Origin of the sequence: Aporhodopirellula rubra, assembly GCF_014192335.1 — a bacterium.
Classification (GTDB): Bacteria; Planctomycetota; Planctomycetia; order Pirellulales; family Pirellulaceae; genus Rhodopirellula; species Rhodopirellula rubra.
In genome coordinates this window covers 57,672-115,342 of the sequence record NZ_JACHXU010000018.1, presented here as the reverse complement: position 1 = coordinate 115,342, position 57,671 = coordinate 57,672, and the positions used below count along the sequence as shown (strand labels likewise).

The 57,671-nt window shown below is 56.5% G+C and carries 41 protein-coding genes (2 of these 41 cut by a window edge); 18 read left to right on the top strand and 23 right to left on the bottom strand.

The window, feature by feature from the left end:
• From FHS27_RS21830 to FHS27_RS21815, 4 genes are all read left to right on the top strand, one after another.
• Positions 1–328, top strand: partial view of a hemerythrin domain-containing protein gene (locus tag FHS27_RS21830; protein WP_184306993.1) — the 3' portion only. 182 nt of this gene lie to the left of the window's left edge; 328 of the gene's 510 nt are visible here — the last part of the coding sequence; its start codon lies off the left edge, out of view; its stop codon occupies positions 326–328.
• 150 nt (positions 329–478) lie between these two features.
• Positions 479–2,317 carry a peptidylprolyl isomerase gene (locus tag FHS27_RS21825; RefSeq protein WP_246420516.1) on the top strand — a complete coding sequence of 613 codons (1,839 nt, stop codon included), beginning with the start codon at positions 479–481 and terminating at the stop codon, positions 2,315–2,317.
• 818 nt (positions 2,318–3,135) lie between these two features.
• A complete protein-coding gene (locus FHS27_RS21820; protein WP_246420514.1) occupies positions 3,136–4,659 on the top strand; it encodes an MFS transporter in 1,524 nt (507 codons plus the stop codon).
• A 40-nt stretch (positions 4,660–4,699) separates the two neighbouring features.
• On the top strand, positions 4,700–5,875 hold the full coding sequence (locus tag FHS27_RS21815) for an ABC transporter permease (RefSeq protein ID WP_184306991.1): 1,176 nt from the start codon (positions 4,700–4,702) through the stop codon (positions 5,873–5,875).
• A 79-nt stretch (positions 5,876–5,954) separates the two neighbouring features.
• Here the strand turns inward: FHS27_RS21815 and FHS27_RS21810 are convergent, their stop codons facing one another.
• Positions 5,955–7,451 (bottom strand): sigma-54-dependent transcriptional regulator, encoded by a 1,497-nt coding sequence (locus FHS27_RS21810; RefSeq protein ID WP_184306989.1) that lies wholly within the window; start codon positions 7,449–7,451, stop codon positions 5,955–5,957.
• 656 nt (positions 7,452–8,107) lie between these two features.
• Between FHS27_RS21810 and FHS27_RS21805 the strand changes: the two genes are divergently transcribed.
• From FHS27_RS21805 to FHS27_RS21795, 3 genes are read left to right on the top strand one after another with little or no spacing between them, the layout of a single operon-like run.
• A complete protein-coding gene (locus FHS27_RS21805) occupies positions 8,108–9,559 on the top strand; it encodes an ATP-binding protein (protein ID WP_184306987.1) in 1,452 nt (483 codons plus the stop codon).
• Positions 9,556–10,785 carry a two-component system sensor histidine kinase NtrB gene (locus tag FHS27_RS21800; RefSeq protein ID WP_184306985.1) on the top strand — a complete coding sequence of 410 codons (1,230 nt, stop codon included), beginning with the start codon at positions 9,556–9,558 and terminating at the stop codon, positions 10,783–10,785. The genes FHS27_RS21805 and FHS27_RS21800 overlap by 4 nt, the downstream gene beginning before the upstream one ends.
• A 12-nt stretch (positions 10,786–10,797) precedes the next feature.
• Complete coding sequence (locus tag FHS27_RS21795; protein ID WP_184306983.1) at positions 10,798–11,535, top strand: response regulator; 738 nt, start codon at positions 10,798–10,800, stop codon at positions 11,533–11,535.
• Positions 11,536–11,610: 75 nt separating this feature from the next.
• Here FHS27_RS21795 and FHS27_RS21790 read toward each other — a convergent pair whose 3' ends face one another.
• Complete coding sequence (locus FHS27_RS21790; RefSeq protein ID WP_184306981.1) at positions 11,611–13,512, bottom strand: TolC family protein; 1,902 nt, start codon at positions 13,510–13,512, stop codon at positions 11,611–11,613.
• A gap of 268 nt (positions 13,513–13,780) precedes the next feature.
• Here FHS27_RS21790 and FHS27_RS21785 point away from each other — a divergent pair, with 268 nt between their 5' ends.
• The 5 genes from FHS27_RS21785 (at position 13,781) to FHS27_RS21765 (ending at position 20,207) form a co-directional block, all read left to right on the top strand.
• Complete coding sequence (locus tag FHS27_RS21785; RefSeq protein ID WP_184306979.1) at positions 13,781–17,311, top strand: FtsX-like permease family protein; 3,531 nt, start codon at positions 13,781–13,783, stop codon at positions 17,309–17,311.
• Entirely contained in the window at positions 17,292–18,098 is an 807-nt protein-coding gene (locus FHS27_RS21780) for a lipoate--protein ligase family protein (protein ID WP_184306977.1), read from the top strand. The genes FHS27_RS21785 and FHS27_RS21780 overlap by 20 nt, the downstream gene beginning before the upstream one ends.
• A gap of 142 nt (positions 18,099–18,240) precedes the next feature.
• Complete coding sequence (locus FHS27_RS21775) at positions 18,241–18,522, top strand: DNA-directed RNA polymerase subunit alpha C-terminal domain-containing protein (protein ID WP_008674900.1); 282 nt, start codon at positions 18,241–18,243, stop codon at positions 18,520–18,522.
• Positions 18,523–18,540: 18 nt separating this feature from the next.
• Positions 18,541–19,710, top strand: a complete 1,170-nt coding sequence (locus tag FHS27_RS21770) for a hypothetical protein (RefSeq protein ID WP_184306975.1) — start codon at positions 18,541–18,543, stop codon at positions 19,708–19,710.
• The gene (locus FHS27_RS21765; RefSeq protein WP_184306973.1) at positions 19,707–20,207 is read left to right on the top strand and encodes a hypothetical protein; all 501 of its coding nucleotides are present in this window, start codon (positions 19,707–19,709) and stop codon (positions 20,205–20,207) included. Before FHS27_RS21770 ends, FHS27_RS21765 begins: the two co-directional genes overlap by 4 nt.
• A 15-nt stretch (positions 20,208–20,222) precedes the next feature.
• Here FHS27_RS21765 and FHS27_RS21760 read toward each other — a convergent pair whose 3' ends face one another.
• Positions 20,223–20,930 (bottom strand): ABC transporter permease, encoded by a 708-nt coding sequence (locus FHS27_RS21760; protein ID WP_184306971.1) that lies wholly within the window; start codon positions 20,928–20,930, stop codon positions 20,223–20,225.
• 5 nt (positions 20,931–20,935) lie between these two features.
• Positions 20,936–21,148: a hypothetical protein gene (locus tag FHS27_RS21755; RefSeq protein ID WP_184306969.1), complete on the bottom strand. Its 213-nt coding sequence runs from the start codon at positions 21,146–21,148 to the stop codon at positions 20,936–20,938.
• 222 nt (positions 21,149–21,370) lie between these two features.
• On the opposite strand from FHS27_RS21755, the gene FHS27_RS21750 reads away from it, so the two are divergent.
• Positions 21,371–24,514, top strand: a complete 3,144-nt coding sequence (locus FHS27_RS21750) for an anaerobic glycerol-3-phosphate dehydrogenase subunit C (RefSeq protein WP_184306967.1) — start codon at positions 21,371–21,373, stop codon at positions 24,512–24,514.
• Positions 24,515–24,588: 74 nt separating this feature from the next.
• Here the strand turns inward: FHS27_RS21750 and csrA are convergent, their stop codons facing one another.
• The 7 genes from csrA to FHS27_RS21715 all read right to left on the bottom strand — a co-directional run bounded on the left by csrA (position 24,589) and on the right by FHS27_RS21715 (position 39,263).
• A complete protein-coding gene (gene csrA, locus FHS27_RS21745; protein ID WP_009099827.1) occupies positions 24,589–24,813 on the bottom strand; it encodes a carbon storage regulator CsrA in 225 nt (74 codons plus the stop codon).
• 685 nt (positions 24,814–25,498) lie between these two features.
• The gene (gene fliW / locus FHS27_RS21740) at positions 25,499–25,963 is read right to left on the bottom strand and encodes a flagellar assembly protein FliW (RefSeq protein WP_009099832.1); all 465 of its coding nucleotides are present in this window, start codon (positions 25,961–25,963) and stop codon (positions 25,499–25,501) included.
• Positions 25,964–26,252: 289 nt separating this feature from the next.
• Complete coding sequence (locus FHS27_RS21735; RefSeq protein ID WP_184306965.1) at positions 26,253–28,208, bottom strand: flagellin N-terminal helical domain-containing protein; 1,956 nt, start codon at positions 28,206–28,208, stop codon at positions 26,253–26,255.
• A 211-nt stretch (positions 28,209–28,419) separates the two neighbouring features.
• Positions 28,420–30,957, bottom strand: coding sequence for an ATP-dependent helicase HrpB (hrpB, locus tag FHS27_RS21730; RefSeq protein WP_184306963.1), 2,538 nt, complete (start codon positions 30,955–30,957; stop codon positions 28,420–28,422).
• A gap of 114 nt (positions 30,958–31,071) precedes the next feature.
• Complete coding sequence (locus FHS27_RS21725) at positions 31,072–32,964, bottom strand: hypothetical protein (protein ID WP_246420511.1); 1,893 nt, start codon at positions 32,962–32,964, stop codon at positions 31,072–31,074.
• A gap of 170 nt (positions 32,965–33,134) precedes the next feature.
• Positions 33,135–35,078, bottom strand: a complete 1,944-nt coding sequence (locus tag FHS27_RS21720) for a hypothetical protein (RefSeq protein WP_184306961.1) — start codon at positions 35,076–35,078, stop codon at positions 33,135–33,137.
• Between the two features lie 78 nt (positions 35,079–35,156).
• Positions 35,157–39,263, bottom strand: a complete 4,107-nt coding sequence (locus tag FHS27_RS21715) for a serine/threonine-protein kinase (protein WP_184306959.1) — start codon at positions 39,261–39,263, stop codon at positions 35,157–35,159.
• Positions 39,264–39,552: 289 nt separating this feature from the next.
• Between FHS27_RS21715 and FHS27_RS21710 the strand changes: the two genes are divergently transcribed.
• On the top strand, positions 39,553–40,635 hold the full coding sequence (locus FHS27_RS21710; RefSeq protein ID WP_184306957.1) for a hypothetical protein: 1,083 nt from the start codon (positions 39,553–39,555) through the stop codon (positions 40,633–40,635).
• Here the strand turns inward: FHS27_RS21710 and FHS27_RS21705 are convergent.
• The 5 genes from FHS27_RS21705 to FHS27_RS21685 all read right to left on the bottom strand — a co-directional run bounded on the left by FHS27_RS21705 (position 40,622) and on the right by FHS27_RS21685 (position 46,457).
• A complete protein-coding gene (locus tag FHS27_RS21705; protein ID WP_184306955.1) occupies positions 40,622–41,836 on the bottom strand; it encodes a chorismate synthase in 1,215 nt (404 codons plus the stop codon). The genes FHS27_RS21710 and FHS27_RS21705 overlap by 14 nt on opposite strands.
• Positions 41,824–43,095: an LL-diaminopimelate aminotransferase gene (locus FHS27_RS21700; RefSeq protein ID WP_009099852.1), complete on the bottom strand. Its 1,272-nt coding sequence runs from the start codon at positions 43,093–43,095 to the stop codon at positions 41,824–41,826. The genes FHS27_RS21705 and FHS27_RS21700 overlap by 13 nt, the downstream gene beginning before the upstream one ends.
• A 224-nt stretch (positions 43,096–43,319) precedes the next feature.
• A complete protein-coding gene (locus FHS27_RS21695; protein WP_184306953.1) occupies positions 43,320–44,792 on the bottom strand; it encodes an ATP-binding protein in 1,473 nt (490 codons plus the stop codon).
• A complete protein-coding gene (locus FHS27_RS21690; RefSeq protein WP_184306951.1) occupies positions 44,782–45,435 on the bottom strand; it encodes a response regulator transcription factor in 654 nt (217 codons plus the stop codon). The genes FHS27_RS21695 and FHS27_RS21690 overlap by 11 nt, the downstream gene beginning before the upstream one ends.
• A gap of 14 nt (positions 45,436–45,449) precedes the next feature.
• Positions 45,450–46,457, bottom strand: coding sequence for a hypothetical protein (locus tag FHS27_RS21685; protein WP_184306949.1), 1,008 nt, complete (start codon positions 46,455–46,457; stop codon positions 45,450–45,452).
• 330 nt (positions 46,458–46,787) lie between these two features.
• Here FHS27_RS21685 and FHS27_RS31185 point away from each other — a divergent pair, with 330 nt between their 5' ends.
• The 3 genes from FHS27_RS31185 (at position 46,788) to FHS27_RS21675 (ending at position 48,762) form a co-directional block, all read left to right on the top strand.
• Positions 46,788–47,738 (top strand): Gfo/Idh/MocA family protein, encoded by a 951-nt coding sequence (locus FHS27_RS31185; protein WP_246420509.1) that lies wholly within the window; start codon positions 46,788–46,790, stop codon positions 47,736–47,738.
• On the top strand, positions 47,629–48,090 hold the full coding sequence (locus tag FHS27_RS31180) for a hypothetical protein (protein WP_246420573.1): 462 nt from the start codon (positions 47,629–47,631) through the stop codon (positions 48,088–48,090). Before FHS27_RS31185 ends, FHS27_RS31180 begins: the two co-directional genes overlap by 110 nt.
• A 162-nt stretch (positions 48,091–48,252) precedes the next feature.
• Entirely contained in the window at positions 48,253–48,762 is a 510-nt protein-coding gene (locus tag FHS27_RS21675) for a hypothetical protein (RefSeq protein WP_184306947.1), read from the top strand.
• Positions 48,763–49,035: 273 nt separating this feature from the next.
• On the opposite strand, the gene FHS27_RS21670 is transcribed toward FHS27_RS21675, so the two are convergent.
• On the bottom strand, positions 49,036–50,874 hold the full coding sequence (locus tag FHS27_RS21670; RefSeq protein ID WP_184306946.1) for an alpha-L-fucosidase: 1,839 nt from the start codon (positions 50,872–50,874) through the stop codon (positions 49,036–49,038).
• Positions 50,875–51,094: 220 nt separating this feature from the next.
• Here FHS27_RS21670 and FHS27_RS21665 point away from each other — a divergent pair, with 220 nt between their 5' ends.
• Positions 51,095–51,505: a hypothetical protein gene (locus FHS27_RS21665; RefSeq protein WP_221225289.1), complete on the top strand. Its 411-nt coding sequence runs from the start codon at positions 51,095–51,097 to the stop codon at positions 51,503–51,505.
• Positions 51,506–51,586: 81 nt separating this feature from the next.
• On the opposite strand, the gene FHS27_RS21660 is transcribed toward FHS27_RS21665, so the two are convergent.
• The 6 genes from FHS27_RS21660 to FHS27_RS21635 all read right to left on the bottom strand — a co-directional run.
• Entirely contained in the window at positions 51,587–53,254 is a 1,668-nt protein-coding gene (locus tag FHS27_RS21660; protein ID WP_246420507.1) for an MlaD family protein, read from the bottom strand.
• Entirely contained in the window at positions 53,148–54,077 is a 930-nt protein-coding gene (locus FHS27_RS21655) for an ABC transporter ATP-binding protein (protein ID WP_184306942.1), read from the bottom strand. Before FHS27_RS21655 ends, FHS27_RS21660 begins: the two co-directional genes overlap by 107 nt.
• On the bottom strand, positions 54,074–54,871 hold the full coding sequence (locus FHS27_RS21650) for an MlaE family ABC transporter permease (protein ID WP_144058941.1): 798 nt from the start codon (positions 54,869–54,871) through the stop codon (positions 54,074–54,076). The genes FHS27_RS21655 and FHS27_RS21650 overlap by 4 nt, the downstream gene beginning before the upstream one ends.
• A gap of 250 nt (positions 54,872–55,121) precedes the next feature.
• Positions 55,122–55,574: an FHA domain-containing protein gene (locus FHS27_RS21645; RefSeq protein WP_184306940.1), complete on the bottom strand. Its 453-nt coding sequence runs from the start codon at positions 55,572–55,574 to the stop codon at positions 55,122–55,124.
• 97 nt (positions 55,575–55,671) lie between these two features.
• A complete protein-coding gene (locus tag FHS27_RS21640; RefSeq protein ID WP_184306938.1) occupies positions 55,672–57,072 on the bottom strand; it encodes a HEAT repeat domain-containing protein in 1,401 nt (466 codons plus the stop codon).
• A gap of 18 nt (positions 57,073–57,090) precedes the next feature.
• Positions 57,091–57,671: the 3' portion of a glycosyltransferase family 4 protein gene (locus FHS27_RS21635; protein WP_184306936.1), read on the bottom strand. Its footprint extends 631 nt past the window's final position; 581 of the gene's 1,212 nt are visible here — the last part of the coding sequence; its start codon lies off the right edge, out of view; its stop codon occupies positions 57,091–57,093.

The window sequence follows — 57,671 nt, the reverse complement described above, 5'->3', positions numbered from 1 at the left end:
CCAGTTGGCGTTACACTTTGGGCTCGAAGAAGCCTACGGGTACTTTGATGAAGCCATCGGGACCGATGCCGAGTTGTCGGTAACGGCGGATTGCCTGCGTTCGCAACATGCGGTGTTGTTTGAGGAGGCCAGGCACATGGCTGAAGCGGCTGCCGCGGCTTGCACCGGGGATACTCCCATTGAGGGGACGACGCCAGAGGTGACGACCGCCCAAGAGAAAATTTTGCGACGATTTGAAGGCTTTGTTGAGCAGTTCAATGAACACGAGGAAGCCGAATTGAAGCTGATTTTGGATGCCCTCGAAGAAGATCTCGGCGTTGGGGATTGAGAGCCAAATTCGACTTGAGACAAAATCCGAATTTTTCTAAGGTTCGCCGGTAGTCGCCGCTCTTGCGTCACGGTGGGTCAACGAGGACCCCCGCGATTGATCGCAAACGGCTCGATCTTTCGAACCGCTCGGATAAAGGAGTGTCCGCACATGTCGAACTCAGCACCACTCGGCTCAATAACGCAATCTGAAACTCAATCGCCAACATTCACGCACCAGCCACTGCGTTATCGGATTCGACGCTCACTCGTCTTGCTCGCCGCAATCACCGCGATTTCGGTCGGGTTTTTGCAAATGCGGGTCGAAGCTGCCGAATCATCCGTGGTCGCCGTGGTCAATGCCGACCCGATCACCCGGGACGCTCTGGGCAACGCCTCATTGCAGCGATACGGCACCGATGTCCTCGACAACCTGATCAACCGTCATTTGATCTTGCAAGAGTGCAAACGTCGCGGAATCACCGTGACGGCCGAAGAGGTTCGTGCGGAAATTATTCGCGTTGCGAAGAAGTTTGGGCTCGGGGTAGACGCCTATTTGCAACTGCTCCAAGAGGAACGCGACATCACGCCGGACCAGTACAGCAATGAAATCATTTGGCCGATGCTCGCTCTGCGGAGTCTCGTCGCCGACCGCGTCGAAGTCACGCAGGAAGAATTCAATCGCGCGTTCTTGTCGCAATTCGGTGAAGCGGTCAAATGTCGCATGATCATGATCGGCGACCAATCCAAAGCCAACCAAGTTCACGCCCAAGCCAAGGCGGACCCGGACAGCTTTGTTCGTTTGGCGAAGCAACACAGTGAGGACGAAACGAGTGCGAGTGTTGGTGGTCTGATCCCACCGATCCGTCGTTACATGGGCGATTCGCGACTCGAGGAAACCGCATTTTCATTAGCCGATGGAGACGTCTCTCCGCTCATTCAAATTGGTGACCAGTGGATCTTCATGCAGGCCGTTCGTCGGATGCCTGCGACTCACCCGAGTCCACAAGCGTTGCCCGCGATTAACGAACAAATCAAAGATCGAATTCGCGACGAGAAGATGAAAGGTGCGGCATCGGAATTGTTCGCTCAATTGCAGAAACAAGCCAACGTCGTCACGATCCTCGGCGATGAGGCCGCACAAACGCAGCATCCTGGTGTCGCGGCGATCATCAACGGCCAGCAAATTTCGATCGCGACCGTCGCCGCGGAATGCATCAAACGCCACGGCGAAGACGTGCTCGAAGGCGAGATCAATCGCAAGCTTCTTGGTCAGGCTCTCAAACAAGCAAACAAAACGGTCACGCAAGAAGACATCAGCGCCGAAATCGCACGTGCCGCAATCAGCTACGGATACGTCCGAAGCAACGGACAGGCGGACACCGAGGCATGGTTGGAAGCGGTTTTATCGCAGGGCGATGTGACCCGTGAATTGTATATCGAGGATTCGGTTTGGCCGAGTGTGGCGTTGAAGCTGCTCGTTGAGGAAGGGATCACCATTTCTCAGAAAGATCTCGAGCAGGGATTTGCGTCCGCGTTCGGTCCACGTGCCGAAGTTCTCGCAGTCGTGTTGTCAGATCAACGAACGGCACAAAAGGTATGGGAGCTCGCTCGTGACAATCCGACCGATGCATTCTTCGGTCAACTTGCTGAGCAGTACAGCATCGAGCCGACGTCGTCGAGCAACTTCGGAAAAGTGCCACCGATTCGCCAGTTCGGTGGGCAGGCGTCGATCGAAAAAGAAGTCTTCGCGATGAAGCCGGGCGAACTCAGTGGCATCATCGCCACGGGTGACAAGTACATCATTCTCCGTTGCCAAGGTTTTACGGAGCCTGTTGTTGATGATATCTCGGTGGTCCAAGAGGAGTTGGAACGAGATCTTCGGGAGAAGAAGCTCAACATCGCGATGGGGATGAAGTTTGACCAGCTCAAACAGTCCGCTGAGATTGACAATTTCTTCTCGGTGGCCAATTCGCAGGCACGTGTGGCTACGCGTCCCGCAGGCCGCTAGCGACTGAGCAATAAACAATGTCGTAGCGCAGGTTGCGAGGCTGCAAAACCATCCTCGGCCTGTGCTACGAATCGGACAATGATCGCGGGTAACGTGTTACGATTTTAATACGTTGCCCGCGATTTTTCATTTTGGCCAGGGCGACCCAGGCTGCTCAAATGGATTGGACGTCGTCACCGACGGGGGCCCAATCCGCCTACGGCGATGGCGTGATGCGCAGCAGCATCAGGCTGCGAGTTCTTCGTGCGTGTCGTTGGAGTGACAGCATCGTTTCGCGTACTTGGTGGCGTTTTCGCGTTCTGAGAACACGCGGTGGAGCGAACGCGTTAGGCAGAGTTCGAAATTGGCTGCGAGGTCGATAGATTGAGCGTTCGGTTCGCTGGGCGGGCCTTCAATACGCGCGTCGATGCTGGTTCGCTTGTTCCGCGAGTGGTTTCGGACGATTCCGTGTGCGGATCTCTGGCGGTGATTCTCGTATGGACGGTTGAACATGGCGTCGTGACGAAGGCGATGAGGGGCCACGTGCCTGCTATTTTGCCGACACTGCAGCGACTATACTGCCGCTGTTGCCTAGATAGGAACGTGCACGGCACCGCTAGGATTTTGGAGATTGAGTCACGGGATGGCGGTTTTTGACCGACCCGATCGCTCGCGTGACGGGCAGGTATTCTAGTCCGGTATCACTTGCCCAAATTCTCAGCGACCAGGCACATCGTTCCTAATGTCAGGCATGCTTGCCGATGAGAGAGTCGCCACAGTCCAGTTCGCTGGCAACTGCTATCTCATCACCCCACCCACCCTCCCACACCCTTGATCCGATGGACGTTATGGAAAATCGAAAGAAGCTGCTTGTTGCCGGAATACTCACTCTCATTGCGGCCGGGATCGGATTCGCGGTGCGGGGCGGGTTGTTAGAAATATGGTCCGCGCAATATGGATTCACGATGACCGAACTCGGTCAAATCACCGGTGGTGGTTTGGTGGGTTTTGGTGCGGTGATTTTGTTTGCCGGATTCTTGATCGATACGATCGGTTACAAACGGCTAATGTTGATCGCGTTGGTTTGCCACGTGATTTCGGCGGCGATGTTGTTCGCGGCGACGCCCGTGTTTAACGCCAGCGGTAAAGAAGCGGTGTATGCGCTGTTGTATTGGTCGATGTTTATCTTCGCCATTGGTAATGGGATTTGTGAGGGTGTGATCAACCCGTTGACTGCGGATCTGTTTCCCGAAGCGAAGACGCACTACCTCAATATTCTGCACTCGGGTTGGCCGGCTGGTTTGGTCATCGGCGGTTTGATCGTGTTCGCCAAGGGGCTCGTCGCCTGGGAGATCTTGATGGCGACGTTCCTGGTGCCGGTGGCAATTTACGGATTCATCATTGCGTTTGAGACGTTCCCGAAGACGGCTGCGGAGCAAGGAGCGACGTCGTACGGTGGCATGATCCAGCGTCTGATCGGGCCTTTCTTCTTGATCCTGTTGGTTGCACATGCTTGTGTTGGTTACGTCGAGTTGGGTACCGACTCGTGGATCAACAAAATTACCGCTAGCATTTTGAGCAGTGCGACGCTCGGCACCGCGTTGTTTATCTACACGTCGTTGTTGATGACTGTCTTGCGTTTCTTTGCCGGGCCGATCGTGCACCGCATTTCGTCATTGGGGCTGTTGTTGGTAAGTGCCCTGATTGGTGCACTCGGTTTGTATCTGATCAGCACCGGTACCAACGTTTACTTCATGTTCTTTGCTGCAACCGTCTACGCCGTTGGTAAAACGTTCCTGTGGCCAACGATGCTCGGTGTTCTCGGTGAGCGTTATCCGCAAAGTGCGACGATCGGGATGGCCGTCATGGGGTGCGTTGGAATGCTCTCGGCGGGAGCTCTCGGTGGTCCCGGGATTGGTTACAAGCAGGATTATTTTGCATCCAATCAACTGCAAGAAGTCGCACCGGAGACTTTCGCACGCGTCAAAGCACCCAACGAAAACCAGTTTCTGTTCTTCCCGCCAATCACGGGGATTGATGGAGCGGCCGCCGGGATGCTCGGTGACAACGGTGAGGCGATCGAAAGCGAACGAGAAATCGCAGGCGAAGCGTGGGCAACCGAGAAATTCGATGAGCCTCGTAAGCAATATGATTGGTGGCAGGCCAACAAGGAATTTGCCGAGGTGGACGCCGAACCGGTTGCCGGAGCAACCTTGTACGGTAGTCGGATGGCGTTACGGGTGACGGCGTTAGTGCCGTTGACGATGGCGTTGTTGTATCTCATTCTGCTCGTGGCGTTCAAAAAGCCTAAGCATATTGATGAAGAGATTGTGGAAGAGAGCGAAGCCATCGGCGCCGTTTAGCTCTTCCTGCACCACGTTCCCACGAACCTAGCGAGCGGTTTTGACTTTCCTTGGATTCGTTTTGAAGAGTTTACTGAGGCGTCCCTTCCGGACCTTTCTGACGCTCGCAGCACTCGCCACCGCGATCGGTTCCGTCATGGCACTGGTCGGGGTGGCAGACGGTTTCGCGGATTCGTTTCGTGGGGTGTATGAATCCCACCAAGTCGACCTCGTTGTTTCGCGGCAGGGCTCCGCCGACCGGCTCAGTAGCTCGTTGGCGGATGATTTCCCGCAGAGGATTTCGACCGTCGACGGGGTGGCCCGTGCCGCGGGGGTCTTGCTCGAAACGTTGTCGATCGAAGACCAGCAGATTTACGGCATTCCCGCGATGGGGTTGCGTACGGACAGTTGGCTGTTCGCAGACTACGGGCTCGAACCACACGTGGATTCGGCTTCGAAGGTTGTGGAGATGGAGTTGAATCCTGCGTCGCCTGAAGGTGACGAAGAGGCCGAAACGATCTATCTGGGGCAGAATCTTGCCGATCGAATGGAGTCGAAGGTCGGCGACGAGGTGATGTTATTTGACGAGCCGTTTCGCGTCGGCGGAACGTTCCAGAGTGGCAGCATCTGGGAAAACGGCGCGATGATTTTGCCCTTGTCCGCACTGCAGCGTTTGACGGGGCGGGAAGGGCAATTGACGTATATCAACGTCGTGCTTGATGAGACCGTCGAACGCGAAGAGGTCGACTTAGTGGTTAAGCGTTTGGAGGCGATCGATCCCAAACTGCTCGCCCTGCCCACGGATGAATTTGTCGATACCGACCGTCGCATGCAAATGGCAGGTTCGATGGCGTGGATGACGTCGGCAATCGCGCTACTCGTCGGAGCTATTGGGACGCTGAACACGATGATGACGAGTGTGCTCGAACGTACCGGAGAGATTGGCGTGTTGAGAGCGATCGGATGGCCTACTCGCCGAGTCGCCATGATCGTGATGTTGGAATCGGTGATCCTATCGCTGTTAGCGACGCTGATCGGCGGGATCGGTGCGGCGGTTTTGCTGTCGATTTTATCTTCAACAGAGTCGGCCGCAGGCGTACTTCAACCATCGATCGCGATGTCGGTGTGGGTGCGCGGTGCGATGATCGGTCTCGGAATCGGTGTCGTCGGAGCACTCTTGCCGGCGTACCGGGCAACCCGGCTGCATCCCACCGAAGCGCTCCGCCACCAAGGCTAGAGTCTCTCGTTTTGCCGCAACGGTAGCTATCGTCGTTAGATGCTCGAGCACGTTTTGGGGGGCGTCATTGCGTCGGCGGTCAATGTTGTCCGAAGTGAGTGTTGCCTTCCACTTCGGAGTGATTTGTTTCGGCTTCGGCATTGGCTTCCGTGTTAGCGTTGGCTTCGAAGCGTTCGAGTAAACGGTAGAGTTTGCGTCGATGGATGCCCAGTCGCCGGGCGGTGCGAGCCTTGTTGCCGTTTTCTTGGGCGAGCACGTCCATCACGTGGGCGCGAGCGATGTCATCGAGCTTGACGTTGGCTGGTTCCGCGCTGACGGGGTGGGCTGCCGCGGGTGCGTGACCGTTGGATGATGGTGCGGCGTACGTGGGGCCAACGGGGGCGTGCTGTCGCATGGGGCTGGGCAGTGATCCGTCAAAGCCGGTTACAATTTCTTCGGGAAGGTCGTCGAGCGTGATGTCGTTGCTGTCAGCGAGAATCATCGCACGTTGCAAGACGTTGATTAGTTGTCGAACGTTGCCCGGCCATTGGTATTGGACGAGGGCGTGATGAGCGGCGTCGTCGATGTGCCATGGTGGCGTCAAGTAGTGTCGTATCAACTCATCAACGTCACCGACGCGATCTCGCAGCGGTGGCAGATGCAATGACAGGACATTGATTCGGTAGAAAAGGTCTTCGCGAAAGTGGCCTTCACGGACTTCGATTGACAGGTCACGGTTGGTCGCGGCGATAATTCGAACATTGACGTGAAGCTCTTTGTGCGAGCCGATCCGTCGCATCGAGCCGTCTTCGAGGACTCGCAGAAGTTTGGGTTGCAGCGTCAACGGGAGTTCGCCGACTTCGTCGATGAAGAGTGTTCCGCCATCGGCAATTTCGAACAGTCCGGGTTTGTCAGCGGTGGCTCCGGTGAAAGAACCTTTCGTGTGCCCGAACAGTTCGCTCTCAACGAGTTGTTCGGGTAGCGCGGCGCAGTTGATCGTCACGAAAGGTTGGTCGCGAAGACGGCTGGATTGTTGGATCGATCGTGCGATGACTTCTTTGCCCGTGCCGCTTTCGCCTTGCAGCAAGACCGGCTTATCGGTGGGGCCAATCTTCTCGATCATGCGAGTCACTTCGCTCATCGCGGGCGATTTGCCGATCAGTGGAACGCGAGGTCGATCGCGGGAGATGACCGCTTTGAGTTGTCGGTTTTCTTTGCGAAGTCGCCCGAGGTCACGGGCGAGTTGGCAGTGGTGTTCGAGGTCGCCGAGGGCACAGGGTTTGGTCAGGTAGTCGCACGCGCCGAGTTTCATTGCCGAAACCGCGGACTCGATCGTGCCCTGGCCGGTGAGGATGATCACCTCCATCTCGATCTTGGCTTGGTGAACCCGCTGCAATAATTCCATGCCTGACATGCCGGGCATGTTCATATCGAAAACGGCGACTTCAAAAACTTCTTGTTCGCACAATCCGAGGGCTTCGGCACCGCTCGAGACCGCGGTCACGTTGTGTCCCTTACGCTGCATCCATCGCGCGCAGGTTTCTCGGAAATCGTGTTCGTCTTCAACGAGCAACAATTTGATGGGTTTTTCGGACATCTGTGAGAGCAGGCTTCAGAAAGGGCGATGAGGCGGGTGATCGGACGTCAGAGCGGTGTGCGACATCCATTGCCGCCGCTCGCTGTGCAGTGTCATCGCTCGCTGCGCAGGCGTCGCTGGTCGTTGCATAGAGCGAAGTCTGTTCCGCTAAATTGACTGGGGGACGGTGCGAGGGAGCATTTTGTAGGTCATTTCGATGTCGGTCGCCGCATTTCGTCCTTGTTTTCACGTCTGTGGGGCGTTTCACCGAGAGCCCATTGCCGTTGAACATTTTGGTTGAGACAATCGGTCTTGAACGTACCCAGGAGAACGTGCGTGCATTATCGCACGGTTTTGCCTCCCCGCACACCGATGGTAGGTGTGCGGTTTTTCTCACACTGAGAAATTTGAGCCTCTTGTGGTCTCGATTGAATTGGGGCGAACCATGCTTTTTTGCCGAAACGACACGGTATATCGGGGGCTTCGGAGACATCGGGATCGGCCCAACGACGTGGTTGACAATGAGGTCCATCGGGAAGGCACAACGCGTGCATCGCGACGAGGCATCCGAATCCGATCGTGATGTGGGACAAGGAACATTCAGTCCGTGAGAGGTCCAATGGCAGCGGGCCACCGGGCGTGACGCGGAACCCCCCGGGAAGAACTTAGCAGGCACGATGGAGTACGAACTAACGATCCTGTTGGTCGAGGATGACCCCGACACTCGTGGCAACCTGCGAGACATTTTGGAAATTGACGGGCATCGAGTGTTGGTCGCACCCTCCATGGCGATGGCCCGGGAAGTCGTTGTGGATGATCAGGTCGGATTGATTTTGCTCGATCGTCATCTGCCCGATGGATCGGCGGACGATTTCTTGCCCGAATTGCACGGGCTGGCCCCGGACGCCGAAGTCATTGTCATCACAGGTTACGCGGACATGGAAAGTACGATTGCAGCGTTCCGAGAAGGCGCGGTGGACTACATTCTCAAACCGATCAACCCTGAGGTTCTTCGTAAGAGTGTGGCGAGAATCGCGAAACGCCGGCAGATCGAAGGCGAGTTGGTGAGGGAACAGCAGTTTGCCGATGAGATTCTTGAAACGGCCGAAGCCGTCGTCTTGGTGCTCAACTTGGACGGCAAAATCATGCGTTTTAATCCGTATTTCGAACGTATCTCGGGATGGAAACTGTCCGACTGTTTAGGGAAGGATTGGTTTGACGTCTGTCTGCCATCACGAGATCGAGCGACGATCCGAGAGGTGTTTCTCGATACGAAACAGGATATCGACACCAGCGGTAGCATTCACCCGATTCTGACACGCGACGGGCACGAGCGACAGATACGATGGTCCAATACAACGTTGAAGGATGATCAGGCCGACACGTACGCGGTGCTTGCGGTGGGGGTCGATGTAACCGATTTGTTGGCCGCGCAGGAACGGGCGCTGCGGTCGGAACGGTTGGCCACAATTGGCCACACGATCACCGGTTTGGCTCACGAGAGCCGCAACGCGCTGCAGCGGATTCAGGCGGGGTTAGAGATGCTCGAACTCGAACTGGATGATCGTCCCGAGGCTCGTCGAGACGTGGATTCGATCCAGCGAGCGACTCACGATTTGAACAACCTTCTCGAAGAAGTTCGCTCTTTCGCGGCGCCGATTCATTTGCAACTGGAGGAAACGAGTCTTCCGGAGATATGGCGGCGGGTATGGAGGCATCTCGCGGTTTCGCGGGATGGACGCGATGCCGAACTGACCGAGGTCCTCGACGGCGAAGGGTGTCGGATGCGTCTTGATGTGCTGCGTCTCGAGCAGGTGTTTCGAAACCTAATGGAGAACTCTTTGGCGGCGACCGAAGACCCCGTACGCATTCAGATAGAGTGCCAGCGGATCGGAACAGACTTCGTCCGCATTCTGTTGTCCGACAATGGTCCCGGTTTGAATATCGAACAACGTGAGAAGATCTTTGAGCCTTTCTACACGACAAAGAGTACGGGCACCGGATTGGGCATGTCGATCGTCGCTCGAATTATTGAGGCCCATCATGGTACGATTCGGGTTGTGAAACAGAAACAGCTAGGCGGTGCTGTGTTTGAATTGCGCTTGCCACTCACTTTGCGAACCTCATGAAAAACCAGCAAGAAGCCGTTCTGGCCGCACTGTTAAACACCGCCGTTGACGCAATCATTGTCATGGACTCCGTCGGCATCATTCGAATCGTGAATGCGGCGATGGAGCGAATGTTTGGATTCAGCGAGGCGGAGGTGATCGGTAAAAATGTTTCGATGTTAATGCCGTCGCCGGATCACGAACGCCATGACGGCTATCTATCGAAGTATCGAAGCGGTGGTCAGCGAAACATTATCGGTATCGGCCGGGAGGTGAACGGTAGACGGAAAAACGGCACCGTCTTCCCACTGCACCTGGCCGTCAGCGAGTTGAAATACGACGGGGAGGTGTTGTTTACGGGGATCCTGCGAGACATCACCGATTTGAAGAAAGCTCAAAATGATTTAGCCGCCATTAACGCAGTATTGGAACAACGCGTTGAGGAGCGAACAGAGCAACTGCGAGAGGCACAATCGGAATTAGTTAAGAAAGAAAAGCTCGCAACGCTCGGCCAAGTCGCCGGAGGGATCGCTCATGAAATTCGAAACCCCCTCAACGCCGTCAAAACGTCCGCTTATTTTCTTCAGCACGCTCGATCGCTCAGTCCTGAGAAACTCACCGAGCATTTGCAACGCATCGATCGGCAGGTGTCGGTGATTGACAACGTGATCTCGGCGTTGACGGACGTGGTTCGGATGCCCGCTCCGCAGTGCATGCCCTGCCCGTTGAAAGAGATGATAGATGCAGCGATCGAAGCGTCGTCGCTAGGAGACTCGATTCAAATTGATAATCGCGTCGCCGATTCACTTCCGCCCGTTTTCGCGGACCAGAATCAAGTGCCGATTGCGTTTCAAAATCTGATTCGCAACGCCCGTGACGCGATGCCCAGTGGAGGTCGATTGACACTCGACGCTGAAATCATCGACGCGGATGGGAATACCCAAACCGAACCCAACGCGGTGGCAGAAAATTCAAAGAAAACACGTGCCATTGGGAATTCAAAGAAGATGTCCGTCACGATCGCGGACACTGGCAGTGGAATCGATTCGGAACGACTAAGCCGAATCATGGAACCGTTCTTCTCGACGAAAGCCCGCGGGATGGGGCTGGGACTCGCCATTACCAAAACGATTGTTGAAAAAAACAACGGCACGATTGCTGTCGAAAGCACTCTCGGGAAAGGAACGCGGTTCTGCATCGTGTTGCCGATCGCCGAAGAAGACAATACTGATAACACACAACATTGATGGTGACCGATAATGCCCTCGAAGTCAGATTCCACTCGCATTCTCGTCGTTGATGACGACGCGGACATAAGATCGAATATTTGCGATATCCTTGAAAACCTCGGATACGATGTCGATACGGCAGCGGACGGTAAGGAGGCGTTGGAGTTGGTTCATCGTCAACGTTACGACATCGCATTGCTCGATTACATGATGCCTGGGATGAACGGTGTCGAATTGTATCGAGAGATACGGCAGGTTCGTCCCGATCTGATCGCGATCATGATAACGGCTCACGCGGGTAGCGACGGAACCGATCAAGCACGGGATGCGGGAACGTGGCGTGTGCTTCCCAAGCCGCTCGATCTGCAGGCTTTACTGCCGTTGATTGACGAGGTTAGCCGGTGGCCAATTATCTTGGTCGTCGACGACGACGAGGCCTTTTGTGATAACGTTTGGCAAACGTTGCAGGGGCATGATTATCGTGTCAATGTAGCCCACACCGAAGCGGAAGGTGTTGAGAAGGCCGGGCAATCGCCTTATCAAGCCGCGATCGTGGATTTGCGACTCAACGATGGGGATGGACGACATGTTATCGAAATCGTCAAGCGTGTCCGTCCCGATGCGAAGCTGCTGGTCGTCACGGGAAGCCGTGATCGCGCCGAAGATATCACCGAACAGATTGAGGGCCTTTGCTACAAGCCTGTCGATATGGATCAACTCTTGCAACTACTGGATCGATGCCGGACAGGAGTTAACGGGAACGGTTAATTGCGGTCGTCGCTGGTCTTTGTTAACAGGTCTACTTTCAAACGAGACTTTTGCCGAACGGAGTGTCGGTTGCGTTTAGGGGCAGCACGGCGACGAATGCACGCCGAGGTCCGATAGCAGGGTTCCGGTCGTACGGCTGATTCTGACCAACGCGAGGCTGTATCGGCTGCGATCCACGGCGAGTTGTGTTTTCGATTGGACGACTTCCTCGGTTGCGTCGATCAGGAATTCCAACTGGATTTTGCCGGACCTGTATAACGCTTCGGAGGACGCGAGCCGTTGTTGGGCTGCGTCGACTCTCGCGATCGAACTTTGCATGGTCAGGAATGCGGATTGGATTTCGGCGATCGCCTCTTCGACTTCGAACGCAACGGCTCGTTCCTGTTCGCGTAGCATAGAACGTTCGCGTTGGAGTTGCAGTGATGCATTGCGTATCGCGGCTTTGGCTTGTCGGCGTTGTGGCGATACGCCCATCTCGACTCCGAATTGCCACTCCTGGTGATCGAGCGACAGCAAGTCGTCGGTGGCTGAGGCGAACCGAGGGCCGTCACCGTCGAGGTCATTTCCGAACCCGCGAACCCTTGTGCGGCCGATCAAGTCGAGCCGCGGAAGCATGAAGTTTTTCGCCGCCAACAGTCGAAGGTTGCGGTTTTGTAGTTCGAGTCTTTGACGACACAGTTCGCTGCGGCGGAACAACGCTTTGGACACGGACGTTTGCAAGTCGTATTGAAACCGAACTTCGGCGGGCGGATCGATCGGACGCAGCAGTTCCAGGCTGGTCGGCGAAAGACCGATCAATCGGCGGAGTGTTCGTTCGGCGCTGTACAGCCCTGCCGAACCATCGCCGCCTCCGAGTGCGGTTTGGACTTCTCGCGTGTAGCGATAATACGTCGCGCGGCTTTGTGCTTCCTTGTATGCCTCGCCACCCATCAATCCGGAACGTTTCTTTGAGAGGACGGTCTGCCAAATATCGTAGGCGACGTCTCTCGCTTCGACTGCGGCATCGTACGCCGCGTACTGACGATGTAATTCCCAGTAGGCGGTGTAGAGATCGAGAAAGTAATCTCGTAGTGCGATGTCGAAATCGGTTTGACTGATTTGCGTATTGATACGGGCGATCCAAATCCCGTTTGAGAAATTGAAGCCGGGACGAGCATTAGGGCCCGCGATCAAATTGAATTGCTTGCCCGCACCACGCAGCAGCGGTTGACGAACGCCGAACTCGATTTGGCTTTCCCAGTAGCTCGGAAAGCGATTGCCTGAACGGTTATTCGAATCGTAGGTGTAGACCGAGCGGGCGTCGAATTGCGTCCCCCAGACATTTCGTTTTTGCCAAGTCGAATTCAGCTCGACGTAGTCTTGAACGAGTTCCTGGACGTCGCCTCCAAGCGTCGAATTGTTGAACACTCGGTCGTTGTTTTGGGCCGTCAGGCTCGATGCGACTTGGCTGTCGAACTCGGCCAGTGCCGCGGCCGGTCCAAAGAACGGATCGCTGGCCCGGATGGCCGGATCATACGTGGTGGTCACCGATGCGGGAGAGTTGAGGACGCGAACCCCGAGCGCGCGGATCACTTCGCTGTGCTGCATCGCGAGGGCGATCAGTTCCGCTTGCGTGAGGTCGCGAAAACGGCTCGGCGCGACTCCGCAGTGGCGTACCTCATCCGCGAGATCACCACCGCCGTCGCTGATTAGGGTGTCCGATGGCGTGCGATTGATCGGGAGCGACACCATTTGCAGCAGCCGATTCGTGTCGTGAAGCGATTGGGCCGTTTGAGGATGTGGGGAGGAGGGAGTGGAGGATTGCGGGGGCGGGGATTGGATCGGCGGGAGCAGCGAAGCTTGAGTCACGACGGGAGCTTGAAGGATGACTTGTTTTTCTCTGTTGACGGCCTCGTTGTCTCGCGAACTCGATCGGCAACCGATCAGTGTGACGCAGGCAGAAAGCAACACAATCGCCGCGATCGGCATCTGCCACATGGGGTGACTTCTACCAGAAATTGTTCGGTCTTTTGGGTGCGGACATACGGTCACCGACTCGCCGCCGCGTGCGGGCGAGCGGTGAGTTTTCGAAATTCCGTAGGTGGACGTGGACTGATTTGTCACGCGTGGACAGTGAAGTGAAAAACCGACAAACTAGAAACGCAAGCGTACTCATCGTTGATCGACGTTTTGTACAGTTGCCGTCCATTGCCCCTCCGTGGAGGCTCGCAACCGTTATGACCCGACACGCAAACCAGGAACTTTGATGGGCAACTCGTCCAAGTCATTTTCATTGTTTTCGATGATCATGGCGACGTTGCGCCATCGCCGAGCGGTGAGCTTTGCGGTCGCATTGGGAGTGGCCACGGCGACGGCGGTGATCACCGGTGCGCTGTTGGTCGGCGATTCCATGCGAGGCAGTTTGCGGGAGTTGACGGTCGAACGGCTCGGGCGGATCGAAACGGTTTTAGCCCCCGGAGCCTTTTTCCCGATCGCGAGTGTTGAGTTGCCCGCGGGAGACGATGACGCGACGACGGCCAATGTGATCCTGTTTCCTGGTGGGAGCATCGAGACCAAGATCCCGGTGGATTCAGACGAGACCGAGAACACGCAGCGGACACGCCGCGTTGGTGGAATTCAGATCGTTGGGGTGGATGACTCGTTCTGGGATTTCGATACGTCGGGCGTGCGTCCCGAGGCGATGCCCGGTGAAAACAGCGTGGTGCTCAACCAGTCCGCGGCAGACGAGCTTCGTGTCGATATCGGCGATGAGGTCACGTTGCGGTTGCCTGTCGAGGGCGCGGTTCCGGCAGACAGCCCGTTGGGAAAACGCGAGATTCAGAGTGAAGGGTTGCCTCGGATGGAGGTGGCCGCGATTGTGCCTGATCGGGGGCTCGGTCGGTTTTCGTTGATGGCCAGCCAATCGACGCCGAAGACAGTTTTTGTGTCACGCGGATTGGTGGCTGAAGTGCTCGAGCGAGAAGGTCAAGCCAACGCGATGTTGTTGGATCGCCCGCTCACGGAATCTGACCTGACATTGAATTTGATGGCACTCGGGTGGAATCTGCAACGGATCCAAATCGGCGACGCGAACCGTTATGTGTCACTGACGAGTGATAGCCTGTTGTTACCTGAAAAAGCGGTCGATCGTATCGTCGCGGCGTTCCCCGACGGCGACGTTACTCCGGTCATGACCTATCTCGCCAACGCGATCGAGTCGATCGACGCGGATGAACCGGTCGACTCGAGTCAGAAGGTGAGTGTCCCTTATAGCACGATTGCCGCTATCGATTCCGGTGGCACGTTGAACCTTGATTACACGTTGCCCAGTGGGTCAGCGGATGCAGACGCTGTCGCAGGCAACGCGATTCCGGTGGTTTTGAACGATTGGGCCGCGGATCGATTGAAAGTGAAGGTGGGTTCGCCGGTGCGTGTTTACTTCTACGAACCCGAAGTGGAACGTGGTAAAGAGATCGAAAAATCATTCGACGCGGTGGTGACTCAGGTGGTGCCAATCACTCGTCCCGCGAAACCGTACCGCCGCAACCGCGACGCGGTCTACGATCAGCCCGAAACACCGTACAACGATCCGAACTTGACGCCCGATGTCCCCGGCGTGACCGACCAAGAATCGATCAGTGATTGGGATTTGCCGTTTCAGTTGGAACGACGCATCGACCGTGCTGACGATGACTATTGGAACGAACACCGCTTAACTCCTAAAGCGTTTATTCCGTTGGCCGATGGTCGTGCCAAATTCGGCAGCCGGTTTGGACAAACCACGGGGCTGCGGATCGATCCGAAGTACGATGTTGAGGAGGTTGAGAAAAGAATTTTGGCTGCAATCGAACCGATTCGCAGTGATCTTGGCTGGACACCGCGTTCGATCCGGAGCGAACAACTCGCCGCTTCAAAGGGGACAACGCCGTTTGATGGATTGTTCTTGGCGTTGTCGATGTTTGTGATTTTGGCGGCGATGATGTTGATCGCTATTTTATTGCGGTTGGGAGTTCGGCAGCGGATCGATGAATTTGGCACGCTGCTCGCGGTCGGGTTTTCGCCGCGACGGGTGATGGCGTTGGTGTTGGGCGAAACGGTAATCACGGCGTCGGTGGGCGTGATCCTCGGAGTGATCGGTGGCATCGCGTACGCGGCGTTCGTCTTGTGGGCCCTGAGGTCATGGTGGGTCGGGGCGGTGACGGTTCCGTTTTTGCGTTTTCACGCGTCGCCGATGTCGATCGTGATCGGTGGACTGTCGGGTTGGTTGGCCAGCATGGCGACCGCGATGTGGACGCTGCGGTTTCTTTTGAAACTGAACCCAGCGGCGTTGCTCGGTGGGCGGCGGATGTCGTTGGCTGACGAGAAACGGAACGACCCCGCGGGCAAGAAAGGCAAGGCTCGTTGGCGTCCACTGACGATCGGTGTTCTGTTGATTGCGGCGATCGCGGCGGCGGGTTTGGGGTCACGGGGCGGTGCTCAGGAAGCGGCAGGCGGATTTGTCGGTGGCGGGATGTTGTTGTTAATCGCTTCGTTGTTGTGGATTCATTCACGATTAGGAAAGCGTGCGACGATGAAGCCCTCGCTGCGAACGTTGGCTACGGCGAACGCAAGACGCAGTCCGCTGCGAAGTACGTTGACGATCGGTTTGGTTGCGACGGCCGCGTTCTTGATTCTTTCAATCACTGCGTTTCGTATGTCGCCCACCGAGGAAGGCACCGGTGGGTTCGATTTGATTGCCGAAGCCGGCAGTCCGATCGCCAGAGACCTGAACGACAAGATCGTTCGAGATGAACTGCTCGGCCGGGAGGCGGACGTTCTTGACGGGGCGACGATGGTTGCCTTTCGAATGTTGTCGGGCGATGACGCGAGTTGTAACAACCTGTATCAGTCGGCTCGGCCGACCGTTCTCGGTGTGTCCGCGGACGTGGCGTTGCCGTCGGGCGGTATCGATGCGAGCCCGCTGAACCGATTCGGGTGGGCGTCATCTGCGGCACCCGATCGATCTGAAACGTGGAGCCTGCTCGAGCGAAACGGAAAGGGGACACCCGATAATCCTATTCCCGTGGTCATTGACCAAAATACGGCGATGTGGAGTTTGCAGATGACCGGAGGAATTGGTCAAACGAAAACGTTCGATTATGGTTCAGGGAAAGAGTTAACGTTTGAAGTTGTGGGATTGCTAGCGGGGTCGATTTTGCAGGGCAAACTGTTGATCGGCGAACGTAACTTCGAAACCGTTTTTCCCGATGAGAGTGGCTATCGATATTTTCTGATCCGGCGAGGCGATGATGTTGAGGCGGAGGCGATCTCTGACGCGATGGAGTCACGTTTGGTGGATGTCGGGATGGATGTGAAGTCGGCGACTCAGGTTCTCGAAAACTTGCTAGCGGTTCAGAACACCTACCTGCGTACTTTCCAGAGTCTCGGTGCACTGGGTTTGTTGCTGGGGACGATCGGTTTGGCGGTCTCGCAATTGCGAAGCGTGCTGGAACGACGCAACGAATTAGCCGTTATGCAGGCGGTCGGTTTCACCCATTCGCGGTTAGCAAAATTGGTTCTCGGTGAAAATTTTTACTTGCTGTTGATGGGAATGGGATGTGGCGTGGTTACGGCCATTGTGGCGGTGTTGCCGTACGCGTGGATGACGGGGAATTCGGTGCCGATTGCCGAACCGTTGTGGATCTTGGTGGGCATTTTGGTTTTCGGAATGCTCGCCGGAATGATCGCGGTATGGCGAGTAATGACCTTGCCGCTGCTCGAATCCTTAAGGGCCGAACATGCTGCGATTGAACTTTGAATCGGCTCCCTCGCGTCGTGAACTGGCGCGGGACGAAGCCATGTTGCAATGGGCCGATTCGGTTGCGGAGTCCGAACACGCGGGGGCAAAAGCCGAGGCCGCAGATCCTTGTGCGCCGTTGGCGACGGAGTTGTTCCGGGTTTGGAGATTTGGTGAGCCGACGGTGATCTTGGGTCGCAGTTCGCGGATCAATGAAGAGGTCGATCGCCAGTGGTGTGCCGAACGTCAAATCGATGTGTTAAGGCGTTGCACCGGAGGGGCTTCGGTGGTCGGTGGGCCGGGGTGTCTGATGTACAGCGTTGTGGTGCGAGTGCCTGCCGATGGCGGGCTGCGAAAGATTGACGTAGCCCATGACTACGTGATGCAACGGGTGCTCGCGGCGGTACAAGCTCAACTACCCGATGCGGATCGCGCCGGTACCTGTGATCTGATTTGGAAAACGCGAAAGTTCTCTGGGAACAGTTTGCGGGTTGCCCGACATCATCTGCTTTACCACGGCACGTTGTTGCTCGATGCGGATTTAGATTTGATCGCAGAATGTCTTGCGTTCGCGCCTCGCCAACCTGAGTATCGCCGTGGACGTGATCATCGTGATTTCATTTGCAACGTTGGTTTGGACGAACCAAGGTTGATTGATTCGCTGGCGAGGCAGTTTGGGGTAAATGGGTTGTCTCTGGTCGGCGGTTCAGGAGAGGAAGACACGACCGTGGCAGCGAAAATTGAGGCGATTGCGGACGAATTAATGCGAACGCGATATAGCGATCCGGGTTGGCATGAGCGAAGATGATAGCCCGCCGCTTTTTGCCCATTGCTGGAATCCCGAGAAACAGTATTCTTTGTGGATTCACGCACAACGAACGGAATGTTCATAACGAGCGTTTTGTTTACGAATTGCAGCTTCACCATCAAATCAAAATGGAAGGATTCATATGAAGACGCGAATTCCGCTGAGTCAGGCCGAAGAAGAAGCCCGTTTGCGTCGCGAGCGGCTCGATCTCAGCATCGCCGAGATGGGATTGTCGGTCAGGACGACCAACTGTCTCGAAGAAACCGGTATTTTGACCGTTCGAGATTTGCTCAACGCAACGCCCCGCCGTTTGCTGAAAATCAGTAACTTTGGCGAGAAGACGTTGGACGAGGTGTACGACGCGTTAGAGCAACTCGGGTTTTTCCGTCCTGGTCGTCAAGTCGTGACTTCCAAAGCCCATTAAGAGTTTGGCTTTTCCTACGTGCGACGGTCTCGATCAGTCTGGCAGTGGCGTCCTTGGAGCAAGAAGCTCGGACGGCGGCTGCGTACGGGACCGTTTCGTGGTGTTCTCGGTGAGCTAGCGTTTTACCTGGGACTCATTTTCGCCGGCGTCTTTATCTTCACGCTGGTTTTGGTCGCTCAGTGGATGGTCCCCGGGATCGGCATTGAATTGCCCGAGGAGGCCCGCGTGGTGCTGGATTCCGATCTGGCTCGTGGCGGCGGCCACCACTGGGGTCGATGGATCGTGGCGATCATTTCGGTAGCCGCGATCGGTTCGGGTGCGTTCGGGCTCGGGTACCGGCTGATGCACCTCGGATTCAGTCAGGAGCGAATTTCTGCACAAAAGGGGCGGCTTTCACGCTGGAATGCGGCCGCTCCTCCCGCAACGGGGCCAGACGACGAGTCGGCCGCGGATAATGTCGAGGGCGATCCGAAAGCCTCCGATGAGTATCCGAGTTTGCCCGCGGTCCCGCGTGGTCCGGCGCTCGACGAGAGTTTGGGCGAGCGTCTCCGGTATCGACTCGCTTCGGTATCGACGGGGCGATGGGCGGTTTTCGGGGCGGCGTCTTTGGCGTTGATTTGGAATTCGGTTTGCGTGGTGCTGTTGGCCGTTGCGGTCTCGGGTTGGTGGTACGGTCGTCCGCGCCCCGTTCTGGCTATGTTGTTGGTGCCCTTTTCGGGCGTCGCGGTTTGGGCACTGAAATCCTTTCTTCGGCAGGTTCGTCAGATTGCGGGCGTGGGGCCAACGGTCGTCGAGATTAGCGATCATCCGCTCGAGCCCGGCGGCGCGTATCAACTTTTCATACTTCAGATGGGCCGGATGCGATTGCGGACTTTGCGGGTTGTGCTGGTTTGCGAAGAGGAGTCGTTTTTCCGGCAGGGAACGGACGTCCGATCTGATCAACACGTCGCACTTTCCAAAGAATTGCTTGCCGAAGGGCCTGTTCGTGTTGACCCGCAGACCCCCTGGGAGCAACAATTAGAGTTCGAGCTGCCCGCTAATGTGATGCATTCGTTTAGTGCGACGAATAATTCGGTGAGGTGGCGATTGATTGTCTCAGGAGAAGCCCGCCCTTGGCCATCGTTCTGCCGAAGTTTCCCGCTCGTCGTCCATCCGCCGCTAATGGTTCCGCCAAACAGCCCGCGGTGAATGTGACGTTGTGTCGTGACGATGCGACCTATTCGGCAGGTGGATTCTTGCGTGCGAACTGGCGTGTTAGTCGGGTGAGCATCGAGGAATTGAGCAGCGTTGAGGTTTCAGTCCTCTGGTATACCGAGGGCAAGGGCGACGAAGACCTCAGTGTGCATTACTTCCGCCGTTACGACGGCGCCCAATTGCGACGTTTGGGGATGGTCGATAGCCAGCCCATCCACTGCCGGTTGCCTCCGTCGCCACTGAGCTATCGCGGTCACCTGTTGAGTATTCAGTGGGGAATTCGCGTTCGGGTCTTTGTCGAAGAGGGACGAGAAGCCGTTGCCGAGCATCCGTTCTACATGGTCGCCCGCAAACCTGATCCCGAGGCCTTGGCGAATTCGAGCCGAATCGATTTGCCCTGCATCGAACCTTCGGTCAAAACACCGCTGCACCGGAGATTGCCGTCGGTGATTCGTCGTTGGCGCGATCGTCAGGGTAATTCAGCGAACTAGAAACTTCGTTTGGTTTCACGCCGTCGTTTGTTCTGCTGGCTTGGTGGTGTGCCGCTGCAGTCGCATGAAGATCAATAGCGACAGCCCGGCTGAAGAGAAGGTCAGGCACATGATCATGATTTGGTATCGTGCCGCGATCAAAGGCGATACGCCCGCCAAGACTTGGCCGGTCATCATTCCGGGGATTGAAACGACTCCGACGGCGTAGAGGCTGTTCGTGATCGGGATCAGTGCCACCCGCACCGCGTGCTCCGGATCGCCGTTGGTTTCTTTGGAGCCATCGAGACGCTCGATCGCGAGCGAAAGTGCGTTCATGCAATTCGAGAATGTCATTCCCGCCAACGGAATCAGGACCCGTGGGTTGTACCACGGATCCACGTTGAGAACGCCGACGGTGATCACCGCGAGTGTGAAACCACCGCCGAGGATGATTGATGTGAGTACTTGCAAATAGCGTCGCCAGGGGCGAGTGTCGGAAGTGCGGATCGCGATCGCGGACGCCGCTAACATCATCACACTGAGCGTCGTGAGACTGACCCACGCCCGGTCGGACTCAAACAGAAACACGAGCACGTAACCGACCAACGACAATTGGATCAGCATCCGCGCGAGGCCCTGCAGCGACGTCACGATGGGATGCCCCTCGTAGAACAGCCAGAACAACAAACCCACAACGGGCACCAGTGCTATGGCGAGACGCGGGAGTGAAATAGGGTCAGCCATTGAAACTATTCGTGTGAGGTGACTGAGTCGGGAGGCGTGCCGAGGTGATGCATATGTTGATGTAGCGAGTCGTCCACATTCGACGGGACCCACGCCACACGCGAGATCGTTTGACGCGAAAAATCGGTGACGCCCATCGACCTGATTCGGCGGCAGAGGCGTAGGTTATCGGGAGCGATGATGAATTCGTTTGGAATCGTCTTCGGCGGCGATTTCATGATGGCTCAGGAGGAACAACGATAACCCTGGTCTGATAGGGTGTCTATGTCCGAGGAGGATCCCGGTAATCTCGTCATCGTTGATGAAAGCTGGGGGGCGGAAGCGGTTACAATGACGCGGCAGAACGGGGCGACGTGTGTCCCTCTGGTTCCACCTGTCGCTCTGACGGTGAGAGTCAGACTCCTTGACGAAGTAGGCCCGTTTGAGCCGTAATAAACGCAATGCGCACTGATCTCGATCGACAACGATTGCACGATGACCTCCGCGGCTTAGTCGACGGGGAGGTGTTGTGCGATGACGTGTCGCTGCAGCTCTACGCGTCCGATGCGAGCGTTTATCAGATTCGTCCTCTCGCGGTGGTGCGGCCGCGATCGGCTGCGGATATTTCCGCGACGGTGCTTTATGCTGGCGATCATGGGCTCACGATTCACCCGCGTGGCAGCGGCAGTGGTGTTGCCGGCGAATCGCTCGGTCCGGGAATCGTGCTCGATATGTCTTGTCATTTGCGACGCGTTTCGTTGCACGAGGACGGCGCGACGGTCACGGTGCAAAGTGGTGCGACTCTCGCGAGCGTGAATCGGTTGTTGGCGCATTCGGGGCGGTGGTATGGCCCGGATCCAGCGACAAGAGCGATCACCACGATGGGCGGTGTGATCGCGACCAATGCCTCTGGGAGCCATTTTCTGCGCAGCGGCTCGGCTCGCGATACCGTGGAATCGGTCCGTGTGATTAACGCGAGCGGCGAGTTGGTCGAGTTTTCTCAACACTCGCCCGAAGAATACATGCAGTCGCCTATGGAGGCGGGTGGCGAAGGTGGGATCGCGTATCGCAATCGTGTGGCGCGAGGGCTGCGTGAGATTCGGAACCAATTTGCGGATGTTTTAAAATCGCATTCGTTTCGATCGCCGGCGAGTAACGGATACCGACTTGATGACTTCATTGACTCATCGGACGTTGTCGACTTAGCTCGTTTTTATGCCGGGACGCAGGGGACGCTGGGGGTGATGGTTGACGCCACCGTTCGTACTGAACTCATCCCGGCTCATCGCGGCGTGGTGTTGTTATTCTTTCGGCGGTTGGATTCTGCAATGCGTGCGGCCGTTGCGGCGCTGGATCATGGCCCGATCGCGTGTGATGTGATGGACCGCAGGTTGTTGCAGATTGCGAGGGAAGGTGAAAAGCGATTCGCGGACTTGGTTCCGCGAGAAGCCGAGGCGGGCATGTTGGTCGAGATTCAGGGCGAATCGCTCGGCGACCTTTACCATCGTCTCGGAATCTTGCGACAAACGTTGGCGACGGGGCCGGATGCCGCGTTCGCGTCCCAAGACACCGTACAGAATCAACTGCGAGATCTGTTCTGGATTTTGTTTCGCCGAGTGATTCAAAGACAATATCGCGTTCCCGGGCGGGCGATGCCCTTACCCTTCGTCGAAGACATCTACTCGCCACCGGAAACGTTGCCGCAAATGTTGGTTGCGGTTCAAGACGTGTTGAAGCGGTTTCAAACGACCGCGACGGTGTTCGCCCACGCCGGTCACGGTCAATTGCATGTGCGACCGATGTTGGATTTAGCGAAAGAGGAAGACCGTCGTCGAGTCCGTCCGCTGAGTGAATCGATCGCGGAAGTCGTATGGCGTGAGGGTGGACAGATCGGTGTCGAACACGCCGCGGGGTTGAGCCGATCGTTTCTCATGCCGACGCAGTTTGGCGACTTGTGGCCGGCGATGGGGCAGGTCAAAAGACTGTTTGATCCACAGCATCGCTTCAACGCGGGCAAACTCTTTGGCGCGGTCTTGCAGAAGCCTGATGAAAACCTGCGGCCGCTCAACCACACCATTGAGATTGTCGAAGCGGGACGGAGCGTGTTGCCGCTTCGCCGCGGCGATGATCCGACAGCGATTAGTGGCTCCAACGCGGCGCTAGATCCATCCCCGCTCACGTCGACGGCGACTGACAGCGTCGAGGAGGAACCGGAAAAGCGGTTGGCCGAGTCCGCGGCGTCGAAATTGGTCGCGTCGTTGTTGCCGCACGAACCGCCGCCGCAACTCGAAGTGTTGCAACAGTGGCCGGGCAGTTCGCCGATCACGAATACCACGCGTCAATGCAACGGTTGTGGACGTTGTCGCTCTCACAGCGATGATGAACGACAATGTCCGATGTTTCGAATTTCGGCAGTGGAAGAGGCGTCACCACGTGCCAAAGCCAATCTTTTGCGTGGAGTGCTCAGTGGCGAGTTAAACGTCAACGAGCTAACGAGTGAGCGAGCCAAGGCTGTCGCCGATTTGTGCTTCAATTGCCATTCGTGTCGTGTTGAATGTCCAGCGTCCGTTGATATTCCCAAAGTGGTCGGTGAGATCAAGGCTCAGTACGTTGCCACCAATGGCATGTCGTTGTCGGATTGGTTGGTGGGGCGGCTCGATATGGTCGCCGCAATGGGATCTCGTGTGGCGTGGCTGTCCAATTTTCTGCTGCGTCGGCGATCGATGCGATGGTTGAGTGAGAGCCTGTTCGGTTTATCGGCAGCTCGTGACATCCCTAAGTTGACCAACGAGACGTTTGTGCGATACGCGACACGTCGCCGTTGGCACAAATCATCACCGCATGGTGGGCTGAAAGTGGTGTACTTCGTGGATCACTTCGCGAACTATCACGATCCCGAGATCGGGCGTGCGTTGGCTGAGATTCTGCAGCACAACCGAATCGGTTTTTATGTGCCGCCGGGACAGGGGCTCAGTGGCATGGGACGCATCACGGGCGGCGATTTGAAGGGAGCCCGACGGGTCGCGAGACGCAACGTTCGGATTCTCGCCGACGCGGTTCGACAGGGTTACACCGTGTTGGCTACCGAGCCCGCTGCGGCGTTATGTCTGAAACACGAGTACCCGAATTTGCTCGACAGCGAAGACGCACACCTCGTCGCGCGGCATTCACACGAAGCGTGCGAGTACCTGTGGTCGCTGCATGAGGAAGATCGTCTCGAACTTGAGTTCCAGCGGATCGATCACTCAATGATCTACCATCAACCTTGTCACAGTCGGGTGCTCGACCGTGAGTCGTCTGCGGCGAAATTGATGCGATTGATTCCTGGGCTCGAAGTCGAGACCGTCGGCAAGGGATGCAGCGGAATGGCGGGGACCTGGGGGCTCCAGCGAAAAAATTATCGCAACAGTCTCCGGATCGGATGGCCGATGATTTCAGCCGTCCGCCGTGCGAGCAACGCGGCCCCGGCTACCGAGTGCAGCGCTTGCAAATTACAGATGGAACACGGTGGGAATTACTCCGCCGTTCACCCGTTGAAATTGCTCGCACACGCATACGGTCGAATGCCTCGCCCCGTTCTTCGCGGTGAGTCGCCTGCCTCATAGCGGACCTCTTTGTCACCCATGACGTGATTTCATTGGAAACACGGGGTCGGTGAGGAACGCGAAGGCAGCGGCCGCTATGATTGTGGTGGGCGGACGTCTTTGGTCGCGCCAGCACCGGTTTGCGATGCACGACGATTTTCACGTTGAATCGCGTCGTACACCTCCTGGCGGTGCACCGGAATCGCTTGCGGTGCCTCGATGCCAAGGCGAACTTTATCGCCGCGAATGTCGACAATCGTCACAACCACGTCATCACCAATCATGATGCTTTCGTCGCGGTGTCGGGAAAGGACGAGCATAATGTCCTCGGTTTGATATTTCTGGAGGGAGAATCAGTGGGACCAAATTGGTTGGAATCTTGATGCGTTCGGTTCGGCAATCCGTGCCGTGATCTGCATTCCATCGCAACAATCGAACGAGGTCTCTAAAGTGGAGTCAACACGATGTCGACTCCGCCTCGCTAAAAGAGTGATCGTCGCGACGACATCGTTTTGTCCAAGATCCGCCTAGAAGGTCCACACTTACCGGTCGTGCGGGTTCGCACTATTAGCGAGCAGATTGCCAAAAAATCGCGAAGATTGTGTGGACGGCCGATTGCCGCCGATGTCAGCGCAAAGAGCCGACGATGCAGGGCCCCCGTGAGGCAGCCGGATCACGCATGCGACCAGATCACGCACACAAGAAACGCACTGTGCGTCGGCGTGCGTTGCTGACTCAGGCCGTGCCTTTCGTTGCGATTGGTGACACAATCGGCAGCACGTCGTGGCTGACGTGATGGAATGAACAACCGCGAATGCGATCCGTCAACTAACGAAACAACGACGAGCACGTTGTGCGTTGGATCCGCGATTATCCACGCGGAGATCGGCAAGATCGGCCGATTAAGAAACGCGTGACGATGAGCGAAACCTTTCGGCTCGCGGTCAACCTTCACGCTGCGACAACACCGGGGCAAAAGAATTCCCGGTGGCGATGGACAGAGCCTTAAGCGGCACGCACCTGTGAGACCGGCAATGGTTCGGCGGTGGAGCGAACCAGTGTTGGCAACGGTTGGCGGAGTGGACGGTCGTCATTGGTGATGACTTGGCAACCCAACCGACGATCGAGGTTGATCAACAAGGGTGCACGAAGGTTGGTCGTCAATTTGCCGACGTGCCCTGCCACGGTTGTCATGATGTAGACTTCCGAACCGCTCGACAGGTGCAGTCCCGCCAAGTCGCGGCGTCCGATGTGCACCCGGTAGTCAGGGAAGAAAGCTCGCGGGCTGACCACGGCCATCGCGCGATCACCGCGTGCTGCGGATTGCAACCATGCGACCGAATCGTTGTCCGGATCAGGAATCAATGCCCATTGGTGCAAGGATTCCATTCCGACAAGACCCTGCGGGAATAGGAACAGCTGATCGGCGTTGAGTTCGAGGGTGCCGAAGCGATGGGTATCAATCCGCATGGCTGAGTTCCGGTTAGGCAGGGTTCATGCACGTGTTGAAAGTAGCGTCACGTCTCTCATCGGCAACGCGGGCGTCGGGGGATAACCGATTCCAGCAAATAAATCGAAAAAATCGGCATAACCGGCTCGCGAGTCGCTGGTTTGGAAGCTCGCACGTCAAAGCCACGGGCTCATAACGCTGCCTTGCCAAAGGACTTATAGATATTCACCCGGTGAGGTGTCGTCTCGTGGCACTCCGCACCGTCAGGCGGATTCGGCCGAACAAGCCAAACAGCACGCCATTTTCTGCTCAGAGGTAGTTCAGAACAGTCAAGTTGGAAGCCTGTCCGATGAATCGCATTGATGCTTCCAAGGCGGCTTGGCGGGCTCCGAGTTCGCTGATCACGGTTGCTAAGTCAGCGTCGAGTTCGTCTGACAATTGGGACTTCAGCAACACCGTTTCGTCTTCGATTGCTGAACGCGTTTCGATCAAACTTTGAGTCCACACGCCGACTCGTCCACGCGTCCGGCTACTCGTATCGAGGTCATCGTCGAGTTGTGCCTGCAGACGTCCGATTTCGGAAATGTCTCCGTCACGGACGGCTTTTTCCAAACGCAGCAGTGTGTCGATGGCGCCCCCCGCGTCGCGAGGGCTGTAATCTTCGCCGGTTAACTGCGAGACACCGATGTTCGTTTGGGCCGTCGCTTCGCTTTGACCTTCTTCGATCCAACCCAGGTAGACGCCCGCATCGCTCAGGCCCGGTTGGCTGACACGAATCGGTTCGGTACCCGTCGGAGCGGTCAATTGCAGTCCGTTGCCGACCGAATTGAGTGCAACTCGAACGCGGCGTGTGTCTTGGTTGTCGGGATGGTTCGCCACCAAGTCCATCACGTCTTGAATCGTCTCGGCGCCTTCGAGGTCGAATTCAAGATCAATGCCGTCGGGCCGCGTGATCACGAGGTCGGGACCACTGGGGTTCAAACTCAGCCCTCGCCCGCGAGCCAGATCGCTCAGCAGTGTGTCCGCATCGGCGGTGCGAATGCCGAGTTCCGTTGCCGCGGTACCGCCGTTTTCGCCCACGCTGTAGTCAACGCCCGAGATCAGTCCACTCAGGTTGATTCGCCCTTGAATTTCATCGAGTTCGGCGTGGACGGCCGAGTCGCTGCGGTTGATCGCGATTAAAACGTCGCCAATCGTTTCGGCGTCGTCGAATTCGATCGTGAAACTTTCGCTGCCGCGTTGAATCACGATTCCATTGGCAAGGTTCAGGCCGGCCCCGCCTCCGAGATCACTGATCTTGGTAGATGAGGTTACCCGCGGTGAAAGCCGATCACCGACGAGGGGCGGCGAACGGTATCCCATCGGATTGGAAATTCCGAGATCTTTCGCCAGCGTGCTTCCCTCGGCATCAATCACCGCCAGCGTTCCGGGGAGCGAATCGCCATATTGAATCGAAATGGAGTCGGCACCCAAACTCACCCCGAGGGATCGTCCACCGAGTTCCACGGTGCGAAGAACGTCGACGACGTCACCGATGGTGGCCGCGTTTCGTAAGTCGAGTTCGACGTGATTGTCACCATCGGACAACGTAATGATGCCTGGGTTGACGCCGATACCTTGCCGCATGTCGACCAAACGGGTGTCGTCGTTGATGGCGGCATTGAGCGAATTGCCGGTTTGGAAAGTGCCCCCGATACCGATTGCTGTCGCACCGGTCACCGTGAACGTTTCCGCGTTTCCGGTGCCGACTTTGGTTTGACCGACGGCACCGGTCCCGTTGAAGCGAACGGTATCGTTTTCGAATTGTAGGGCGGCTCCGCTTTCCAAAACGCCACCGAGCAATTGGTGGTCGTTGAACATTCCGTTTCCTGCCGCAACGATCGATTCCATGTTTTGACGAATCGTCATCGCGAGCGCTTCACGCTGGTCTTCGGACAACACGCTCTGGGCGGCTTCGACGGCGGCCCCGCGTGCTTCGATCAAGGCATTGTCGACGCGATCGAGCACCACGTCCGTGGATTGATAGAACGCTTCGGTGGCGTTGGCGTTGCGAACCAACTGATCGCTGTAGGCGATGCCTCGCTGGTATCCGATCGCACGGCTCGCCGCCGCCGGATCGTCGCTCATCCGCAACACCCGACGTCCGGTGCTGAGTTGGTCGTACTGATGCTGGATTGCGAGTTGGTCGTTGTTGAGCTGATACAACAGCCGTTGATTGTTCAGCGGCGTGCTGACGCGGTTCGTTGTGACGGGGAGAAGAGCCATCGATTAAGCGAGTCCATCGTCGTTGAAGCGGAGCCGAACCCCACGGAGAGCATCGGTGACCACGGAGCCGAATCCGCAACGAATTCGAGTGGCCACCCTGTGCAATCCAAATAAGTCCTAGAACAGCACGGAGTCATCCATTCTTTTCGGCATTACGGTCAGTCGAACTCAAGCTCAAATGCCCGGCTGTTTGTCCAATCCTTTCGCGAGTTTATCGGTCTCGCGGTTTCAGACCGTTGTGAGTAGCCGTTGCGGTCGTCGGATCTTCGGGCCAGTAGTGCTTTGGATATCGGCGGCGAAGCTCTTTGCGGATTTCGGAGTAAGTATTTTTCCAGAAACTCTCAAGATCTTCGGTAATCTGTTGCGGGCGTCGATTGGGGCCGAGCAAGTGCATTTGCACACGGATCTTTCCGCCGAGGATGCGAGGCGTCTGCGGCCATCCGAAGCACTCCTGAATTTTGGCCTCGATCCATGGCGGTCGCTCCATGCTGTAGCCGACCCGGGCCCGGTTGCCGCTGGGCAGGGTCAGGTGAGTGGGGGCTTCGGCTTGGACCGTTCCCCAAAACTCGTAGCCCACTCTTCCGATGAGGTGGTCCATCCACGGTGCCCGTCGAAGTTCGGCGAACGAACGCCTGCCATGACAAAGCTCTTTACAGACGTCCTGCCACAGGTCGTCGACGTTGCCAAACGGTGGTTCATCGCCGCTATAGCAATGCTCGAGCACCAATCGGATCCGGTGCAATGCCGCATCGAGTTCGTGAGGTTGTCCCTGCGAACGTTCCGGATGCACGCGGTCACGTCGCTCGATCGCCTCCGTGTAGAGCCGTTCCGTCGTTGCCGGGTTCGCGTCGCAGGCGACTGGTGTTTCACCGAGGATCAGGTCGGCGTACCGACGTGTGGAGCGGCACACGACGGTTTCGCGGGTGGTGTCAAAATCGACATCGATCCCTTGAGTGATGCTGTCCGATGGTAACCACGATTCATCAATTTCGACCGCACCACGAACACGTGACTCGGTGGCACTTCCGTCGACGTCGTAACAGAGCAATAGCCTTGATTCATGACCGGTGCCGGAAATCTTGGTGAGTCCGTGGACTCCTCGACGTCCAACCATCACGCCACGATCAGGGGCGCCTTCACGACGTAGCACAACGCGATCGGGATATGCAGCGAGTAATGCTCGGGCAACGGTTTGGCTTTCATCCAGAGAAATTGAAGCGAGTTCGGTCGAATCGTCGCGTTTATCAAGGTTCGCTCGTTCGAGTGATCTCTGGATTTGGCGAACCACGTTTGTAAAGGTGCGCCCCGTGGATTTCGGATGCTCGATGACCCACCGGATTTTTTCCGTGAGTGAGCGTTCGGGGCCATTGTTCGTTTCGCCGTCCCATGGGTCGCGTTCGCTGAGCAACGCCGCCCCCGCGGCAGCTTTGGCAACACCGAGATGCATGACTGCGGTGATCGCAAATCGGCCGACGCGAGGGTGAAGAGGTAATCTCGCTAACGTGCGTCCGAGCGAGGTGATTCGTCCCGAGTCATCGATCGCACCGAGTCCGGAGAGCAATCGCACGGCCGCGTCAATCGCATGATCCGGTGGCGGAGTCAGCCACGGGAATGGGCCGTCGACGTCTTCGCCGAGGTTTGCCAACGTCAACACGGCGCTCGCAAGGTCGCCACGCGATATTTCGGGGCTGTCGAACGCCTCACGCGTCCGATGCGCCGCAGTCGACCACATTCGGTAGCACCTTCCCGCTGCGGTTCGCCCTGCCCGACCGGCGCGTTGGTCCGCTGACGCGATCGAGATCGGACCGGTTTGCAATCTTGTCAGACCGAGTCTCGAGTCGAGCGTGGGAGTTTTGGCGAGTCCCGAATCGACCACTGCCGTGACACCATCGACCGTCACCGAAGTTTCCGCAATGTTGGTCGACAAGATGATCTTTCGTGGACCCGCCGGGGCGTTTCGGATGGCATCATCTTGTTGCTTCGGAGTGAGCGAACCGTGCAGGATGACGATCGCATCGGAAGGGGCAACGTCCGCATCGCGGAGAACGTTTTCGACGCGGTGTATGTCTGCGATCCCAGGCAAAAAGACGAGCACGTGACCGTCCGTTTGTCGAGCGGCTTCGCTGATCAGAGGCACGATTGAATGTTCGAGACGTTCGCGAGGATTGGGAGCGTGATGCGATATCTCGACCGGATAACTTCTCCCTTCGCACTCAAGCGAACGTGATTCAGTACCGAGGAAAATCGCGATCGGTTGTGGATCGAGTGTCGCGGACATCACAATCAATCGGAGGTCGTCGCGAAGTTGTGTTCGCAGACGGTGGGTCATGGCGAGTGCGAGGTCGAGTTCGAGGCTCCGTTCGTGGAACTCATCGAGGATCACACAGGATGTCCGTTCGAGTAACGGATCGGATTGCATCCGTTGGAGAAAAATCCCCGTGGTCATCAGAAGAACCCGCGTCACCTCAGACTCTTTGCGGTCGAGCCGGACGTGATACCCGATGGTTTTCCCGATCGGTTCACCAAGAGACCTTGCCAGGAATTCTGCAACGCTGCGAGCGGCCAGACGTCGCGGCTGAATGACCCAGATTTGGCCGTCTCCCATCCCGTCGCGGTCGGACAACGCCAGAGGGACACCGGTTGTCTTACCGGCACCCGGGGGCGCCTTCAACACGACGGGATTTCCCGCCATCATGGCATCGACGAGCGGTGGCAGGACTTCGTCAATCGGAAGCGATGGTCGTGTCATCGGGGCGTAGTCCGCGGATCAAAATTCCATTTCGTTGATCGCCCAACACAGGCGGTTCGTGACGCGGAGTTTCCGATCGGCACACAACCGTTTTCCTCGCATGCAGTAATGCCGTTAACGATCGCCACGCAACGTCAACGTGAGCCAACCCGCGGTGACATCGGCGGTATCAAAACTTAAATGGCCGAGTCGGTCTGCGGGGGCGTCGAGATCGAAACCCTCTAGCAAGTTTTCCCTTGGGATTTCCTTCTTCAACCGCCGGGCGACGACATTCTTCATGGTGTAAAAGCGGATGCCGGTACGTTTCGATTCCGGGGGAGTGACCTCGGGGTCACCGATCTGTTCAAACTTCACGTTTCCTGCGTCAATGCGGACATCGTAGCGAACCGTGAAGTTTACCGCGATCGGACTGGCCCGACCGACTTGAAAACGATCGCAGCGGACGACGAGTTCGAGTGAATTGTTCTCGAACCTCGCGGTTACCGGCAGGTCGTCGGCCAATTCGATCAAGATGTCATCAGGCATTTGTTCGGACTCGTCCTCGGAGACAGGTAGTCCCGCGGACTGGATCAACGCCGAGAAATCTGAAATCGTTTCGCCTGCCAGCATCCGCTGTGCGACGCGTTCGACGACGGATTCGTGAATTCGGATCGTGACGTCGGGATCGCTACGTGGCGAAAACGTCGGCAGGCTCGGGATGATCGATGGAGGGGTGATCGGAGGCGCCCCGAGTCCAAAGCCTCCGTTGAGTGTCATGCCGATTTCGAGATGGTTGTTGTTTCCGATAAAATGAAAGTCGGTCGGTCGGACGTCGGATCGGTCCATCGCCGCGAGGACGTCGGATTTGAAATCGACTTCCGCGTCGAGGATTTCTTGCGTCACGTCTTCCATGAAGGAGGTGCTAAATCGTTCAACGGCCCCTTTGTCGAGATTACGTTGTGACTCAGGTTGTTTCTTTTCGATCACGTTCGTCGCGATTTTTCGTACCAATCGACTGCCCACGCCGTTTCGCCGCGTGGAAACGTGGCGGGTTCGCAAGTGAGTGGATGACGACGTTTGAATCGGCAAAACCGTGAACCGATCGGTCCCCAGCATGACGGGCGTTATTCCGTGCATGCGCGTGTTTCCGATCAATCCAAAGGAGATCGGTCCTTCGGAACCATTCAGTGTCGACTCGATGTTTCCGTCGAACACGATTTGACATTGCGGCGGTTGATAGAGCAGCGATTGATTGTGCAGCATGTGATGCGGCGCGCCCGTGAGGGCCGAACTGACAGGAGTCATGTAGGCAAATCCGGTGACGAGGGCGCGGCCGGTAATCCGTCGTCCATCCTCGCACTCTTCGATCGGTTTGATCTCTCGGATTGGTCGTAGAGTCACCTGTTTCATTGCGGCGGAGGAAATGCTCACTCGCAGATTGGGACGAGACCACTGCGACATGGCACGCGGGGTCCAGTCGATGGCTTGTCCGTATTGGTCCATCCACGAGGCCATCGGAAGAAGAACGCGATAGAACTCAAGGTCATTTTGATGGGGAGATTCCAGCATCGCGACAATATTGTCGCGGCGAAAGTGGAATCCCTTCTCCAGCGTTGCATCCACCCTCAATTCGCTGGTCAAGACAAGCCGTTTGATCGACTCTCGCAACCGCGAGATCACGCCGCGTTCGAGTCCTTTGTGCTTGCCCATTAGCCGGGCCGCCGTTTCACGAATACTTTGAATCTGATCGAGGTAGTGGCTTTCGATCTCACTAAGCTCACGATCGCGGTCGTCGAAATCGATCGGTTCAAACGTGGGAGCAGGAAGAGTGCTCAGTAATTCATTGAGCTCTTGCAGTTTTAAAAACTGTTTCCATGCTTCCGCGTTCGAGCCGTTTCCCAAATAGGTGTTCAATTCAGCGACACCGTTGATCGCTTCGTGTCGAGCCGATTCGAAATCCGCGATCGTCGGTCGTTGAAAGGTTGCGCTAGAAATTCCTGAGAGGTTTGTTGTCTGCGCAGCAGTCATGGCTGGAAAAAGCGACAGACCCAGTAGGCAAAACAAGGTGGTGATGCACGAGGAGGTCGACGATGGAAACCGATTCAAGGACTGTAAACTCATGATGATTGGCTAAGCGAGGATCACGTTGTGCGGCATCTGATTGTTGAGGCGAGGTGCAAGCGGTCGAGTAGAACGGATTAGCGTGAGTCGGATTCTTCATCGAAAACGACCGCAAAGATTTCCCACCCCGTGTCCGTGGTTCGACTGATAACGGCGAGATTTTTGAGATACTGGCGGGCAAACTCATAAGACGGCAGCACGCTGAAGTCGATTTCGTCCGCGATGGTGCCGCGAGACTCTTTTTCTCCGTCAGCGTTATCGCGAAAGAAAATAGAACGCAGCAACGTCGCGTAGATGCTCTCAACGTTTTCGAGACCTTGCACGCCTTGCGCCCGAAGCACTTCGTAGGTGTTTTGGGCGTCACGATCCATCCGCGCGATGGAGATACCGAATGAGCGAGGATGTCGCTCGTTCTCGACGACTTTGTCAAACACGTGGAACACTTTCGTCTCGGCCAAAGGACTTGTTTTGCGCTGAAGAACCAGTTTTTGCAGCGTTGACGCATGCGTGCAAAACCACAAACGTCCGTCGGCCACGATCAAGCCTGCTTTCGAAAACGGCGTCGTGTCTTCGTCGACGATCAGTTTGATTTGCCACATCTCATAGCGTTTGCCGGGCAAACGAATGCGCCGCGCCTCGGGATCGCCGATTAACAGGTTGTACATCATCGCGGCAACCGATTTTTCGTTCTTCGCGGGATCCTGGATCTCGATCGAAACGACCGTTGACTCGTTGTTTTGCGAGGAATCGTTGACGGAGTAGATCACCAACTCGGGGCCGATGATCGGAAATAGCCCGTCGAGCAAATCGACCTTTAATTCGGTTTTGAGGTCCTGCATCGTGCCGGCGAAAGCACCCGGTGCGTCGGTGACGTCGTCATAGACTGCCTCGGCATTGGAAATCATCTGATCGAGATTCCAGCGGACAATGGTGGCAACGTTGGCTTCGTCCGTCAGCCACAACGGAACATCGAGGGAACCGGGTTCGAACTGAAACATCTCCAATGCCTCCTCACGCGTCGGGGCATGGATCAAGGTGCGTGATTCGAGATCACCGGTCGCTTCATTGATCCACGCTCGACCAGCGACTGATTTCAAGCCGGGAAACCCATGACGCATTGGGAACGGAATCCGGGAGGACTCTTCGGACGATGTCGGCGTCGATGTCAGACTACTCTTTCGGTTGGCCGTCTTTTCGCTCGCGACTGCGAACGCGATCGGATCGAAGTACCAACGCAGCAAGGAAGGAGGCGAGCCTTGCAGTCCGGCAATCGTTGTTGCGAATTCGGGTTGCTCGACGAGACGGGAGTTTCCGGCCGAGTCGACGGACGCCGTTGTCGGTTCCTCGTTTGAGGAACGCTGCTGCCATCGGTTGATCAGGTTGGCCGCGACAGCGACATCACCGCTGATCATGGCGTGTGATCCGAGTGTTCCGAGGACTAACTGTTCGCCAACGGCCTTAAGAGCGAGTTGGATCGTGTTGGATGTCGCCGCCGTTTCTTCACGAGCGCCACGTTCCTTTAACAGAGCAGCGGTTGAGTGAATGAACGTGTTCGCGACGTTTTCATTCGGGGTTTGAACGAAACAAGTGATCGAGAGTTCGCCCTGTTCGGTGGTGAGCCCGGCGACGATGAACTCACCCGAGACAGTCTCGTCGATGGCTTTAAAATCGAGGCCGTACGCGTCGAGTAAAAACTCATTGCTGCGTTTTTCTGTCTGGTCGCGAAACGGTTTCATTTCGTCCGACGACAATAGACGCAGCATGGGCAACTCATTTAGACGGTCGGCTGTCGATGACCAATCCGGTGAACCGATCCATAGCATCGTGTCGGCGGGCAAGATCGATGTGATCGACCCATTGAGTTCGGCGATCCCGGTATCAATCGATCGACCGGCGGGTTCGGCGAAACAAGTGGGTGGGGCGAGTCGACCGCAAAAAAGAATCAATGCCAGAACGACGATCACGGTGAGCGGTGCCGCGGAGCGTTCGTGCGGTGCAGGTTGAACAAGTGGTCGAAACATATGCGAAACTTAGCAGAGCGTATCAGGAAGGAACCGAGCGATCCGTTGCCAACAATATCCAAACTCGCGCGACGTCGCCTATGGGGAGTCTTCAAATGGCCCGAGGCGGTCGGTCGCGATTCTCCGATAGAGGGAGGGTAATTCCTCGGAATCGGGGAGCACAAAATTTTCGACGATTGATCGAGATTTTTGCACGTCGTCGTTTTTTACCTGCTGCATCAGCGCAAAAATCAAAGCGAATCCTGCAGAAAGGTCGTGATCGTCGAGCTTTTCGGACAGTTTCACAAACGATCTTTCGTTCCAACTGCCGGTGAATGAGGCCAGGATGAACGCCATCTCGTTCCAACCGATGCGGTCTTCCTGAAACGCGGACATCAATCGGCCGCAGCGGTCGAACACGATTTCGTCGAATTCAGGATAGGTTTCGAAAACTTCCTCACCGCCCATCGTCAAGTGCACGATCGCTTGATAGAGAATCAAGGTGACTCCACCGGTGTTGGTTTGCATCAGCGGAATTTGATGCAGCAGTGTGGCATCACCGATGGCTCTTCCACGTGGTCCGGAGAAGCATTTCTCCGCGACGGTTTGAATCCATTCATCAGGAACCTGTTCGCTGTTGAAGACCATGTTGCGAATAGCCACATCGCTCAGGCCTGAACCGGCGAAGAGTTCATCGACAATTTGTTGCCATTCGATTTGCGAATAGCCGTTGGTCCTCGCGGCCAAGATGGGTTCGGGGGTTTCTGTTTCGAGCACCATGATCGCGCCCTTGGCGGTAACGATTGAAGCGGGATCGCTCCGCCATGGTCCCCAATTACGTCTTCGTCCCGCACGCCAGATTTCTTCGGCAGCCTCGGTGTCGCCACGTCGTTCATAGAGGATGCCGAGGATCCCACACGCCTCGCCGTAGTGAGTGACGTGAATTCCCTGTGGCGGTGTTTCTGGGTTCACGCGTTGCAAGAAATACTTGAGGTCGTCGATTGCTTCTTGATCGTTGGATGGGGCTTCGGCGTAGAGCAACCTCGCTCGGTCGATCAACAGGGGCAGCCGAGAGGTTGGGATCCTTTCACGTTGTTCTCCGATCGAACGAACGAGTAGGGCTTTCCCTTCATCGTAGGTTCCATCGAGGATATGAATCCAAATGCGATCTCGTACGATCGTGATCCAGTCGAGTGTGTCGGCGCTTGGGGCGGCGCCCATTTCTTCGATCAACCGATCGAGTATCGGCGCGGCCGCTGCACGAGCTTTCTCGGGTGACAGATTCCAGTCATACTGCAACGCGTCTGCCTTTCGCCAATACGCGAGCCTTCGCCAACGCGGGTTGTTGCTGAGCAATTCGATCGTGCCTTCGAGTTCTTCAATATCGCCATCGTTTCCGAAGAGCACGCGTGTTCGTTTGCCAGGTCGCAGTAGTGTTTGGGTGAAGGATTGACGCTCGACTTCGGGGATCAATGACTGCACGTCTTCGAGGTCATAGTTGACCCGCAAACGCGACAATACCCAGTCCGCTCGCGAACGTTCGTCTGGCTGACGAAGATAGTGAAGAAACAGTTTGACACCGGCGTACAGATACCATTGACGCACGTTCTCGGATTCGACTCCTTCGGGAGCGTAGTCGTTAATGATCTTTCTGAGGACAACCGGATACTCGTCCGGATCCAGAAATTCGAGGGTCAAGGCTGTCTTCGCGAGCGCTTCCACATTGCCGGGGAGTTGTTCGTAGAATCGACGGGCGGCGACGAAGTCACCTTCAGAGAACGCGCGGTCACCTTGTTCGATCGGGTCGGCAACTTCTTCGGTTTGAAGGGACGGGACGGATTGGTTTTCTCGCTCGCTTCCCGATTCAACAAACCTCTCAACGTTGGCGCGGTCGCGTTGGGCCTCGACGATGAATTCTTGCACGCCCATGTCGGGCGGGCAGACCAATCCGATTTGGCCGGGTTGGTCTGGTGGAATCGGGAAAAGATCTTCGAACCGAATTTGTTCGTCATCGATTAAAAACGTTAGCAGCGTTCCCCGCTCACGGCGCGCAGTTAGCTTTGGCAGGCTGTCACCTGCTGCGTCGGGCCGGGGCGACAACGTGACCGGTTGCACGCGCAGGATGTCTTCGCCACGAATGATGAACGCCATCAAACTGTTTCGACGGTTTGCCTCGGCGATGCTCGGTCGGGCGTCATTGTCATAGATCGGGTGATAGCTTTGATCGGCGAGCAGGAAACGATACCCTGAATTTTCGACCGACGGATCATTTGATTCCGACAACACGATTCCGACACTGCGCGCTTGCGCGGTGTCGCCGGTAAACCTCGCCGAGACTTGCACGTTGCCGGGAGGCGTATCGAGTACTGACACTGTCTCTTGCTCGAGCGGATCGCTCGCTCGCGTTGGCACGCCGCGTATCGAAACAAATTGAGGTTCGCTTAACTCGGGTGATGCGACGGGATACCACTGGGCGATCCGGTCACGAGCCAACCGTTTCAGTCGTGTGATCTCTTCGTCGAATCCTGGAAGATCCGTGTAAGGAAACGATTTGCCGAATCGATCGACTTCACTGACCAAGGTCGCGTGCAAATCCCGGTTCATGCGTTTCCGGCTGAGTTGCTCGATCGCGGAAGTCCAATTCCCTAGCAACGAGAGTCGTCGGTTGGTGTCTTCGAAATCGGGAGTCTCTTTTCGGCGAAGAGTTTCGATTTGGTCGATCATTTGCCGACTCGAGGTGATCAGCGACTCCGGCGGCGTGATCGCATCGGAGACGATTGCGGCGTCGCGTTGTCGTTGCGTCTCGGCATGAATCGCACTGTCGAATTGTTGTTCGAGTTGGCTGATTTGAAGGTAACGCCGGGTTCGATCGAGCGTTGATTGCGTGACGGCGTAGAATGCGGTGGAAAGCAGCGTCAGGGCGAATAGCGAGACACCGGCCGTGACCGTGATGCCACGATGTTTGCGCATCCATCGACCGGCTCGATCGGAAATCGATTCGGGGACGACGCTGACCCGTTCATCGGCGAGTTCGTTTTCGATGTCTTGCGCCAGCAGACGTGCCGATGCGTAGCGATCCTTGGGATCGATCGCCATCGCCGTTCGGCAGATCGCGTCGAGTGTCTTGCGGGTAGCGGGACGAACTGAGATGGGCGGCGGAATCTCGCCTTGCTGGATCCGACGCAGCAATTGAGAAATTGACATCTTTCCTTGATCGGCCAGCGGGGCGATGCCGGTCAGGAGATGGTACAGCGTTGTGCCAAGACAATAGATGTCGGTGTGTGGTCCGATTTTCTCGATATCACCTGCGGCCTGTTCGGGGGCCATGTATTGTGGCGTTCCGACGGCGCGACCGGCTCGCGTTTTGCCACGCCCGTGCTGGTGATCTGAGTCGGCAACTCTTCCGAGTGGACCATCTTGATCGTTCGTTTGTGCCTTCTCCGTGTTCGCTTCGGGGGCGCCGATTTGTTTGGCGAGCCCCCAGTCGACGACGAGAGTTTCCGCGTACTCGCCCAGCATCACGTTTGCGGGTTTGAGGTCGCGGTGGATGTATCCCCGAGAGTGTGCGTAGTCGATTGTGTTGCACACGCTGATGAATCGATTCAGCAGGTCGCGAAGACGACGATCAAACGTGTTCGCGTCCGGCGAGCGATGCAGTTGCTTGATGGCGTCATCCATTGCCGTGCCGGAAATGAAACGCATCGCATAGTAGGGACGTCCATCGTGGTGTCGCCCGAGGGCGTAGACCGGAACGATGCCGGGGTGTTCCAGTCGTCCGGTTACTTCGGCTTCGAATACGAAACGAGCTTGGCTTTCGGGAAGATCCGCGTACCGATCCTGAATCTCTTTGACGGCTACCTGTCGTTTCAGTTCGGTGTCCTGTGCCAACGAGACTTGGCCTAATCCACCTTTCGCGTGTGGACGCAGCACGCGAAATCGCATCGGCGATCGGAATGACGCGGTAGCCGACGCGTCACCGGAGCCTGACTCGCTGACATCTCCGTGCGTATCGAGCGATTGGTCGACTCGTGTAGAGAATTCGGATTGATAGACAGGCTCGCCGTCGGATGCATCGGCCGGGGAACCGTTGGATGCATCGTTCGGATCAGGAGGCGGTCGGGTCGAAAATGGGTCCGATTCGGCCGCTTCGTCATCGCCGGGGACCCGTGTGGAGAAGAGATGCGACTCTGATTCGTCAGGATTCATGAGCCATCGGGAAAGTCAGCGGAGTGGAAGTGGAACTCAGGAGGAAATTCAATTCGCGCGTCTCGGATTTTGTGGTGCGGCGACCTGAATGTCAAATTTTCAAATGTCTTCGCATTCATGATCGATGGCATGCGACGAGAACGTCAAAACGGCATTGCCAATTCGGTACATCCAATTTTCGCGGCAAGCGTGTCCAAATGTTGCCACTAATTGCAATGTAGTTGGTGACAGAATGCGGACGCCATGTGAGATTGCGCTGGCGGCCAAGACAAATTGATGACCCGGCACCATGATCGATTCCCCTTCCAATTTTCACGAGTCCAGCCCGGTCGCGGCCGAGTTGAGTGTGTATTCCGGTGGGCAGCGGAGGCTCGTCGTGCCTTTGGTCAGCGCCGTCGAGGTGGGGCGGCAGCGTCGCACGGAATCAGTTCCGTTTTACTACAACGACCAAAACAGCATTCCGCGTTTGATTGTCGCGGATCGTTTCGAGACCCAGATTTCACGATCGCATGTTACCGTTTCGCCACTGCCCGGCGGCGAAATATTGTTGCAAAATACTAGCCGGAATTGTCGGATCACAGTCGACCCAGGACGCGAATTGTTGCCCGGTAAAACTTGTTTCGTTCGTGGCGTCGCCCGTCTGCACATGCAGCACGTGACGATTGTGATTGAACCGACCGAGGTTACCGAGCGGATGATTTCGTTGGGAACACCGAGGCCGCTGAGTCAATCGAGTTCGCAGGTGTTCGATCGGGGAAGTGGTGATCAACGCACCTCGCTCGTCGCGACGCTGGGTTCGAGCTTCGACGCTGAGCAAGGAGACCAACTGATGATGTGGCTCAGGACGATTGCGAAACTGTTTTATTCCGCATCGACAAACCCGCGTTTTCTAGAGGATGCGTTACACGCGATTGATGATGTCATCGGTCTGGAGATAGCGATGATTTGGTCGCGTGTGGATTCGGATTGGCAGTTGACGTGCTCGCTCTCTCGCGGTGACATCCAAACGTCTCCAGCCGATTTTGCGACGGAGTTTGATGAGAACATCCGTGCCGAATTGGCGAATGACTTCGCCCAAGTGCTCGACCGGATTGGGCGGTGGAGGCAAACGGTGCTCTACCACAGTGCGCCGATCGCTGTTGAGCCTCCGAGCAAGTCTCCCCATCACGCGATCGTGGCGTCGCCGATTATCAATCCGCAGACACGCGTTGTAGGGGCGTTGATGGGACTGCGCCGTGGTGGGCAACCGAGGCGTGATCGAAGCGAGTTGATCACCCGTCTCGAGGCCAGTTTAGTGGAACTAATCGCCAGCGGGATCCGGTTCGATTGGATCGCTCCCGCAGAGGAGTCTGTTCAATCTAAAACAGATTGATCGGATCGCCGGCGTGAGCGGATGCTTGATACGCGAGCAGCGAGTTGAGCAATTCGATTGCCATTCGCGACTCAAGTGTCACTCCCGCTCGAACGCCAACGCACGGATCATGGCGTCCTTTAGCGAGTTCAAAGTCGATGTCACGGAGGTTTTTCGTGACGGATTTCTGCGGCAGGTTGATCGTCGACGTCGGCTTGAATCCGACGCGCGCGACCAATGGATTCCCCGTGGTGATGCCGCCAATGAGACCGCCGTGCGTGTTGGATTGGTAACCGTCATGCCGGATCGGATCGTTGTTGTCGCTGCCTGTTCGTTCGACGACGTCAACGCCGGATCCGATCTCGCAGGACTGCACGGCGTTGAGCCCACCGAGGACGCCCATCAGACGCACTTTCAAACTCTGGTAGAGCGGGTTACCCAACAGAGGTGGCACACCGACGGCAACCACTTCCACGGCGGCGCCGAGCGAGTCACCTCGCCGACGCGTTTCTTTGATTGCTTCACCTGCGGCTTTAGCAAACTCCACATCGATCGATGGGATTTCCGCTTCGTCGAGTTGTCGCTGGGTTTCGTCCGCGTTTTCGAGCGAGAGTTTGTCGCCCAGTTTCATTGATGTTCGCAGAGACCCCACTTGGCTGATCGACGAAAGAATCCGAACACCGAACAATTGTTGCAGTACGATCCTCGCGACGCTGCCGCCGATCACGTCACTGATGGTGCTACGGTAACTCGACCGTCCACCGCCGCGGATATCGACGAACCCTTTGGATTGGTGATATTTGACGAGGTCGGTATGTCCCGGGCGGACTTCTCCACCGGGGCCTGTGAACTGCGTGTAGTCGCCTGATTTTTTACTCGTCGACAACACGATGGCAGCGATCGGTTCACCTGTTGTGAATCCGTCTTCATAGCCTTCGGTTTCGAACGACGCCCCGTCGACATTGACACCGAGCGTCGAACCGCCGAGGAGGACGTCGACGTCATCACGGTACAGCCCCGAGAGGAAGACGACTTTGTCTTTTTCGTTTCGCGGTGTGCCGTGTTTGTTTCCGCCCGGTCGGCGACGATCCAAAAACGGTTGTACCTCGGCGCGGCGGATCTGATGTCCGGGAGGGCAACCGTGAATGATCGTGGTGACAGCGGGGCCGTGCGATTCGCCGGCACCGGCGACGGCGTAGTGGGGGCCGCCTAGGATTTCCATTGCAATCCGGCCCCAGCGAGACGTGAAGCCGTTTCCGCCATCAAGGCGTCTTCGGCGGCTTCGTCTTCGGCGATGTACGTCACGCTGAATCGCAAGAACGCACCGGCGTCATCCCACGGCACCGTAACGATGCCGAATTGTTCGATCAGGAAACGGGTGGCGTCTTCGGCAGCGGCAAACGTTTCGCCGGATGCGGATTGCGTTGGGGCTTTGGTGTAAAGGAAGTATGTTCCGCCGGGCATCTCGGCTTCGAAGCCAGCGTCTTTGAGGACTTTGACGAGTTTCTCCATCCGGCGACGGTATTTCGCCCGAATCCGCTCGGGGATCGAGTCGTCGTCGAGTGCCGCGGCGGCCGCCTTTTGTGTGGCAATGAATTGACCGCTGTCACTATTGTCTTTGACATCCGCGAACGCTTGCACGATCAATGGGTGACCGGCAACAAATCCCATTCGCCATCCGATCATGTCGTAGCCCTTGCTCATCGAGTGGACTTCGACGCCGACGTCGAGTGCACCGGGCGTTTCGAGAAAACTTCTCGGCTTGCCGTCGAACGTCAATACGATGTGGGCGGCGTCGTTGACAACGACAAACTCTTTTTCTTTGGCGAGCTTGACGACCTTCTCAAAGAACTCGGCCGGTGCGGTTCCGCCGGTCGGCGAGTTGGGGTAGTTCAATACCATTAACTTCGTACGACGATAGATGTCGTCAGGGATCGCATCGAGATCGGGCAGGAAGTTGTTTTCGGCGAGCAGCGGCAGTTTGTAAACGTCGCCGCCGTAGTAACGCGTGTGGGTGCCCGCGACGGGATAACCGGGGACGGTCATCATCGTGATGTCGCCGGGGTTGATGAAGCAGGCGGGCAACATCGCGTAGGCCGGTTTGCTGCCGATGCAGTGGTTGATCTGGGTTGCCGGATCGAGTTCGACGCCGAAGTTGCGTTGCATGAAACGAGCGGCGGCTTCTTTGTATTCCGCGACACCGTTGTCGGCGTAGCCACGATTCTCGACGCGGTTGATTTCTCGCTGCATCGTGTCACGGATGCTTTGATCGGCCATCGAGTCGTTCTCGCCGATGCCGAAATCCAGCAATTTCCGCTCAGGCTGGTCTGCGAGTGCTTTTCGTTTGGCCCGTTTGATCTTTTCGAATTTGTAGATCTCGGTTCCCTTGCCATAATTCGCCCCGCCGATCCGTTCGGCAAACAGGGACTGAAAATATGGGTCGTTGGTCTCGGTCTGGGATTCGGCAGGCGCGGTCGACATGAGCGGATGGGGGCGGCGGAGTTGAGAAAAGTGGGAAAACGAATCGGGCGGGGCAATCAGGGGATTCCCGCCAATCTGCCCCCATGTTGTAGTCGGGCACCCGAAATTCGTCGAGGGTGAAGGCGGGCGGAACCGTTGCCTGACACAGTCTGCTGAATTCCCCATTATGACCTTCGGTGTGCCCGTTTTTTCGCGTTATTCGCTCTTCACGGCGTCAAGGCGACTCACCCGTGGGGGGCTTCGGTGATCGGCGGAGGTGTGAGAGGGAGCCGGATCTCGAAATCGCATCCTTCACCCTGATCGCTTCGCAGCGAAATCGTCCCTTCGTGCAAGGTCATGATGCTCTGGCAAATCGACAGTCCCAATCCGGTTCCACCGGAATCTCCCCGGCTGCGATCTTGTTGAATCCGATAAAAGCGATCGAATATTTTGTTGAGGTGTTCCACCGCGATTCCCGAGCCTCGATCGATGATGTGTAACACGCCCTGGTCATCGGATGTGAAAAGAGTGACGTGGATCGTTTCGCCCTCGGGACTGTGCCTGATCGCGTTGTTCAGAACGTTGTTGATGACCTGAGCGAGTTGTACCGAGTCGCCACGGACGCAAACCGAATCATCGAGTTCGGTGTCAATCAAAAGACGTCGCTGATCGGCGAGAGGTTGCAGTTCCCCGATGCAGTCACGCGTTACCTCCGCGAGATCGATCGTCTCGAACTCAGAATGAATATTGGCATCGAGTCGCGCGAGAACTAACAGCGAATCGACTAACTCGGTCATCCGTTTCGTCGCTCGTTGGCAAACCTCAATCGTCTCGCAATACTCGCTCTCGCTACGAGGTTTTGATAATGCGAGTTGCTGATGCATGTTCATTACAGACAACGGGGTCCGCAATTCGTGCGACGCATCCGATGTGAATTGAGATTGACGCCTGAACGCGGATTCGAGCCGATCGAATGTTTGATTGAGCGTGTTGGCGAGTCCGGCGAATTCGCGATCCATCGAGTCGGTCTCAATTCGGTTGGACAGTTCGCTACCTGATATGCGTTCGGCGACCGCCGTGATTTGCTCGATCGGTGCAACGGCACGTCCCGAGGCAATCCATCCGCCGATCAATCCGACGCACATTAGCACCACACCCACACCCGTCAGAGTCCATGCCAATTCACGCAGGTCGCCATAGTCGGCACCTTGAAAACGTCCCGCCAGAATGATGGTATTCGCGGGACCTTTTGAAATCGCTTCTCGCCAGTCGCCGAGATTGCGGAATGCCATGCCCGTCGTCGCCGAACGTGGTGGGTAAACCATCCCCGGTGGTGTTCGTTCAAACCGCGACGCCGAACTCTTTAGGACACGCCCGTCCGGCGAAATGATCATGAAGTAGGGCGCCTCGAACCGATTGCGGATGCGACGATGCGTGAAGGTGTCGGGAACATCGAGCAGTTGCCAAACGTCGATCACGTTTGGATCGATTTCGATGGAGTCAGGATTCGACGAGATCATGGCTTCCAAATCGCTCGCGGGAATTGCGGCGAGTTGGGAGGTCAGGACTTCCACAGCGGCCGACAACTCGCGATCGTTCTCGCGCATCCGAAAGTGGTACTGTTGCCAATAGGTCAATACCGCGAATCCGAGCACGACCAGAGCCAAGATCGCGGCGTGCCAGATCTGAATACGCAGTCGGAGCGATTTAATTGCCAACGAAATACCCTTCGCCGCGTCGAGTCTTTACGAACTCTTTGCCGAGTTTTGAACGAATTCGCGAAATGTACACGTCGACCAGATTGGACATCGAATCGTGGTTTTCATCAAACAGATGATCGTAGATGAACGTGCGCGTCACGAGTCGTCCTCGTTTCATCGCCAATAGCTCGACTAATGCGTACTCGCGTGCTGTCAATTCGATGGGGGCATCTCCTTTTGTCACCAACCTCGCGCTCGTGTTGATCGCGAGATCGCCGAACCGAATGATCGGATCGGCAACCTCATGACCGCGACGGATCACGGCTCGCAATCGCGCCAGCAGCTCGGCAAGATCGAACGGCTTGACGAGATAGTCGTCGGCGCCGAGGTCGAGTCCCGAGACACGATCGTCGATCGAATCGAGGGCGGTCAGAAACAAAACGGGCGTCGACTGTTTCCTCCGCAGTTCACGAAGGATTTCCAGACCACTGAGATTGGGCAGCATGATGTCCAAGACGATCGCGTCGTACGGCCACGCCAGCGCCTGAGCGAGGGCTTCGTCGCCTTCGCTCGTGTGGTCGACCGCGTAGCCTTCTTCACGCAACGCCTGGGTTAGGCCCGCGAGCAAGTCGGGATCATCTTCGACTACCAATACTCGCATTCTTTCGTTGCCTTCTAGATATCAGTCGCCGGGTCGATTGTGATCGACACGATTCGACCATTGCTCTCTAAATCTTCGTCAAATGCGAGTTCGCAATTCAGGCGAACGTCTTCAAACCCTGTCACGCGGATGCGAGGCGTGGAAATGTATCCCGCCCCACCCTCGTCGATGTGAACGCTCACCAATTTTCCGTCTTCGATGACTGGGGTAATTGTTGCCTCTCGGTGTCGCCAAAGTTCGCCGCTTTCTGGACGATAGCGATACCAATTCGATACCTCATCCAAACGATCATTGGTGACCCCGTGTGGTTCCAGTGCGCTCATCAACACTTCTTTGTTTGCGCGTGCCCGTTGTGCGGTGGGATGACCACCACGTGCTGGTTGGACAGTCGAAAACGCCTGACGAAAAACTTCATCCTCCACACCGAGTGCGGCCGCGATCAGTTTAACCGGTCGGCCGCCATCGCGTGGGTCGGTTTGATGACCCTGGTCAATCACGACGTGGCCTTTAGGTTGGGGGCTCATGTCAATCTCGCTATCGGTCGTGTTGAGGGATGTGTCACCGCGTTCGTTTCGTGGTGAGGGTGCGGCGTGACGAGGTGGCTTGGGCAGTTCGTCGTTCGTCAGTTTGCCGTCTTCGTTAGCGTCCATTTTTTTCAGCATGGGAGTTGCTGCGACGATTTCTTCGTTTGAAATTTCACCATCTTGATCGACGTCGAAAAGTTCGAGCAGCGGATGAGGAGGGCGTCCGCGGTCACGTACGCCGGGGCCGTGGGCGACTGAATCGTTGTCGAGTAAACGGCCGGGCGAGTCCTCGTGCCTTCTGACACCGCAGTGCGGCGGGAAATCCGGTGATCCGGGTGAACCGCCACAATTTCGAGGGGCGTCATGTCGAGGGCGGTGGCCACGCTCGCGTTGATTTCGATCGCCGTCTAGCGGACCATCCGTCATTTGGCTCCACGCGATCGCGCTGGCCGAACAAGCGATCAGGACGATCAAAATGCCGATTCCATATCGTCTCATCTTTTTGACTCACAGTTTTTGTTGAAAGGTGTGCTTTTGCTGAGAAAGGGTGAGGCGACTCGCGATTGAGAGCTCACGATTTGGCGTCTCTGCTGGCATTCTGCCATCCGAACCTGAAAGGAACGTGAACGATCAGCGGTCGCGAGATTTTTTTTGAGGACGGCTGGCGGTGCATGTCCGCGATCACGAGGCATGTCTAGTCGGTGTTTGTTTTTCGCGATTATTTCGGTCGTGGTCGAATTCTCGGTCGTCGACTGTTACGACGCGGTGCACAAGCACTTACAATGTGGTACCACCCTCAACCTCCCCGCTTTTCTGAGAGGCCCCGCCATGTCGAATCAAATTTCGCGTCGAGCCGTACTTCGCAACACTGCTGCGGCATCGGCGGGGATCGCGTTCTACCATGGGGCCATACTTCGACCGATCTCTGCAGCCGATAGCCCCAATGAAAAACTGAACATTGCGTGCATCGGAGTCGGTGGACGGGGAGCGGCAAACGTCAGTGGCGTCCGGAGACAGAATCTTGTTGCGATGGTGGACGTGGATGAACGGCGTGCCAAAATTTCGTTTCAGAAATTCCCGAACTCTCGTCGGTTTACTGACTATCGCAAAATGTTCGACAAAATCGGTGACAGTCTTGATGCTGTCGTGATTAGTACACCCGATCACACTCACTTTCATCCCGCCTATGTCGCGATGCAGTTGGGACTGCACGTCTATCTTGAGAAACCATTAGCGCACACCGTTTATGAGACGCGGACACTGTGTGATTTGGCACGCAAAAATAAATTGGCCACGCAGCTCGGCGCGCAGCGTCACGCGATCAAGAACATGCACCGTGTTGTTGAGTTTATTCAATCGGGAGCAATCGGCACGGTGACCGAGGTTCACTGTTGGGTCGGCGGTGAACGTGGGATGCCTCCGGTGCCCGACGATACCCCCAAGGTTCCCAATCGACTTGATTACGATTTGTGGGTCGGCCCCGCGAAGTACCGCCCGTATCACCCATCGATTTGTCCGTACGGATGGCGATTTTGGTGGGAGTATGGGACAGGGGAAACCGGGAATTGGGGATGCCACATTCTCGACATCCCCTACTGGTCGCTCGGTTTGAAAACACCGGTGCGTGTCGACGCGTCGGGACCGAAAGTCGATGCCGAACGTACTCCGAATGTCCATGCATGTGACATATCGCTTTGCCGAGACCAATCAAGACTCACCGATCGATCTGCACTGGTACCATGGTGCGCCGCGAGGAGTAATTCAAAAAATCGGTGTTGATGAAAAAGGTGCAAACACCATCTTTGTAGGTGACGAGGGCGTTTTGGTTTGCGGGTTTGATAAACGCAAACTGTATCCCGAAGAGAAGTTCGCCGACTTCACGGCCCCTGAACCGTTCATTCCAGATTCGCCTGGGTTTTACAACGAATGGATCTCCGCATGCAAAGGCGGTGAAGCGGCAACCTGTCATTTTGATTATTCCGGTCCAATGGCCGAAACGGTCTTGCTCGGCAACGTTGCCTATCGGGCTGGTGGATTTGATTGGGACGCTGAGTCGCTGCAAACCGTTGGCAATACGGTTGCTCAAACTTTGATTCAAACCGCGTACCGCAAAGGCTGGGAAATCGATTGACTTGTCACCGCTGAATGACGCTTGTCGGTCTGTCGGATTTTTGGAGCGGTATCGCGATCTAAGTCGCCGCGTTTACCAAATCGATGTTCAGGTCACGCTGAGGGAGACCGGAGGCGTGCCAAGGACGATCCTTGTTCGTTACCGTTCCATCAAAGCCACACGATGATGCTCCGACGATACGCTGCACTGGATCCATTTTTTGTGCTGGCTTTGTCTGTACTGACTACGACGGCCGCGATTGCCCAAGCACCCACTGCGACGACGCCCGTCTGTCTGGCGGTCGTCCGGCAAGGTGTATCGAAGGAACTTCAAATTTGCTGGGATGAAGGTACCGGTCGTTCGCCGGTCGTTTTTCTGAGTGATCGACGCGTGCTTGCTGAGCCGAAAATGGGAGGCGGTCTCAAAGGTGCCCCGATCTTCCGCGAGGGCGGAATCACATTGCAATATGACGCAGAAAAGTCGGCGGAAGCCCAAGCGGCGTTGTACGCGAGCGAGAAGTTCACCGGTCGCCAAACCGACGGGGCATTCCAGCATGTTACCGTCGCGTCAGTCCGGTTAAGCGTTGATCAGGATGCGAAGCCCGACGCACGCTCCGTGTTCGTGCATGTCGTGTCGGGGACGGGGCGAAACATGCGACTCGTCGGCGAATTGCGAGTCTTGGTTCTCGAGTAGAACGGCGTCTCATCGCGTGATTTACGAATGGGAACGAACGGGGGGCGACGCTCAAAAACAGGCTGTTGCGTCGTCGAGACCGCATGCTCCGATGACGCGACGAAATCCCTCGTTTGCGATTTTAAAGTTGCGTTTCAATATAGGTTGGACGCCGCAAACTCTGCCATTGCCGGAGTCACAGACACGATCGAGAACGTCGCTCGTGAGTTCACTTGATCGGTGACAAAGTAAGTTTCGTGAGATTGAGCGGATGCCACCCTTTCTTGACGCCCGTCATGACGAGTGTTGTCGTGCCGGCGGGCAGGTCAAGCGTCCCGAGACGTACGGTTTGGTACTTTCCGTAGTCGCCGGTTGCGGGAGAGTTCGCGGTGAGTTCGTCCTCGTCGGCGGCGATTGTGAATTTACCACTGGCTTCGGCCGCGATCTCAGCGGTGACGGCAAACTTGCCGGGGCGACTGATTTCGATTCTCCACTCGATGTGGTCTTCCGCGTTGAGCCAAAAGCCGACGTTTTTGATTTGCGTTTGTTCTCGATTTTCAACTCGCCGTGTAGCACCGCGGTGGTCGCGTCGAGCGTCAGGGTCCCGTCGCCGACCTGTGAGATCGCGGGGGCAGGGGGCACGATGACGTTCGGGCTGCCTTCGATATCGAGTACCACAACGGTCGCAATTTCATCTATTGGATTGACCGGGAGATCGATCGAAATCTGAGTGGCTTCGTTGTTGACCTTTAGCGTCTGATTGCTCGCGAGCATGACTGCACCGCGAGTCTTGTTGACGAGACCGGGCAGAACCAGTTTTCCGTTTTTGGGCCAATCAAACAGATGCAAATACAGACGTGTGGTGTCGCCATCGAGTTGTTTTTGCGTGCATCGTCCCCAGTCGAGTTTGGCGAACGGACTCGCTTGGGTTGCATAGATCGCGTCCCCGTTGGTGTCCATCCAGTCGCCGATGGTCTTTAGCGATCGGATGCTTTCCTCGGGAACACTCCCGTCGCCTTTGGGGCCGATGTTGAGTAGGTAGTTGCCGCCTTTGCTAGCGATGTCGATGAGATTGCGGATCAACAACTGATCGGATTTCCATGCGTGATCATGTTCGCTGTATCCCCATGTCGTGTTGAGTGTCATGCACGTTTCCCAATCGATGCCGGGCATGCCGGTCGCAGGGATGTGTTGCTCAGGCGTGATGAAGTCACCGTATTTGGGATCGAGATGTGGGGTGAATCCGGCAGTCCCCATGCCGGCCCATCCTGCTTCGCGGATACGAAACAGTCGATTGTTCATGATTACATCGGGTTGTTTCGTACGGACGAGATCGATCAACTCACTCGAACGCCACGCTTGGTCACCTTGGAAATCTTGCGAGCTGTAATCCCACCAGAGCATATCCACGGGACCGTAGTTAGAGAGGAGTTCGTGGACCTGTTGGTGGAGATAGTTTTGGTATTTCGCGTGATCACGTGTGCCGTTGGGGTAGGGTTTTCCTTTGAGCGGGTGTGGCAGCTGTTTTGATTCGGCGTAGGAGTACTGATCGTGATGCCAATCGATGACTGAATGATAGAAACCAACTTTCAAACCTTCGGCTCGGCAGGCTTCGGTGATCTCCTTGACGAGGTCACGCTGCAAGACATGCCCCGCGTTGAAATCGCCCGCCTGCGAATCGAACAACCCAAAACCGTCATGGTGCTTGGTCGTGAAGACGAGGTATTTGCAACCGGCGTCTTTTGCGATTCGTGCCCACTGGCGTGCAAAGTCTGCCGTCGGTTTGAACTTTGGAATCGCCTGCCGGGCATAAGTGTCAGTGTCGGCTTTGACACGTTGTTGAATCCATTCCATGCCTCCCCGTTTGGCCACCGGCTTTCCGTCCCAAGTCCCGGCTAAACCGGAGTAGAGTCCCCAGTGGACGAACATCCCGAAGCGAGCTTCACGCCACCATTTCATCCGAGCGTCACGGTCGGTTTGTGATTCTTCCTTTGAAACCGCGACCGGGACGTCCGAAGGCTTCGCTGAGTGACCGGGCAGCGTGTCCTCGGCGTGGCCATTGCCGAACGATCCGAGAGTGATCAGCAGCAGGAGACTGGTCAGGATTTTGCGAATGGAGGTGCGGGTGGCCATGATGGATTCAAGTTTGCGTGGAGAGATAGGGGGCCACATTTTACTCGACACATGAGATCGAGGTGTCGCGGTTTGGGCCTCTCGTCACGGTAAAAATTGACGCACATGCGTGCGGGCTGAACGCACTTAAAGTGTGCCGGAAAGTTTGGCGTGGTATCGCGGTCTGCCCAATTCGGTTTTGACGTCGAGAGTGCTGTAGACTGCGCACAACGTCTGCTTGTTGCATTCATTCAAGATCGTGCGTGATAACGACTCAATTCGAGGCTTCTTTCCATTGGTTAACCCGTATGAAGCACCATCGACATCACCCGATAACTCGGACTCACCGCGTTGGAAGCGTCGTTTCCTAGTGTTGAACGGTTTGCTCGTTGCTGTCCCCGTGGCAATCGTTCTTTGCTCGCTGGTGTGGAGTCGGATCGAGTTCGAAATCGAGACCGCGGGTTACGGCGGGGATCCGGTCACCTACCAGCATCACTATTGGGCAACGGGACCAGCCAACCCGTGGCCGCTGGTTGCTTATTTTCTCGTTCCCAACGGACTTCTCGTTTGGATCTGCACGCGATCTTTCTTATCGCACCGTTCCCGTTCCGATGCGACACTGGACGCAGACAAGGCGACCTTGTCGGACTGATGGTGTGGAAACACTGGCAGACACGTCCGCTCTTTGGGAACGGAACGTGTCTTGGTGAGATTATGCAACGTATCAACGTTGCTATTTCAGGCCTGCGCCGGTTGGGCGTTTGCCGAGGGCTCCTCGGACGCCGAGTTGACGTGGGTCGCGAGCGATTTTGTCGGTGAAGACGCGTACGTCGTCCAGGATCGGGCGAACTCGAGCGGTGGCCGCTTCGATGTTCTCCACGGTACGGCGGATTTCGTAGTACAACTCGTCGTCTTCGAGGAGACGTTTGATGGTCCCATCGGATGAGTTGAGCGTTTGGCCGAACGTATCTATCTGGATCAATGCGTTGTCGACGTTCGCGAGGCTGCGTAAAACCTGTTCGACGAGTTCTTCGCTACGCCGTCCGATCGGTTCGGTGATCGCCTCGACGTTTTTGGCGGTTGCTTGGAAACTTTCGAGCGTGTCGCCCGCGGTTGTCTTAAGTTCGTTGAGTGCTTGCTCGGCGACCGAGCCGACCTGTTCGAATTGTTTGCCGACATCCGCGAAACTGTCAAACGTCTTCTGCGTCGTCTTGAGCGTATCGGTTGCCTGGTCTAGCACGCCCGGGAATCGACTGATTGAATCGCTCAGTCCACGCCGGATTTGTTCGTTTCCGAGAATCGAGCGAGCGTCACGGATCGCACCTTGCAACTCTTCGAGTGTTTCGATCGCTTCATTTTGGAGGTCGAGCAGCGTCGGTTGTCCCGCGGTACGCTGGGTTCCGACGGGCGGTGTGAGTCCCTGTTGCAATGATCGCGGAGGCATCGTTCCGGGCGGGACGACTTGGGATCCCGGAGGTGCGAATTGGTTCTGATTGGCAAACGCCACGGTTTGGATCGCGTACTGCGACGAGGAGTCGGAGGACGATTGCGAGACGAGGCTCACGGGACGTGCCCACGATGGCCCGGGCATCATTCGATGCTGAGTCGTTGTCGCAAACATGGATGCATTGTGACCCATTCCGATCGATGATTGACGTGGCACTCCCGGTGGGAACGCGGTTGGTGGTGGAGCGGGGGTTGGATCGATTCCGATCACGCCACGGACGTCGCGAACGAGGGATTGGATGCTTTGCCCAATGTCTTGAACAGCGTCACCGGCACCTCGGATGCTGCGAAACGTCGATCGCATTTCGTCTTCCATGCCGAACAAGAGTGAGAACGGGTCGTCAAGTTTTTGTCCGTAGGCGAAGTATTCTTCGTTGGAGTACGTTCGATCGACCAAGTCGAGGTCGTCACCGAGAAGTTTTTCGAGTTCGCGCGGCTCGGCTTTTCGAAACTCGAGTTTTGAATCACCTGTGATGAGTGAACCGATCCCGATTTGCGGGATGTATTGGTGTGTCATCTTGTGTTGAGCGTCCATCGCGAGCGTCAATAAGACACCGCCTTCGGGACGCAACTGAATGTCCGAAACGCGGCCGATTTTGACACCGTCCCGCAGTACGGGCGAGTTCGTATTGATGCCTTCGGCGGAGTCGAAATAGACCGTCAACGTGTATTCGCGATTGAGGATCGCGGGGAACGCACCGAACAGGAACGTCAGGATCACACCGATCCCGATCGCCGCGATGACCAACACGCCCACGCCAAATCGTAGTTTGTTTTCGTCCATCAAATTACGCCATTGCTCGTGACATTTCGCGAATCCGATCGCCCGCTTCTCCACGCACGAACTGACGAACACGTCGGTCGTCGGCGTTTTCGAGTTGGCTGGGCGGTCCATCGAATAAAATTTGTGATTGCCCCTCGTCGAGCATTCGACGTGGGTAAAACATCATCACACGGTCGGCGACCTTGCGTGCGGTGTGCATGTCGTGCGTGACCACCACACTGGTGACCGGGTAGAGTCGCCGGGTATGGAGGATCAGTTCGTTGATGACGTCGCTCATGATCGGATCGAGGCCGGTCGTTGGTTCGTCGTAAACGATCAGTTCGGGCTGCAAGACGAGGGCTCGTGCGAGTCCCACGCGTTTCTGCATCCCACCGGAAATTTCGGCGGGGTATTTTCGTGCGACGTCTTCGGGCAGGCCGACTTCGACCAGGTGCTTGCGGACGCGTTGGCGAACTTCGTCTTCGCTCGTTGTCGGCTCGTTTTGTCGAATGGGAAACGCCACGTTGTCGAAAATGTTCATGCTGTCGAATAGTGCGGCGTTTTGAAAAACGAAGCCGAACCGTCGACGGGTTTGTGCGAGTTGCGCGGGAGTAAGTTGGTTGAGGTCGACACCGTCAAAGAGCACCGTTCCCGTGGTCGGGGTGAGCAACGCGACGAGTGTTTTCATGAACACGGTTTTGCCGCAACCGCTCTCGCCGATCACGGCAACGGTTTGGCCACGGGTGATCGAGCGAGTGATGCCTGACAGGATGCAGTTTCCGTCGAAGTCGATCGACAGGTTGGTGACGTCGATCAGCGGCGCGGCGTTGGACGGTTCCGTGTTTGGTACGTCGTCGATTGGTGAGGCATCATCGTCTTGCGAACGATCGTCGATTGGCGAGGCGTCGTCCAATTGCGAGAGTGCGTCGTCGATTGGTTGTTCTTCGGTATTCAAAACAGCGTCGTTCCTTCCGGATAGATCATGAAGTAGATCGAATCCAAGACGATGTTTAGGAACAGGTCGATGGCGAGAATCAGAACGAACGAATAGACGAACGCGGCAGTGGCTGCCTTGCCGACACCTTCGGCACCGGGTTGGCAATTGAAACCGCGGTAGCAACTGACCACTGCGATGATTCCGCCAAAGAAGAAGCTCTTGAAGATGCCGCTGAAAAGATCGAACCCGACGACGCCTTCGCGTGAGTGATGGAGGTAGGCGGCGCGGTCGATGCCCAACACGATGACGCTGTAAAAGTAGCCGCCGACAATTCCCATGAAGTCTGCCATCACGGTCAATGCCGGAATCAGCAGCAGGCAAGCAAGGAAACGTGGAACGACGAGATAGTGAATCGGGTCGGCGCCCATCGTGGTGAGGGCATCGATTTGTTCGGTAACGCGCATCGTGCCGAGCACGGCTGCCATCGCACCGCCGACGCGTCCGGCCAACATGGTCGCGGCGAGAACCGGTCCGAGTTCACGGACGAGAGAGGTGTTGATCACGACGCCGAGGCGGCTTTCTAAACCGATGGCTTGGAATTGGTAGTAACTCTGTACGGCGAGGACCATGCCGATGAAGGTTCCGGTCAACGCGACGACCGGCAGGCTGAGTACACCGACCTGGTAGAAGTTGATCATCATGGTGCCACGTCGGGGTAACCGCGTGAACATCCATCCGAACATTTGCCAAGTGAAGTAGGCGATGTCGCCGATCGAGGAGATTCCGTCGACGACGGCGGTGCCCCACTGCATGATCCAGGCTTGCAGCGATTGGGGCAAACGCGATTTCGCTCCACCGAACGCATCGGGTGAGGATTGTCGATCGATAGAGCTGGTGTCGCCCGACATCAAAAGAAAACTCGCCGTAAAAATCCCAGGAACGTTTTACTATCGCGTGCACCGGTCGCTGTTTTCCAGCGAGGCGCAACGGTAGTGCATGCAAGAGATTTTATCGGCGAGATAAGAGATGCGGGTTAGTCAAAATTTGACGATCGCCGCGAACTCACTCTGATTTCTTGTTGAAGAAGCCCTTTTTGGGATCTCGGCGGGCCATCCCCGCGCGGTCCATCAAGGAGCTCTTCATCACTTCGTCGATGTAGTCATCGTCGGCGGGCGGCGGGCCGTACGCACCAAGTAACTGTGGGTCGTATTCTAATACGTATTGGTGGCGAGCGATCGCGACCTTGCATTTGGGGTCGGCCCGTTTCCGCATGATGGGGCGACCATCGACTTTGGTCCCGTTACGGCTATTCAGATCCCGGATAAACCAGTACCCGTGTTCCAGCGTCATTCGGCAGTGCTGGCTAGACACGTTGGGAAAGTCCAGGCAAATGTCACAGTGCCGGCGGCGACCGATCAGCAATTTGTCCTTGATGAGCGGAATCGGGTCACCACCCCCTGTCGGAGTGAGTTGACCAAAAGCACCGGCGAATTCGACTTCGTCTTCGTGACTCATGAAAGTTTGTGCCCGCAACGTTTATGAGAAAGGTTTGGGAAACAGAGAATACCCCTCGATTATAGATTGAGGCGGCGGTTTCTCCAGGGACCAATTTCTATTGGAGGTCTAAAATTCGCCTCAGGCGTGCGGCCACGTGGGTGTCTTCTTCGCGATTGAGTCTTTGTCGGAGCCTTGCCCGGATGGCGGGATCCTTGGTTGTTGCGAGTGTGGAGGCCACATGCAAACGGACGTTGCGGTCAGGATCATCGAGCAACATGGAGAGCCAGGGGCCCGAATTCAGTTGGCTGGAATGGACCAGCGTATCGACCAAACGAATTCGATCTTGAGGGCCAGCCAGGGCGATGGCGGTCGCCATTTCGAGCTGAGCGTCGGAGAAGCCACGCTGAATCAGCTCGGCTTTGGCTTGTCCGGCCAACAGTGCATCAGGATTCCCGAGGTGCCGAATCACGGTCTCATCCGTCAGTGCAGCCAGAGGTGAATCGACGAGGTGTGTGGTCATTTTAATCGTTTGGCCCACCGGTTGTCGGGCGGCAACGACTTGCGAATGCGACCGGATCACGCGTGGCTCGATTTGGCTCAGCGGAACGGTAATGCCTTCGGGGACAGACTGTAATTTTGCGTTCGAGTCGTCCGGGTGAGAAAGAGGATCGTTGAGTTTGGATCCGGATCGAACGATCGACGCGTTGGATGATTGGCTCGGTGGTGGCCAATCGGTCCAGCCGGATTGGCGTCCGGTGGAGGAAACTTCAGCGGCCGGTTGGTTGTTCGGATCGAGTTTCACACCGGAACGGGCGAGAGTCACGTTCGGCCGACGTTGGTTATCCAAAACCACCATCAAACGATTGGCACCGGCGAGTAGGCTTTGCACGCCATCGGACGTTCGTCCGTTCGCGGTCGGCGAGCCGGAGTATTCAAGAATCGTTTGGCGAACCAGTTCACGGGCGCGAGCGATTTGTCGGGCGTTAAGCGTGGACGACTCACCCAGGTGCGAGCGATAGGTCGATGCGATCGCGGCCAGCAATCGACCATGGACCGCTTTGGCTGCGTTCGGTTTGAGGGTAATCCAGTCGTTCTGCATCTGTTGCAGGAGTGAGAATGCGGACTCGGAAACGGCGTCTTCGTCGGAAATCAGTTTGGTAACGAGAGGTTCAACGCCGTCGGCGCCAAAACTCGCGATTTGCACCAAACGGCTTTGTTTGGCGGCGGAGTCGAGTTCGTCAAAACCGGCAACTAGGCGTGACAGCAAAAACTGTTTGCCGAAGAACACGACGCTCAGAAGGATGCCGGTTAACGCGAAAATTGCCAGCATCGTTTTAACGGCGCGGAGAAATCGCGACTTCGCCGATGGCCCACTCGATTCGAGCACCAACGCGAACGGATTTGGCTCGTCGTCTTCCCACGAAACATCAGCTCGCTGCTGTGAGGAGCGAGATTCGGTGGCGGGATGACCGTTGGATTCAAAGCGGAGCGACATGGCGGCGATTGTGCCGTCCACCGTGAAACCAAGACAAGATCAATTCAATTTCAATTTTGCAACCAAATCGGTGATTTGCTGCGCGGCCGCCTCGGGAGTTCGACCGGAAACGGATTCTCGAACCGCGATCCGCATTCTTAGCCGTTCGTCGCACGACCGGGACGTGTACCGCTCGATCGCCGATTGCAACGTACTCGAATCACCGGGTTGGTAGAGGTAACCGTTGACGTCATCGTGAACCAACGTCACCACCGCTTGGGCGCGATCGTTACCAACAACGACGAGTCCCGAATGCATGGCTTCGTCGACGACCAGACCCCATTCGTCGCCGCGGGTCGGGAAAAACATCATTTCGTGTTGGCGGTACGCTTCGCGGATTTCGCTGGAGTTGACGTTCCCTCGAAAGTCGACGTGCAGATTTTCGGGCAAAGGAGTTTCACGCAAGGAACTTATCAGAGGCCCATCACCTAGGATGGACCAGTGGATGTTGAGGTGTGGCATTCGTCGAGCGACGTCGACCAATTCGTCGAGTCCTTCGCGAACACCCTTGCGAGGAATCAACTGCCCGGCGGTGACGATCCGCAGCGAGGGTGACTGATCCGAACAAATCGATTCGATCG

Excerpts from the sequence above, each read along its gene's own strand:
- FHS27_RS21825 (WP_246420516.1), top strand. The coding sequence starts at position 479 with ATGTCGAACTCAGCACCACTCGGCTCAATAACGCAATCTGAAACTCAA.
- FHS27_RS21820 (WP_246420514.1), top strand. The coding sequence starts at position 3,136 with ATGGACGTTATGGAAAATCGAAAGAAGCTGCTTGTTGCCGGAATACTC.
- FHS27_RS21810 (WP_184306989.1), bottom strand. The coding sequence starts at position 7,451 with ATGTCCGAAAAACCCATCAAATTGTTGCTCGTTGAAGACGAACACGAT.
- FHS27_RS21805 (WP_184306987.1), top strand. The coding sequence starts at position 8,108 with ATGGAGTACGAACTAACGATCCTGTTGGTCGAGGATGACCCCGACACT.
- FHS27_RS21800 (WP_184306985.1), top strand. The coding sequence starts at position 9,556 with ATGAAAAACCAGCAAGAAGCCGTTCTGGCCGCACTGTTAAACACCGCC.
- FHS27_RS21795 (WP_184306983.1), top strand. The coding sequence starts at position 10,798 with ATGCCCTCGAAGTCAGATTCCACTCGCATTCTCGTCGTTGATGACGAC.
- FHS27_RS21790 (WP_184306981.1), bottom strand. The coding sequence starts at position 13,512 with ATGTGGCAGATGCCGATCGCGGCGATTGTGTTGCTTTCTGCCTGCGTC.
- FHS27_RS21785 (WP_184306979.1), top strand. The coding sequence starts at position 13,781 with ATGGGCAACTCGTCCAAGTCATTTTCATTGTTTTCGATGATCATGGCG.
- FHS27_RS21780 (WP_184306977.1), top strand. The coding sequence starts at position 17,292 with ATGCTGCGATTGAACTTTGAATCGGCTCCCTCGCGTCGTGAACTGGCG.
- FHS27_RS21775 (WP_008674900.1), top strand. The coding sequence starts at position 18,241 with ATGAAGACGCGAATTCCGCTGAGTCAGGCCGAAGAAGAAGCCCGTTTG.
- FHS27_RS21760 (WP_184306971.1), bottom strand. The coding sequence starts at position 20,930 with ATGGCTGACCCTATTTCACTCCCGCGTCTCGCCATAGCACTGGTGCCC.
- FHS27_RS21755 (WP_184306969.1), bottom strand. The coding sequence starts at position 21,148 with ATGAAATCGCCGCCGAAGACGATTCCAAACGAATTCATCATCGCTCCC.
- FHS27_RS21750 (WP_184306967.1), top strand. The coding sequence starts at position 21,371 with ATGCGCACTGATCTCGATCGACAACGATTGCACGATGACCTCCGCGGC.
- csrA (WP_009099827.1), bottom strand. The coding sequence starts at position 24,813 with ATGCTCGTCCTTTCCCGACACCGCGACGAAAGCATCATGATTGGTGAT.
- fliW (WP_009099832.1), bottom strand. The coding sequence starts at position 25,963 with ATGCGGATTGATACCCATCGCTTCGGCACCCTCGAACTCAACGCCGAT.
- FHS27_RS21735 (WP_184306965.1), bottom strand. The coding sequence starts at position 28,208 with ATGGCTCTTCTCCCCGTCACAACGAACCGCGTCAGCACGCCGCTGAAC.
- hrpB (WP_184306963.1), bottom strand. The coding sequence starts at position 30,957 with ATGACACGACCATCGCTTCCGATTGACGAAGTCCTGCCACCGCTCGTC.
- FHS27_RS21725 (WP_246420511.1), bottom strand. The coding sequence starts at position 32,964 with ATGACTGCTGCGCAGACAACAAACCTCTCAGGAATTTCTAGCGCAACC.
- FHS27_RS21720 (WP_184306961.1), bottom strand. The coding sequence starts at position 35,078 with ATGTTTCGACCACTTGTTCAACCTGCACCGCACGAACGCTCCGCGGCA.
- FHS27_RS21715 (WP_184306959.1), bottom strand. The coding sequence starts at position 39,263 with ATGAATCCTGACGAATCAGAGTCGCATCTCTTCTCCACACGGGTCCCC.
- FHS27_RS21710 (WP_184306957.1), top strand. The coding sequence starts at position 39,553 with ATGATCGATTCCCCTTCCAATTTTCACGAGTCCAGCCCGGTCGCGGCC.
- FHS27_RS21705 (WP_184306955.1), bottom strand. The coding sequence starts at position 41,836 with ATGGAAATCCTAGGCGGCCCCCACTACGCCGTCGCCGGTGCCGGCGAA.
- FHS27_RS21700 (WP_009099852.1), bottom strand. The coding sequence starts at position 43,095 with ATGTCGACCGCGCCTGCCGAATCCCAGACCGAGACCAACGACCCATAT.
- FHS27_RS21690 (WP_184306951.1), bottom strand. The coding sequence starts at position 45,435 with ATGCGAGTATTGGTAGTCGAAGATGATCCCGACTTGCTCGCGGGCCTA.
- FHS27_RS21685 (WP_184306949.1), bottom strand. The coding sequence starts at position 46,457 with ATGAGACGATATGGAATCGGCATTTTGATCGTCCTGATCGCTTGTTCG.
- FHS27_RS31185 (WP_246420509.1), top strand. The coding sequence starts at position 46,788 with ATGTCGAATCAAATTTCGCGTCGAGCCGTACTTCGCAACACTGCTGCG.
- FHS27_RS31180 (WP_246420573.1), top strand. The coding sequence starts at position 47,629 with ATGTCCATGCATGTGACATATCGCTTTGCCGAGACCAATCAAGACTCA.
- FHS27_RS21675 (WP_184306947.1), top strand. The coding sequence starts at position 48,253 with ATGATGCTCCGACGATACGCTGCACTGGATCCATTTTTTGTGCTGGCT.
- FHS27_RS21670 (WP_184306946.1), bottom strand. The coding sequence starts at position 50,874 with ATGGCCACCCGCACCTCCATTCGCAAAATCCTGACCAGTCTCCTGCTG.
- FHS27_RS21660 (WP_246420507.1), bottom strand. The coding sequence starts at position 53,254 with ATGGACCGCCCAGCCAACTCGAAAACGCCGACGACCGACGTGTTCGTC.
- FHS27_RS21650 (WP_144058941.1), bottom strand. The coding sequence starts at position 54,871 with ATGCAGTGGGGCACCGCCGTCGTCGACGGAATCTCCTCGATCGGCGAC.
- FHS27_RS21645 (WP_184306940.1), bottom strand. The coding sequence starts at position 55,574 with ATGAGTCACGAAGACGAAGTCGAATTCGCCGGTGCTTTTGGTCAACTC.